47 protein-coding genes (1 of these 47 running past the window's edge) are annotated in these 57,671 nt (G+C 72.1%); 25 read left to right on the forward strand and 22 right to left on the reverse strand.

Features of this window, described 5'->3' with window-relative positions; all coding sequences use genetic code 11:
* Positions 1–205: 205 nt before the first annotated feature.
* The 9 genes from ACGFN2_RS27555 to ACGFN2_RS27595 form a co-directional block, all read right to left on the reverse strand.
* Positions 206–742: a GNAT family N-acetyltransferase gene (locus ACGFN2_RS27555; RefSeq protein ID WP_362604112.1), complete on the reverse strand. Its 537-nt coding sequence runs from the start codon at positions 740–742 to the stop codon at positions 206–208.
* Between the two features lie 24 nt (positions 743–766).
* A complete protein-coding gene (locus tag ACGFN2_RS27560) occupies positions 767–1,612 on the reverse strand; it encodes a GNAT family N-acetyltransferase (protein WP_362604114.1) in 846 nt (281 codons plus the stop codon).
* Between the two features lie 174 nt (positions 1,613–1,786).
* Positions 1,787–2,944: a flavodoxin-dependent (E)-4-hydroxy-3-methylbut-2-enyl-diphosphate synthase gene (gene ispG, locus ACGFN2_RS27565; RefSeq protein WP_362604116.1), complete on the reverse strand. Its 1,158-nt coding sequence runs from the start codon at positions 2,942–2,944 to the stop codon at positions 1,787–1,789.
* A gap of 173 nt (positions 2,945–3,117) precedes the next feature.
* Positions 3,118–4,419 (reverse strand): M50 family metallopeptidase, encoded by a 1,302-nt coding sequence (locus ACGFN2_RS27570; RefSeq protein WP_393365101.1) that lies wholly within the window; start codon positions 4,417–4,419, stop codon positions 3,118–3,120.
* Positions 4,416–5,681 (reverse strand): 1-deoxy-D-xylulose-5-phosphate reductoisomerase, encoded by a 1,266-nt coding sequence (dxr, locus tag ACGFN2_RS27575; RefSeq protein ID WP_362604118.1) that lies wholly within the window; start codon positions 5,679–5,681, stop codon positions 4,416–4,418. Before dxr ends, ACGFN2_RS27570 begins: the two co-directional genes overlap by 4 nt.
* Positions 5,682–5,832: 151 nt before the next feature.
* On the reverse strand, positions 5,833–7,752 hold the full coding sequence (locus tag ACGFN2_RS27580; RefSeq protein WP_362604120.1) for an acyl-CoA dehydrogenase family protein: 1,920 nt from the start codon (positions 7,750–7,752) through the stop codon (positions 5,833–5,835).
* A gap of 494 nt (positions 7,753–8,246) precedes the next feature.
* Positions 8,247–9,707, reverse strand: coding sequence for an aldehyde dehydrogenase family protein (locus ACGFN2_RS27585; protein WP_362604122.1), 1,461 nt, complete (start codon positions 9,705–9,707; stop codon positions 8,247–8,249).
* Positions 9,708–9,991: 284 nt separating this feature from the next.
* Positions 9,992–11,635 (reverse strand): PucR family transcriptional regulator, encoded by a 1,644-nt coding sequence (locus tag ACGFN2_RS27590; protein ID WP_362604124.1) that lies wholly within the window; start codon positions 11,633–11,635, stop codon positions 9,992–9,994.
* A 227-nt stretch (positions 11,636–11,862) separates the two neighbouring features.
* Positions 11,863–14,073, reverse strand: coding sequence for an ATP-binding protein (locus tag ACGFN2_RS27595; RefSeq protein WP_393365104.1), 2,211 nt, complete (start codon positions 14,071–14,073; stop codon positions 11,863–11,865).
* 277 nt (positions 14,074–14,350) lie between these two features.
* Between ACGFN2_RS27595 and gabT the strand changes: the two genes are divergently transcribed.
* Together gabT and ACGFN2_RS27605 are read left to right on the forward strand one after the other, a co-directional pair.
* The gene (gene gabT / locus ACGFN2_RS27600) at positions 14,351–15,700 is read left to right on the forward strand and encodes a 4-aminobutyrate--2-oxoglutarate transaminase (RefSeq protein ID WP_362604128.1); all 1,350 of its coding nucleotides are present in this window, start codon (positions 14,351–14,353) and stop codon (positions 15,698–15,700) included.
* A 528-nt stretch (positions 15,701–16,228) separates the two neighbouring features.
* Complete coding sequence (locus ACGFN2_RS27605; RefSeq protein WP_393365107.1) at positions 16,229–16,945, forward strand: phosphatase PAP2 family protein; 717 nt, start codon at positions 16,229–16,231, stop codon at positions 16,943–16,945.
* Between the two features lie 64 nt (positions 16,946–17,009).
* On the opposite strand, the gene ACGFN2_RS27610 is transcribed toward ACGFN2_RS27605, so the two are convergent.
* From ACGFN2_RS27610 to ACGFN2_RS27635, 6 genes are all read right to left on the reverse strand, one after another.
* A complete protein-coding gene (locus ACGFN2_RS27610) occupies positions 17,010–18,428 on the reverse strand; it encodes an FAD-dependent oxidoreductase (RefSeq protein WP_362604131.1) in 1,419 nt (472 codons plus the stop codon).
* A gap of 5 nt (positions 18,429–18,433) precedes the next feature.
* Positions 18,434–19,279, reverse strand: a complete 846-nt coding sequence (locus tag ACGFN2_RS27615; protein WP_362604133.1) for an ABC transporter permease — start codon at positions 19,277–19,279, stop codon at positions 18,434–18,436.
* Positions 19,279–20,217, reverse strand: coding sequence for an ABC transporter permease (locus tag ACGFN2_RS27620; protein WP_393365110.1), 939 nt, complete (start codon positions 20,215–20,217; stop codon positions 19,279–19,281). The genes ACGFN2_RS27615 and ACGFN2_RS27620 overlap by 1 nt, the downstream gene beginning before the upstream one ends.
* Positions 20,214–21,377: an ABC transporter ATP-binding protein gene (locus ACGFN2_RS27625; protein WP_393365112.1), complete on the reverse strand. Its 1,164-nt coding sequence runs from the start codon at positions 21,375–21,377 to the stop codon at positions 20,214–20,216. Before ACGFN2_RS27625 ends, ACGFN2_RS27620 begins: the two co-directional genes overlap by 4 nt.
* Before the next feature lie 58 nt (positions 21,378–21,435).
* A complete protein-coding gene (locus tag ACGFN2_RS27630; RefSeq protein WP_393365114.1) occupies positions 21,436–22,683 on the reverse strand; it encodes a spermidine/putrescine ABC transporter substrate-binding protein in 1,248 nt (415 codons plus the stop codon).
* 128 nt (positions 22,684–22,811) lie between these two features.
* On the reverse strand, positions 22,812–24,329 hold the full coding sequence (locus ACGFN2_RS27635; protein WP_393365116.1) for a gamma-aminobutyraldehyde dehydrogenase: 1,518 nt from the start codon (positions 24,327–24,329) through the stop codon (positions 22,812–22,814).
* A gap of 202 nt (positions 24,330–24,531) precedes the next feature.
* On the opposite strand from ACGFN2_RS27635, the gene ACGFN2_RS27640 reads away from it, so the two are divergent.
* Both ACGFN2_RS27640 and ACGFN2_RS27645 read left to right on the forward strand, forming a co-directional pair.
* Positions 24,532–25,161, forward strand: a complete 630-nt coding sequence (locus tag ACGFN2_RS27640) for an NADAR family protein (RefSeq protein WP_362604142.1) — start codon at positions 24,532–24,534, stop codon at positions 25,159–25,161.
* A 105-nt stretch (positions 25,162–25,266) separates the two neighbouring features.
* Positions 25,267–26,289 carry an adenosine deaminase gene (locus tag ACGFN2_RS27645; RefSeq protein ID WP_362604144.1) on the forward strand — a complete coding sequence of 341 codons (1,023 nt, stop codon included), beginning with the start codon at positions 25,267–25,269 and terminating at the stop codon, positions 26,287–26,289.
* A gap of 34 nt (positions 26,290–26,323) precedes the next feature.
* Here ACGFN2_RS27645 and ACGFN2_RS27650 read toward each other — a convergent pair whose 3' ends face one another.
* Positions 26,324–27,604, reverse strand: a complete 1,281-nt coding sequence (locus ACGFN2_RS27650; RefSeq protein ID WP_393365118.1) for an MFS transporter — start codon at positions 27,602–27,604, stop codon at positions 26,324–26,326.
* Between the two features lie 100 nt (positions 27,605–27,704).
* Here ACGFN2_RS27650 and ACGFN2_RS27655 point away from each other — a divergent pair, with 100 nt between their 5' ends.
* A complete protein-coding gene (locus ACGFN2_RS27655; protein ID WP_393365120.1) occupies positions 27,705–28,622 on the forward strand; it encodes a LysR substrate-binding domain-containing protein in 918 nt (305 codons plus the stop codon).
* Between the two features lie 96 nt (positions 28,623–28,718).
* A complete protein-coding gene (locus ACGFN2_RS27660) occupies positions 28,719–28,871 on the forward strand; it encodes a hypothetical protein (RefSeq protein ID WP_362604150.1) in 153 nt (50 codons plus the stop codon).
* 29 nt (positions 28,872–28,900) lie between these two features.
* Here the strand turns inward: ACGFN2_RS27660 and ACGFN2_RS27665 are convergent, their stop codons facing one another.
* A complete protein-coding gene (locus tag ACGFN2_RS27665; RefSeq protein WP_393365123.1) occupies positions 28,901–31,987 on the reverse strand; it encodes a BTAD domain-containing putative transcriptional regulator in 3,087 nt (1,028 codons plus the stop codon).
* 279 nt (positions 31,988–32,266) lie between these two features.
* Here ACGFN2_RS27665 and ACGFN2_RS27670 point away from each other — a divergent pair, with 279 nt between their 5' ends.
* Genes ACGFN2_RS27670 through ACGFN2_RS27730 form a run of 13 tightly spaced genes read left to right on the forward strand, consistent with a single transcriptional unit; the run spans position 32,267 to position 45,052 of the window.
* On the forward strand, positions 32,267–32,455 hold the full coding sequence (locus tag ACGFN2_RS27670) for a lysine biosynthesis protein LysW (protein WP_362604154.1): 189 nt from the start codon (positions 32,267–32,269) through the stop codon (positions 32,453–32,455).
* Positions 32,452–33,321, forward strand: coding sequence for a RimK family alpha-L-glutamate ligase (locus ACGFN2_RS27675; RefSeq protein WP_362604156.1), 870 nt, complete (start codon positions 32,452–32,454; stop codon positions 33,319–33,321). The genes ACGFN2_RS27670 and ACGFN2_RS27675 overlap by 4 nt, the downstream gene beginning before the upstream one ends.
* 13 nt (positions 33,322–33,334) lie before the next feature.
* Positions 33,335–33,964 (forward strand): degT/DnrJ/EryC1/StrS aminotransferase, encoded by a 630-nt coding sequence (locus ACGFN2_RS27680; protein WP_393365126.1) that lies wholly within the window; start codon positions 33,335–33,337, stop codon positions 33,962–33,964.
* A complete protein-coding gene (locus ACGFN2_RS27685) occupies positions 33,961–35,280 on the forward strand; it encodes a DegT/DnrJ/EryC1/StrS family aminotransferase (RefSeq protein ID WP_393365128.1) in 1,320 nt (439 codons plus the stop codon). The genes ACGFN2_RS27680 and ACGFN2_RS27685 overlap by 4 nt, the downstream gene beginning before the upstream one ends.
* Complete coding sequence (gene argC / locus ACGFN2_RS27690) at positions 35,273–36,340, forward strand: N-acetyl-gamma-glutamyl-phosphate reductase (RefSeq protein ID WP_362604162.1); 1,068 nt, start codon at positions 35,273–35,275, stop codon at positions 36,338–36,340. Before ACGFN2_RS27685 ends, argC begins: the two co-directional genes overlap by 8 nt.
* The gene (locus ACGFN2_RS27695) at positions 36,337–38,193 is read left to right on the forward strand and encodes a M20/M25/M40 family metallo-hydrolase (protein ID WP_362604164.1); all 1,857 of its coding nucleotides are present in this window, start codon (positions 36,337–36,339) and stop codon (positions 38,191–38,193) included. The genes argC and ACGFN2_RS27695 overlap by 4 nt, the downstream gene beginning before the upstream one ends.
* Entirely contained in the window at positions 38,190–39,008 is an 819-nt protein-coding gene (locus tag ACGFN2_RS27700; RefSeq protein ID WP_362604166.1) for a thiamine pyrophosphate-dependent enzyme, read from the forward strand. The genes ACGFN2_RS27695 and ACGFN2_RS27700 overlap by 4 nt, the downstream gene beginning before the upstream one ends.
* Positions 39,005–39,952 carry a transketolase gene (locus tag ACGFN2_RS27705; RefSeq protein ID WP_362604167.1) on the forward strand — a complete coding sequence of 316 codons (948 nt, stop codon included), beginning with the start codon at positions 39,005–39,007 and terminating at the stop codon, positions 39,950–39,952. The genes ACGFN2_RS27700 and ACGFN2_RS27705 overlap by 4 nt, the downstream gene beginning before the upstream one ends.
* A gap of 56 nt (positions 39,953–40,008) precedes the next feature.
* Positions 40,009–41,271 (forward strand): ATP-grasp domain-containing protein, encoded by a 1,263-nt coding sequence (locus ACGFN2_RS27710; RefSeq protein WP_362604169.1) that lies wholly within the window; start codon positions 40,009–40,011, stop codon positions 41,269–41,271.
* Complete coding sequence (locus ACGFN2_RS27715) at positions 41,268–42,563, forward strand: hydrolase (protein ID WP_393365132.1); 1,296 nt, start codon at positions 41,268–41,270, stop codon at positions 42,561–42,563. Before ACGFN2_RS27710 ends, ACGFN2_RS27715 begins: the two co-directional genes overlap by 4 nt.
* A complete protein-coding gene (locus tag ACGFN2_RS27720) occupies positions 42,560–43,804 on the forward strand; it encodes an MFS transporter (RefSeq protein ID WP_393365134.1) in 1,245 nt (414 codons plus the stop codon). Before ACGFN2_RS27715 ends, ACGFN2_RS27720 begins: the two co-directional genes overlap by 4 nt.
* Positions 43,797–44,756, forward strand: a complete 960-nt coding sequence (locus ACGFN2_RS27725; protein ID WP_393365136.1) for an NAD-dependent epimerase/dehydratase family protein — start codon at positions 43,797–43,799, stop codon at positions 44,754–44,756. The genes ACGFN2_RS27720 and ACGFN2_RS27725 overlap by 8 nt, the downstream gene beginning before the upstream one ends.
* Positions 44,756–45,052 carry a putative quinol monooxygenase gene (locus ACGFN2_RS27730; protein ID WP_362604177.1) on the forward strand — a complete coding sequence of 99 codons (297 nt, stop codon included), beginning with the start codon at positions 44,756–44,758 and terminating at the stop codon, positions 45,050–45,052. Before ACGFN2_RS27725 ends, ACGFN2_RS27730 begins: the two co-directional genes overlap by 1 nt.
* A 279-nt stretch (positions 45,053–45,331) precedes the next feature.
* Here the strand turns inward: ACGFN2_RS27730 and ACGFN2_RS27735 are convergent, their stop codons facing one another.
* Positions 45,332–46,513, reverse strand: a complete 1,182-nt coding sequence (locus ACGFN2_RS27735; RefSeq protein ID WP_393365139.1) for a PotD/PotF family extracellular solute-binding protein — start codon at positions 46,511–46,513, stop codon at positions 45,332–45,334.
* A 119-nt stretch (positions 46,514–46,632) separates the two neighbouring features.
* A complete protein-coding gene (locus tag ACGFN2_RS27740; protein ID WP_362604181.1) occupies positions 46,633–48,087 on the reverse strand; it encodes a gamma-aminobutyraldehyde dehydrogenase in 1,455 nt (484 codons plus the stop codon).
* Positions 48,088–48,257: 170 nt separating this feature from the next.
* Between ACGFN2_RS27740 and ACGFN2_RS27745 the strand changes: the two genes are divergently transcribed.
* The 6 genes from ACGFN2_RS27745 (at position 48,258) to ACGFN2_RS27770 (ending at position 54,707) form a co-directional block, all read left to right on the forward strand.
* Complete coding sequence (locus ACGFN2_RS27745; RefSeq protein WP_190146272.1) at positions 48,258–48,749, forward strand: Lrp/AsnC family transcriptional regulator; 492 nt, start codon at positions 48,258–48,260, stop codon at positions 48,747–48,749.
* A 2-nt stretch (positions 48,750–48,751) separates the two neighbouring features.
* Positions 48,752–50,113, forward strand: a complete 1,362-nt coding sequence (locus ACGFN2_RS27750; RefSeq protein ID WP_393365142.1) for an aspartate aminotransferase family protein — start codon at positions 48,752–48,754, stop codon at positions 50,111–50,113.
* A 217-nt stretch (positions 50,114–50,330) separates the two neighbouring features.
* Positions 50,331–51,071, forward strand: coding sequence for an ATP-binding cassette domain-containing protein (locus tag ACGFN2_RS27755; RefSeq protein ID WP_362604184.1), 741 nt, complete (start codon positions 50,331–50,333; stop codon positions 51,069–51,071).
* On the forward strand, positions 51,053–52,234 hold the full coding sequence (locus tag ACGFN2_RS27760) for a hypothetical protein (RefSeq protein WP_362604185.1): 1,182 nt from the start codon (positions 51,053–51,055) through the stop codon (positions 52,232–52,234). Before ACGFN2_RS27755 ends, ACGFN2_RS27760 begins: the two co-directional genes overlap by 19 nt.
* Positions 52,235–52,446: 212 nt before the next feature.
* Positions 52,447–53,613 (forward strand): LOG family protein, encoded by a 1,167-nt coding sequence (locus tag ACGFN2_RS27765; protein WP_393365145.1) that lies wholly within the window; start codon positions 52,447–52,449, stop codon positions 53,611–53,613.
* A gap of 161 nt (positions 53,614–53,774) precedes the next feature.
* Positions 53,775–54,707 (forward strand): hypothetical protein, encoded by a 933-nt coding sequence (locus tag ACGFN2_RS27770; RefSeq protein WP_393365147.1) that lies wholly within the window; start codon positions 53,775–53,777, stop codon positions 54,705–54,707.
* A 7-nt stretch (positions 54,708–54,714) separates the two neighbouring features.
* Here the strand turns inward: ACGFN2_RS27770 and ACGFN2_RS27775 are convergent, their stop codons facing one another.
* The 3 genes in view from ACGFN2_RS27775 to ACGFN2_RS27785 are tightly spaced (each overlapping or abutting the next) and all read right to left on the reverse strand, a layout consistent with a single transcriptional unit that may run on beyond the window.
* Positions 54,715–55,791 carry an ABC transporter ATP-binding protein gene (locus ACGFN2_RS27775; RefSeq protein ID WP_393365149.1) on the reverse strand — a complete coding sequence of 359 codons (1,077 nt, stop codon included), beginning with the start codon at positions 55,789–55,791 and terminating at the stop codon, positions 54,715–54,717.
* Positions 55,792–57,537 (reverse strand): ABC transporter permease, encoded by a 1,746-nt coding sequence (locus ACGFN2_RS27780; protein WP_393365151.1) that lies wholly within the window; start codon positions 57,535–57,537, stop codon positions 55,792–55,794.
* On the reverse strand, positions 57,513–57,671 hold the 3' end of the coding sequence (locus ACGFN2_RS27785; protein WP_393365153.1) for a thiamine ABC transporter substrate binding subunit. It continues 918 nt past the right edge of the window; only the last 159 of its 1,077 coding nucleotides appear in the window; the start codon falls outside the window, past its right edge — the gene reads right to left on this strand; its stop codon occupies positions 57,513–57,515. The genes ACGFN2_RS27780 and ACGFN2_RS27785 overlap by 25 nt, the downstream gene beginning before the upstream one ends.

A 57,671-nucleotide genomic window follows, 5' to 3' on the forward strand; every position in this document is an offset into this window, starting at 1 on the left:
GGGGCCTGGTGTGTGGACGTAAAGCGAAGCAGTCCACACACCAGGCCCCGGAGGCCCGTCACCGCACCCGACAACCACCCGCCCGCCGCAGGCGCAACGGCGAGCCAGCAACAAACACCACCTCAACCCACGCCCCGCGCAGCGGACCCGAAACAACGCGAGCCACCACGGCGGGAAAGCCGAAAACGTGGGAAAAGCCAAGGCGTCAGAGACGCCGCAAGGGCAGGGGGGCGCCCATCACCGCGTACGGCGTGGGCGCGCTCGGGAAGAGAACGCGGCGGGCCAGATCCTGGTAGCCGAGGGAGCGGTAGAGACGGCGGGCGGGGCTCTCGGTGTCGATGGCCGACAGGATGGAGCGGGGTTCGGTGGCCTCGTCGGTGATGCGGGTGATCAACGCGCGGCCGATGCCGCGGTGCTGGTGGGCGGGGTGGACATGCAGCTCGGTGATGGTGAAGGAGTCGTCGAGCCAGTGGTCGAGGCCTTCGCCGCGGAGGTAGGGCTCGACGACGGTGGACCACCAGTGGGTGCGGTCGTTGGGCATGCCGTAGACGAAGCCGGCCAGCCGGCCGTCGGGGGTGGTGGCGCCGAGCGCGCGGGCGCCGGGGCAGCGGAGGTGGCGCAGCACGATGTGCCGGCGGACGGCGACCTCCTCGTCGCTCAGGCCGAAGGCGAGCGCCTGGACGGCCAGCGCGTCGTCCACGCGGGCAGCGAGATCAAGGGGGCCGACCGCGACGTCATCCATGCCCGGAGCGTACAAGGCGGTGCGTCAGAACAGTACGCTCATGAATGCTCCGACTTCCTCGAAGCCGACCCGGCGATAGGAGGCGCGGGCCGCGGCGTTGAAGTCGTTGACGTAGAGGCTGACGACGGGGGCGACGTCGCTGAGGGCGTAGCGCAGCACGGCGGCCATGCCGGTCTCGGAGAGGCCCTTGCCGCGGTAGGCGGGGTCGACCCAGACGCCCTGGACCTGACAGGCCCGCTGGGTGGCGGCGCCGATCTCCGCCTTGAAGATGACCTTGCCGTTCTCGATGCGGGCGAAGGAGCGGCCGGCGCCGACGAGTTCGGCGACCCTGGCCTGGTAGAGCAGCCCGCCGTCGCCGGCCATCGGGGAGATGCCGACCTCCTCGGTGAACATGGCCACGCACGCGGGCATGATCAGGTCCATCTCGTTCTTGCGGATGCGCCGGACGTACGGGTCGGGGGCGATCTCGGCGGACGGCGCGGTGGTGACCATCAGCGGCTGGTGGGCGCGGATCTCGCGGGCCGGGCCCCAGTAGGGCTCCAGGAGCGACCAGAGTGCGGCGGTGGCCTCCGCGGGGCCGACGATGGACGAGCAGCGGCGGCCCTGGCGGCGGGCGCGCTCGGCGAAGCCGTGGACGGCCTCGGGGGTGGCGCAGACCGGGACGAGGTTGGCTCCGGCGTAGCAGAGCGACTCCAGGCGGCCGTCCACGTACCAGCCCCACATCTCGCCGCCCAGCCGCCACGGGTCGAGGCCGGCGATCTGTACGCGGGCGGCGACGAAGGCGTTGGCGACCGGATCGCGGTCGAGGACCGCGAGGGCGTCGTCGAGCTCCCCGGGCTCGAGGACCTTGATGGCGGTGGTCGTCAGCACGTGTCGGAAAGCCTCACCGTTACGGGCCTGGGAGGCCAGGCGGGAGCAGGTCTTGGCACTTTACCTCGCGCCTGCGGGGAGCACCCGGCCGCTGCGGGGGCGGATCGTCCCGGGCAGCGCGGAGCCCCGCGGCCCGGGGTGGGCGGCGGGGCTCGGCGGTGGTGCTGCGGTGGGTCAGCCGGCGATGGCGACGGTCGGCTCGCCGGAGGCGATGCCGTCCTTCTCCATCTGCTCGGCGATCTTCATGGCCTCTTCGATGAGGGTCTCGACGATCTTCGACTCGGGGACGGTCTTGATGACCTCGCCCTTGACGAAGATCTGGCCCTTGCCGTTGCCGGAGGCGACCCCGAGGTCGGCCTCGCGGGCCTCGCCGGGGCCGTTGACGACGCAGCCCATGACGGCGACGCGCAGCGGCACCTCCATGCCCTCCAGGCCCGCGGTGACCTCGTCGGCGAGCTTGTAGACGTCGACCTGGGCGCGGCCGCAGGACGGGCAGGAGACGATCTCCAGGCGGCGCTGGCGGAGGTTGAGCGACTCCAGGATGGAGATGCCGACCTTCACCTCCTCGGCGGGCGGCGCGGACAGCGAGACCCGGATGGTGTCGCCGATGCCCTCGCTGAGCAGCGCGCCGAAGGCGACCGCGGACTTGATGGTGCCCTGGAAGGCGGGTCCGGCCTCGGTGACGCCGAGGTGCAGCGGGTAGTCGCACTGGGCGGCGAGCTGCCGGTAGGCGTTGACCATCACGACCGGGTCGTTGTGCTTGACCGAGATCTTGATGTCGCGGAAGCCGTGCTCCTCGAAGAGGGAGGCCTCCCACAGCGCGGACTCGACGAGCGCCTCGGGCGTGGCCTTGCCGTACTTCTGCAGCAGGCGGCGGTCGAGGGAGCCGGCGTTGACGCCGATCCGGATCGGTGTGCCGGCGTCGCCCGCGGCCTTGGCGATCTCCTTGACCTGGTCGTCGAACTGCTTGATGTTGCCCGGGTTCACCCGGACCGCGGCGCAGCCCGCGTCGATCGCGGCGAAGACGTACTTCGGCTGGAAATGGATGTCCGCGATGACCGGAATCTGCGACTTCCGGGCGATCACGGACAGCGCGTCGGCGTCGTCCTGCGTCGGGCAGGCGACCCGCACGATCTGGCAGCCGGAGGCCGTCAGCTCGGCGATCTGCTGCAGCGTCGCGCCGATGTCGGACGTGCGTGTGGTCGTCATCGACTGCACCGAGACCGGTGCGTCTCCGCCCACGGCGACCGGACCGACCTGGATCTTGCGGCTGACCCGGCGGTCGGCAAGTTTGGTCGGTACGTCCGGCATTCCCAGTGAAATGGCAGTCATCTGGCGAGCAACCCCAAGGTGTGGATCTAGGCCCCGCAGCGGCGGGCTCCGGTCTTCGAGATTACGGCACAGGAGTCGCGGCAAGCACATCGCGCCCGTGTCGCGCCACGAACGGGGACGGCCGGGCACCTCCAAACGCCACAGAGGTGCCCGGCCGCCGCCAAACGTGCTTTCTAGGTCAGCTTCACCGGATTCACCACGTCGGCGACGAGCACCAGCAGGGTGAAGCAGATGAAGATCCCGGCGACGACGTAGGCGACCGGCATCAGCTTGGCGACGTCGAAGGGGCCGGGGTCGGGACGCCGGACGATCTTGGCGAAGGCCCGCCGGACGGACTCCCACAGGGCGCCGGCGATGTGTCCGCCGTCCAGCGGCAGCAGCGGCAGCATGTTGAACAGGAACAGCGAGAGGTTGAAGCCGGCGACCAGGAAGAGCATGGTCGCCACCCGCTGCTCCGGCGGGATGTCCAGCGCGAACACCTCGCCGCCGACCCGGGCCGCGCCGACCACGCCCATCGGGGAGTCCTGCTTGCGCTCGCCGCCGTTGAAGGCCGCGTCCCACAGGTCCGGGACCTTGGCGGGCAGGTTGACCAGGGAGGAGACTCCCTGCTCGACCATGTTGCCCATACGGTCGACGGACTGGCCGAAGGACTGCTGGACGACGCCGCTGGCCGGGGTGAAGCCGAGGAATCCGGCGGTGACGAATTCGCCGGCGACGTAGCCGCCGTGGCCGTCGGTCCTGGCGACCTTGTTCTCGATGAGGTCGGCCTGCAGGGTCTTGCGTGCCCCGTGCCGCTCGACGACCAGCGTCGCGGGCCCGGTGGTGTCGCGGATCTGCTCCTGGAGGGCGCCCCAGTCCGGGACGGCGTGGCCGTTGAACGAGACGATCTTGTCGCCGGCCCGCAGGCCGGCGGCCTTCGCCGGGGAGTCCTTGGCGCCGGCCGGGCACTTGTCGGTCTTGGCCGCGGCCGAGATCACACACTCCGAGACCGAGCCGACCTGGGTGGTCTGGGTGTTGATCCCGAAGCCCATCAGCACGCTCATGAAGATCACGACCGCCAGGATCAGGTTCATGAACGGCCCGGCGAACATCACGATGACGCGCTTCCAGGGCTTACGGGTGTAGAAGAGCCGCTTCTCGTCGCCGGGCTGCAGCTCCTCGAAGGCCGCCGAGCGGGCGTCCTCGATCATGCCGCGGAACGGCGAGGTGGAGCGGGCCTGCAGCTTTCCGTCGTCGCCGGGCGGGAACATGCCGATCATCCGGATGTAGCCGCCGAGCGGGACGGCCTTGATGCCGTACTCGGTGTCGCCCTTCTTGCGGGAGAAGAGCGTCGGCCCGAAGCCCACCATGTACTGCGGCACGCGGATGCCGAACATCTTGGCCGTGGAGAGGTGGCCGAGTTCGTGCCAAGCAATGGAGAACAGCAGGCCGACGACGAAGACGACTATGCCGAGGATGGTCATCCAGGTCGTCATGCGCGAGCCTCCGAAGGTGTCCGTGCCGCACGGGCGGCCAGTTCGCGGGCGCGGGCGCGCGCCCAGGTTTCCGCTTCCAGGACGTCCGCGACCGTCAGGGAAGTTCCCCGCGCGGGCGTGCCGTGCTCGGCGACCACTGCGGCGACCGTATCCACAATCCCGGTGAAGGGCAGCCCGCCCTTGAGGAACGCGTCCACGCATTCCTCGTTCGCCGCGTTGAAGACGGCGGGGGCGGTGCCACCCAGATCACCGACATGGCAGGCCAGCGGGACGGAGGGGAAGGCCTCCTCGTCCAGCGGGAAGAAGTCCCAGGTCTGCGCCTTCGTCCAGTCCACGCCCGGGGCTGCGTCCGGGACCCGCTCGGGCCAGCCGATGCCCAGGGCGATCGGCATCCGCATGTCGGGCGGGCTGGCCTGGGCGAGTGTGGAGCCGTCGGTGAACTCCACCATCGAGTGGATGTAGGACTGCGGATGGACGACGACCTCGATGCGGTCGAAGGGGACGTCGTAGAGCAGGTGCGCCTCGATGACCTCCAGGCCCTTGTTGACCAGGGTCGCGGAGTTGATCGTGATGACCGGCCCCATCGCCCAGGTGGGGTGGGCCAGCGCCTGCTCGGGGGTGACCTCGGCCAGCTCGCGCCGGGTGCGGCCGCGGAACGGGCCGCCGGAGGCGGTGACCACCAGCTTGCGGACCTCGGAGCGGTCGCCGCCGGCGAGCGCCTGGAAGAGCGCGGAGTGCTCGGAGTCGACGGGGATGATCTGGCCGGGCGCGGCGAGCGCCTTGACCAGGGGGCCGCCGACGATCAGCGACTCCTTGTTGGCCAGCGCGAGCACCCGGCCCGCCTTGAGGGCGGCCAGCGTGGGGGCGAGCCCGATGGAGCCGGTGATGCCGTTGAGGACGGTGTGGCAGGGGGACGCGGCCAGGTCGGTCGCCGCGTCGGGGCCGGCCAGGATCTCGGGCAGCGGCTCGCCCGCGCCGTAGCGGTCCGCCAGCGCCGTACGCAGCGCCGGCACCGCGTCCTCGCGGGCCACGGCGACGGCGGCCACCCGCAGCTGGTGCGCCTGGTCGGCGAGCAGCTCGACCCGGCCGCCGGCCGCGGAGAGCGCGGTCACCCGGAACCGGTCGGGGTTGCGCAGCACGAGGTCGATCGCCTGGGTGCCGATCGATCCGGTCGAGCCGAGGACCACGATGGAGCGGGGGCCGTCCCGGCGCGGGGCGGCCGGCTCGAAACGCAGGTGCGGATGGGCGAGGGAGTCCGTCATGGGGTCCATTGTGGCCGGTGGACCTGTGGACCAGGACACCTAGGGCGCTTCTTCCGGATCATGCTGCGGCGGCGGGCCGTGCGGGACATGCCCCAGGGCCGGTCCGGCGGATCGCTGGCGGACCGGCCCTGGGCGTGCGGCCGAGGGACGTTCAGCGGATGGGACGCCGGACGTTGTCGGTCATGCTCGGGCCCGGAGTGGCGTCGGCGATCCAGGGGCCGTCGCCGCTGGGGTCGATGATGCCCTCCTCCAGCCAGGTGTAGGTGCCGTCGAGGACTCCGGAGACGACCTTGCGGTCGAGTTCGTCGGTGTTGGACCACAGCCGGCCGAACAGCTCCTCGACGCGGACCCGGGCCTGCCGGCAGAACACATCGGCCAGCTGCTGCGCCTCCCGGCCGTGGTCACCGGTCTCCCGCAGGTACTCGGCCCGCACACAGGCCGCGCTCATCGCGAAGAGTTCGGCGCCGATGTCGACGATCCGGCCGAGGAAGCCCTGCTTGGTCTCCATCCGGCCCTGCCAGCGGGACATCGCGTAGAAGGTGGAGCGGGCGAGCTTGCGGGAGGTCCGCTCGACATAGCGCAGATGGCCCGACAGCTTCCCGAACTCCTGGTACGTACGCGGGAGCTGGCCCGGTCCGGCGACGAGCCTGGGCAGCCAGCGGGCGTAGAAGCCGCCCGCCTTCGCCGCCGCCCGGCCCTTGTCGGCGAGGGTCTTGTCGGGGTCGATGAGGTCGCCGGCGACCGAGAGGTGGGCGTCCACGGCCTCACGGGCGATCAGCAGGTGCATGATCTCCGTGGAGCCCTCGAAGATCCGGTTGATGCGCATGTCGCGCAGCATCTGCTCGGTGGGGACCGGGCGTTCGCCGCGGGCGGCGAGCGAGTCGGCGGTCTCGTAGCCGCGGCCGCCGCGGATCTGGACCAGCTCGTCGGCCATCAGCCAGCCCATCTCGGAGCCGTAGAGCTTGGCGAGGGCGGCCTCGATGCGGATGTCGTTGCGGTTCTCGTCGGCCATCTGGGAGGACAGGTCGACGACCGCTTCGAGGGCGAAGGTCGTGGCGGCGATGAAGGAGATCTTGGCGCCGACGGCCTCGTGCCTGGCGACCGGCCGGCCCCACTGCTCACGGGCCGCCGACCACTCGCGGGCGATCTTCAGGCACCACTTGCCGGAGCCGACGCACATCGCGGGCAGCGACAACCGGCCGGTGTTGAGGGTGGTCAGGGCGATCTTCAGGCCGGCGCCCTCGGGGCCGACGCGGTTCGCGGCCGGGACGCGTACCTGGTGGAAGCGGGTGACGCCGTTCTCCAGGCCGCGCAGGCCCATGAACGCGTTGCGGTGCTCGACGGTGATGCCGGGCGAGTCCGCCTCGACGACGAAGGCCGTGATGCCGCCCTTGTGGCCCTCGGACGCGGGCACCCGCGCCATCACCACCAGCAGGTCGGCGACGACCCCGTTGGTGGTCCACAGCTTCACGCCGTCGAGCACGTAGTCCGTGCCGTCCGGGACGGCCATGGTCGCCAGCCGGGCCGGGTCCGAGCCGACGTCCGGCTCGGTCAGCAGGAAGGCCGAGATGTCCGTCCGGGCGCAGCGGGGCAGGAAGGTCTCCTTCTGCTCCTTGGTGCCGAACAGCTTCAGCGGCTGCGGTACGCCGATCGACTGGTGCGCCGAGAGCAGCGCGCCGATGGCGGGGCTGGCGGTGCCGACCAGGGACAGCGCCCGGTTGTAGTAGACCTGGGTGAGGCCGAGGCCGCCGTACTTGGGGTCGATCTTCATCCCGAACGCGCCGAGCGCCTTGAGCCCGTCGACGGTCTCGTCCGGGATCTGCCCCTCGCGCTCGATCCGGGCGCCGTCGACCTCGTTCTCGCAGAACTCGCGCAGGGTGGCGAGGAACTTCTCGCCGCGGCGCACGTCGTCGACCGCCGGGGTGGGGTGCGGATGGATGAGGTCGAGCCGGAAGCGCCCCAGGAACAGTTCCTTGGCGAAGCTGGGCTTGCGCCAGTCCTGCTCGCGGGCCGCCTCGGCGACCTGGCGTGCTTCGCGCTCGGAAACGTTGCGGATGGATGGAGCGGTCATCAGGAGCTCACCTCGCCGCTGGGTCGGGAGTTCAGCGCCGGCGGGCCGGTCGGCCGCTGGACAGCGCTACTTGTGAGAGTTACCCGATCCGCACGGGTTGCACCACTGGAGCTACCGGACACAGTGGAGTGCCGGGACCATCGCACACCAAGCGGGACATACCCCCCACCCCCGGGCCCGGCCGGCCGGCCGCCCTCCGCCCTTCGGGGGGTGCGGCCTACCGCGAACGGTGTACCCGGGGCGGTGATTCCCCCCTGTGGTTCCGCCGCGGCTCCCTCTCAGACAGGAGGAAGCGGAGGGGACCCGTCCCGTACGGTCAAGATCCCGGCACGGCGGGGAGACCGCGCCGGGTACAGGGGACGCGGCGCGCTCCGGAAACAGGGTGCCGGAGCGCGCCGCGTCGAGAGCGCCGGGGGCCCGCCGGCCGGGCCCGGACGGCGATACGGCCCAAGGGACGGCCGTCGCTGTCCACCGGTCCGGGCCGGGCCGGTGGGTTACAGGGCGAGTCCGGTGAGGACCATGACCCGCTCGTAGGTGTAGTCGTCCATCGCGAAGCGCACGCCCTCGCGGCCCACACCGGACTGCTTGACGCCGCCGTAGGGCATCTGGTCGGCGCGGTAGGACGGCACATCGCCGATGATCACGCCGCCGACCTCCAGCGCGCGGTGGGCGCGGAAGGCGGTCTGCACGTCGTGGGTGAACACGCCTGCCTGGAGGCCGAACTTGGAGTCGTTGACGGCCGCGAAGGCCGCCGCCTCCCCGTCGACCTTCCGGAGGGTGAGCACCGGGCCGAAGACCTCCTCGCAGGCGAGGGTGGCGTCGGCGGGCACGTCCGCCAGTACGGTCGGCGCGTAGGAGGCGCCGTCGCGCTTGCCGCCCGCGAGCAGCTTCGCGCCGCGCTCCACGGCCTCGTCCACCCAGGACTCGACGCGCTTGGCGGCGTTCTCGTCGACCAGCGGGCCGACCTCGGTGGCGTCGTCCGACGGGTCGCCGGTGACCTGTGCCTCGACGGCCGCCACGATCTTCGGCACCAGCCGGTCGTAGACGGAGGCGTCCGCGATGACCCGCTGCACCGAGATGCAGGACTGGCCGCCCTGGTAGTTGGAGAAGGTGGCGATGCGCTGCGCCGCCCAGTCCAGGTCCGCTTCGGAGGAGTAGTCCGGCAGGACGACGGCCGCACCGTTGCCGCCGAGCTCCAGGGTGCAGTGCTTGCGCGGCACCGAGTCGAGGATCGCGTAGCCGACCTTCTCGGAGCCGGTGAAGGAGACCACTGGCAGCCGCTCGTCCTGGACCAGCGCCGGCATCCGGTCGTTGGGCACCGGGAGGACCGACCAGGAACCGGCCGGCAGCTCGGTCTCGGCCAGCAGCTCGCCGAGGATCAGGCCGGAGAGCGGGGTGGCGGGGGCCGGCTTGAGGATGATCGGGGCGCCGGCGGCGATGGCCGGGGCGATCTTGTGGGCGCAGAGGTTCAGCGGGAAGTTGAACGGGGCGATGCCGAGGACCGTGCCGCGCGGGAAGCGGCGGGTCAGGGCGAGCCGGCCGGCGCCGCCCGCGTCGGTGTCCAGGCGCTGCGCCTCGCCTCCGTTGAAGCGGCGGGCCTCCTCGGCGGCGAAACGGAACACGGAGACGGCCCGGCCGACCTCGCCGCGCGCCCACTTCATGGGCTTGCCGTTCTCCGCGGAGATCAGCCGGGCGATCTCCTCCGTACGCTCCACCAGCCGGCGGTGCACATGGTCCAGGGCGGCGGCGCGCACATGGGCGGGGGTCGCGGCCAGCTCGTCCTGGACGGCGACGGAGGCGGCGACGGCCTCCTCGACCTGGGCCTCGGTGGGGACGCTCACCGTGCCGACGAGACGTCCGTCCCAGGGGGAGGTGACATCGAAGGTGGCCTCGCCGGTGGCCTCGCGGCCGGCGAGCCAGAAGGCGGTGGGGGCTGCATCAGTGGGGATCGGCACAGTGGAACCCGGCCCTTCAGACGTGGTGGGTGGTGCGCATGGCTCTGGGAGCGTCTCTGCGGTGTTGACTCTGGCTCCACGGTAGGGGTGCGGCGCCCTCGTGGCGTTTGTCCGAAGCGGCGTAATCACCGCGCCCGTCTCTCCGCGGTGGAAGGGGCGGACGGGGCAGACCCGGGGCGCGCGGAGGCGCGGGCCCCGTACGCGCCCGCGCCGGTCCGCCCGGAGGCGGTCACCTGCGAGGAACGCGCGGGACGCGGGCCGCCCTCACTCCCCCTGCGCCGTTCTCACTCCCCCTGGGGCGCCGAGGTCGCCTTGAGCGCCAGCCACAGCTCCATCCGCACATCCGCGTCGTCCAGCGAGCGCCCCAGGATCTCCTCGACCCGCCGCATCCGGTAGCGCAGGGTGTGGCGGTGCACTCCCAGGTCGGCGGCGGCCGCGTCCCACTGGCCGTGCCGGGCGAGCCAGGCGCGCAGCGAGGCCACCAGATCGCCGCGGCCGGTCGCGTCGTGCTCGCGCAGCGCCCGCAGCAGCCCGTCCGCGAACGCGCGGACCGCGTCGTCGGCGAGCAGCGGCAGCACCGACCCGGCCGCCACGTCCTCGTGCTCGACCAGCGCACGGCCGCGCCGCCTGGCCACCGACAGCGCCTGTTCGGCCTGGCGGTAGGCGTTCGCGGCGGCGGTCGGCCCGGTCGGCGCCGACAGCCCGGCGGCGAGCCCCTCGCCGTGGCCCGCCGCTCGCGCCGCCCGGCCGCGCGCCCGCGGCTGCCGGCCCGCACGGGCCTCGGCCTCGGCGGCGTACGCGGCACAGGCGTCCGCGGCCGCCCCGCCGTCCGCGACCAGCACGACCAGCCGGCCGCCGTCCGGGACGGCGAGCACCGCCTCACCGGTCCGCGCGGCCGCCGAGTCCATCGCGTCGGCGAGCCCGTCCAGCACCCCCACGGCTCCGGCGCCCGACGCCACCCCCGAGGACGGCTCGTCGCCCGCCACCGGCTCGGCGACCACCACCCGGAACGGGGCGTCCAGCAGCCCGCCGTAGAGCCGCCCGGCCACCGCCCGCGCGTGGTCCGGCTCCCCCGCGAGCAGCATCTTCAGCACCGCGTCGCCCAGGCGCTGCTCGGCGTCCTGCAGCGCCCGGGACCGCTCGGTGGTCAGGGTGAGCAGGGCGACAGCGGAGTGCACGGCATAGCGTTCGGCGGTGCCCAGCGGCGCCGCGGTGCCCACCGCGAGCACCCCGCGGGCCCGGCGCCCGGTGCCCAGCGACTGGAGCTCGACGCGGTCGTCGCCGTCGGTGTCGCTGACGACCGAGCTGGCGGGGGCGGGCCGCTCCCGCAGCCGCCCGACGTCGTCGGTCAGCCGGGCCGCGCGGCGGGCCGCCCAGTCGGGGGCGGCGGCCACCACCGCGCCCGACGCGTCGTAGAGCGCCGCCCAGCCGTCCAGATGCGCCGCGAGCCGGGCCAGCAGCTCGGCCGGTCCCTCGGTGCCGAGCGCCGCCCGGGTCAGCTCCCGCTGCGCCTCGAACCCCGCCGTCACCGCGCGGTACTGGTCCGCCGCGACGGCCGCCGACACCGCCTTGCTGATCGCGATGAACGGCGTCCTGCGCGGCACCCCGAGCAGCGGCAGCCCCTGCTCCCTGGCCGCGTCGACCAGCGCCTGCGGCACGCCCTCGTAATTGACCCCGACCGCGAACCCCAGCCCGACGACCCCGGCCTCCGCGACCCGCCGCACATACCGCCGGGTCGCCTCCGCGTCCTCCGCGTCCAGCTTGAGCGCGGTGATCAGCAGCAGCTCCCCGCCCTCCATGTACGGCACCGGGTCGATCAGCTCGCTCGCATGCGCCCAGCGCACCGGCGCCTCCAGCCGCCCCTCGCCCGCGAGCACGGAGAGCTTGAGCGCGGTGTGGTGGACCAGGGAGGCCAGGGTGTGCGGCATGGGACCTTCATGACGTCGACGACTGCGAGGGACGACCGGACGGCAACCGGCCACGAGCCGGCCGGTGCCGCCCGACACCCGATTGTTTACGCCGCCACGTATGAACGGCCAGTCCCGATTCTGCCTCAACGGCGGAATCGACCGGGACCCCACACTTTCCGGCCCCTCCCCGCGGGCCACACGTCACCCCCGGCCGTACAGGCCCGGGGGCGCCCCCTCCCTCCAGCTCAGGACCGCAGATCCACCAGCACCGGCGGCGCGTGCTCCCCCGCCACCGACGTCACGGACAGCACCGCATGCCCCGGCGGCACCGAATTGGCCAGATCCGAGGCGGACCAGCGCTCCCGCTCGACGGTGCGGACGGTGACGGCTTTGGCGGTGGCCGCCTTGCCGGTGACCAGTTGGCGCACCATGTGGAACGCCTTGCCCGCGGCACTCTCCGCGATGATCTGCCGGTCGGTCACATCGCGGGTCTCCACCCACTCCTTGCCCCACACCTCGGCGAACCGCGCGCCGTCCCAGGTCGTGACCCCCGCGAACGCCATCCGGCAGCCGACGGCACCGAGCAGCGCGCCGCGCAGCGGGTCGGGGACCTCGTCCAGCGAACGCAGGGTCAGGACCGCGCCGGCATGCGCCGAGCGCAGCCGTTGCAGCCCGCGCAGCGCCTCGGCCGTGATGGTGTGCGCGGCCTCGTCGATGACGAGGCACGCGAACAGCGAACGGTCGCCACGGGCCACCGCGCACTCGGTGAACTGCGCCAGGACCAGCCGGGCGAGAATCCGCGAGGCCTCCGCGTGCCCGCGCTCCGGCAGCTCGATGCGGACCCGCAGGGGGTGGTCGAGGGAGCGCAAGGAGACCTGGCGGGTGCTTCCCGTGGGGTCGAAGAAGGCGGCGAAGGCGGGCCGGTCGAGCAGCGCGATGCGGTCGGCGAGCAGGACGGCGACATCACCGGGGCGGTCCGACTGCCGGGCACGGGCGTCCAGTTCGCGCAGCAGGGTGTGGTCACCGATGCCCTCCAGCGCGGTGCGCAGGGCGGCCGTCGCCCGGGGCGCGCCGTCCAGCAGTTCCCGTAGTTCGGGCACCGTGGGGAAGCGGTCGTGGGCGGCCCTGAAGGGGCCGAGCAGCTGGGACAGCGCGGTCGCGGCGCGCCGGCTGTCACCGCCGGGCAGCTGCTCGGCCAGGTCGCCGACCAGCGCCTCGGCGAGGATTCCGGACGCCTCGTCAGGGTCGGTGGTGCCGCCGTACAGGTCGAGATCGCACTCCGGGTCCGGGCGGCCGACCCTGACCACCACATCGAACGCGTCATCCGGTCCGAGGTCCGATCCGGCCGGGCCGACGGCGATCACCGCGCACTGTCCGGCCAGCGCCTGCAGACACATCGACTCCACGACCGGCCGGACGACACGGGTGGTCTTGCCGCTGCCCGCGGGGCCCACGGCCAGCAGCGAGGTGCCCAGGACAGCGGGCGACAGCGCGCTTCCCGCGCCGCGGTGCTGATACGGGTTCCGCGGGTGTTCGGCGGTGGTGCCGATCCGGACCTGATGGGCGAGCAGATCGTGGTGGGCGCCCCTGCGGGTCAGATCGCGCAGCCCGGAAGGGTGCGCACAGGCGGCCGCACCGTGCCGGAGCACGGTGTCGGTGAAGGAGGCGACGGAGTTCTTGCCGGACCGCACCGACTGCCAGGCACGCTCGATCCTGGCCACGTCCACGTCGTTCATCCGCCCGGCCCGCGCCTCGGCCGCGAGCTTGTCGGCGGCATCCGAGGCACCGTGGGCCCGCAGGTCGGGCCACTGGGCGGGGTCGGCGGCGGGGTGGGATGTGGGGGCAGCGGGGGTTCGGTTGCGGAAGCGACCGACAAGCGGCCCCAGGGAGCGGCGGAGGAGCTCCGGCCAGCGTCCCATTCGGCCGAAGACGACGGCCAGGAGCGCAAGCACCAGCCCGTAGTAGATGTAGGTGGCCCAGACATAGGCCATCTGGTTGCCGCCGGCCATCCGCCAGGATTCCGGCGTGAGCAGCAGCAGCGGCCAGAGCCAGTAACCGCCGAGGTAGCTGTTGACCAGCAGCGACCACAACAGCCATCCGCACAGAAACGAGATCACCGCGCCGCTGATCAGCTGCCGTCCGGGGACCCGGTCGGGTTCCTGTGCGGCGCGGGGCCGGTGGCCGTAGGTCCAGATGCCGGGTGCGGCCGCGGGGCGCGGGGTGCGCAGCCAGCTCAGCACCGGCGGTTCGGCGGCCGCGGGGCCGCCGGGCGCGGTGCCCGGAGGGCCGGCCGGCATGGCCGGTACGTTCGGCGGGGCTGCGGGCGGAGTGCGCGGTGCCGCGGCCGGTGGGGCGGGAGGTGCCGCGGGACGCGGCACGGTGGGTTCGGGTCGGTGTGCTCCGCCGGACGGCTGGGGAGCGGTGTGCTGTGCGTCGTGCGTGCCCTCGGTGTCCATCCGGTGACCCTTGTCCCCCTTGAGCCGTGGCCTGCTGCGTGGTGGTGCGGCGGCCGGGGCGGCCGGCCGCGTTGCCATTGTCGTGCCCGCGCTGGTGGCCGTCCGTTGCCGGGCGGGCCGTCGTTCAATCTACTGGCCGTGGGCCGCCGCTATGTCCGGTGCGGACAACGCAACACGCGCACTTCTCCCGAACGGAACATGCCAGACCCGCCCGGCCGCCCCTAGCCTGCGAGAACAACACCTTTGTACGTCCCCCGTCGCACTCCAGGAGACTGCCATGACCGAACTGTCCGGAGGCCCGGCCCTCCCCCAGGAGCGTCGCGTCGTCACTGCGATCCCCGGCCCGAAGTCGCAGGAGCTGTGGGCCCGTAAGCAGGCCACGGTGGCCGGTGGCGTCGGCGCCGTGCTGCCCGTGTTCGTGAAGCGCGCGGGCGGCGGCGTCCTGGAGGACGTGGACGGGAACTCGCTGATCGACTTCGGCTCGGGCATCGCGGTGACCTCGGTCGGCAACAGCGCGGAGGCGGTCGTCCGCCGGGCCACCGCGCAGCTCCAGGCCTTCACCCACACCTGCGCCATGGTGGCGCCGTACGAGCCGTACATCGAGGTCTGCGAGCAGCTGGCGGAGCTGACGCCGGGCGACCACGCGAAGAAGTCGGCGCTGTTCAACTCCGGCGCCGAGGCGGTCGAGAACGCCGTCAAGATCGCCCGGGTGCACACCAAGCGCCAGGCGGTCGTCGTCTTCGACCACGGCTACCACGGCCGGACGAACCTGACGATGGCGCTCACCTCCAAGAACATGCCGTACAAGCAGGGCTTCGGGCCGTTCGCGCCCGAGGTCTACCGCGTCCCGGTGGCCTACCCCTACCGCTGGCTGACCGGCCCGGAGAACTGCGCGCAGGAGGCCGCTGAGCAGGCCATCTCGCAGATCACCAAGCAGATCGGCGCGGAGAACGTCGCGGCGATCATCATCGAGCCGGTGCTCGGCGAGGGCGGCTTCATCGAGCCGGCCAAGGGCTTCCTCCCGGCGATCGCCGCCTTCGCCAAGGAGAACGGGATCGTCTTCGTCGCGGACGAGATCCAGTCCGGGTTCTGCCGCACGGGCCAGTGGTTCGCGTGTGAGGACGAGGGCATCGTGCCGGACCTGATCACGACCGCGAAGGGCATCGCCGGCGGTCTGCCGCTGGCGGCCGTCACCGGGCGCGCGGAGATCATGGACGCGGCGCACGCGGGCGGTCTGGGCGGCACCTACGGCGGCAACCCGGTGGCCTGTGCCGCAGCGCTGGGCTCGATCGAGACCATGCGCGAGCAGGACCTCAACGCCAAGGCCCGCCGGATCGGCGAGATCATGAAGCCGCGGCTGAACGCGATCGCCGAGAAGTACGACATCGTCGGCGAGGTCCGCGGCCGTGGCGCGATGATCGCGATCGAGCTGGTCAAGTCCGGTTCCAAGGAGCCCAACCCGGAGGCCACCGCCGCGCTGGCCAAGGCCTGCCACCAGGAGGGCCTGCTGGTGCTGACGACCGGTACGTACGGCAATGTGCTGCGCTTCCTGCCGCCGCTGGTCATCGGCGAGGACCTGCTGGGCGAGGGCCTGGACATCCTCGAGGGCGCCTTCGCCTCGCTCTGAGCGGCGCTCCGCACCTCCGCACGGCGGGTCCGGCGGGAGGAACCCCGGCACGGCCCGGGGCACGGCTCATGTCGTGCCCCGGGCCGTGTCCCGTTTCCCGGGCCGGGACCGTCGCGCCGCCTCCGCATCTCCTCCCCCACCGCCTCCGTTCTGTCCCGCTTTCTGCCCTCATTTCCGCATGGACGCGCGTAGCTGCAGACATGGCGTGAAGAAGATGTGCGGGGGCCATGGCGGCCGGGTGATGCGGCTGTCGGGCGCGCTCCCCGTGCCGTACGGTTTCTGCAGATGAGAGAAACACCCCGCTCGCAGGGGACTGCGGGCGACGCCCGGTCGGCGCTTCCCCGGCTCCGACCAGGCCGTGCCCTCGCGCACGACTCCGGAACCCCCGGTTCCGGGAATCCTCACCGATCGGATGTCCGCCCGCCCCATACCCCCCGGGGCGCGCGGGACACCGGTCAGCCCGGCCGCCTCGGAACCACCCCCCCTGTTCCGAGGCGGCCGAACCCTTTTCCGGGTTCCCCGGGCCCCGTGGCCCCGTCCGGGCGCGGCTCCCGGCGCTTCTCCCCGTGGTGGATCTGCTCCGTCGGCCTGCTGCTCTTCGCCGCCCTCACCTGGCAGGTGGCGGCCCACGGTCCGCTGCGCACCCTCGACGAACGGCTCGGCCGGGCGCTGGCCGCCGACGGTCATCTCCCCACCGGGCTCGCCGAGTTCTGCGCCGACCTCGGCAACACGGCCGTGGCGCTGCCGGTGTTGTGTGCGGTGATGGTGTGGGCCGGGTGGCAGGGGTGGCGGGCCAGGAGCCGTGGGGTGCCCGAGGGGGAGGAGCCCGTGCGCTGGTGGCTGCCGCCGCTCGCCGCCGGTCTGGCGATGGCGGCGGTGCCGGCGCTGGTCGTGCCGCTGAAGCTGTGGCTGGCGCGGCCGGGTCCGCCGCCGATGGCGGGCGGTGCGCACGACGGCTTCTATCCCTCGGGCCATGGCGCCACGGCGGCGGTGGCCTACGGCGTGGCCGCGCTGATGGTGCTCCGTAGGGGACGGCGGGCGGGACGGCTGTTCGCGCCGGTGGTCGTGGCCGTGGTGGCGCTGCTCAACGGGGCCGTCGGCCTCGGTCTGGTGCGCCGGGGCTATCACTGGCCGCTGGACGTCCTCGGCAGCTGGTGTCTGGCCGGGGTGCTGCTCGCGGTGTGGTGGGCGGCGTGCGACCGGTGGGCGGGGACGAGGACCGGGCGGGCGCCGGACGGCCGATGACGGACGGGGGCGGACGGCTCGCGGCCGCCCGCCCCCGTCGCGCCGGACGCAGGCGGTCGGGGCGTCAGCTGTCGAAGCCCAGGCCCACCTTGTCCATGGCCTTCAGCCACAGGTTGCGGCGGCCGCCGCGGCTGTCGGCCCGGGTCATCGACCACTGGGTGATCCCGATGCCGGCCCAGCGCAGCGGCTCGGGCGGGAACGGCAGCGGCTTGCTGCGGACCATCTCCAGCTCCGTGCGCTCGGTGCGCTCACCGGACAGCAGGTCGAGCATCACCTCGGCGCCGAAGCGGGTGGACCCCACGCCGAGGCCGGTGTAGCCGGCGGCGTAGGCGACCCGGCCGGCGTGGGCGGTGCCGAAGAACGCGGAGAAGCGGGAGCAGGTGTCGATGGCGCCGCCCCAGGAGTGGGTGAAGCGCAGCCCCTCCAGCTGGGGGAAGCAGCGGAAGAAGTGCCGGGCGAGCTTCTCGTAGGTGGCCGGGTGGTGGTCGTACTCGGCCCGGACGCCGCCGCCGTAGCGGTAGACGATGTCGTAGCCGCCCCACAGGATGCGGTTGTCGGCGGTGATGCGGAAGTAGTGGAAGTGGTTGTTGGAGTCCGAGAGGCCCTGGCGGTTCTTCCAGCCGATGGCGGCGAGCTGCTCCTCCGAGAGCGGCTCGGTCATCAGGGCGTGGTCGTAGACCGGGACGATGTACGGGCGGACCCGCTTGACCAGGGACGGGAAGGCGTTGGTGCCGAGCGCGACATGGCGGGCGAAGACCCGGCCGTAGGGGGTGCGGACGGCCGTGCCCGCGCCGTCGGAGGCCAGGTCGGTGGCCGGGGTGCGCTCGTAGACGCGGACGCCGAGGTCGAGGCAGGCCTGCTTCAGGCCCCAGGCGAGCCGGGCCGGGTTGAGCATGGCGACGCCGTCGCGGTCCCACAGTCCGGCACGGAAGGTCGGCGAGTCGACCTCGGCGCGCAGCGCGTCCTCGTCGAGGAAGGTGTGCCGGTCCAGGCCGATTCCGGCGGCGTCCTCGGCGAACTCCTTGAGTTCGGCGATCTGGTGGGGCTCGGTGGCGATGTCGATCTCGCCGGTGCGCTCGAAGGCGCAGTCGATGCCGTAGCGGGCCACGGCCTCCTCGATGGCGTCGAGGTTGCGGATGCCGAGCTGTTCGAGGGTGGCGAGTTCGCCGGGCCAGCGGGCCAGGCCGTTGCCGAGGCCGTGGGTGAGGGAGGCGGCGCAGAAGCCGCCGTTGCGTCCGGAGGCGGCCCAGCCGATCTCGGCGCCCTCGACGAGGACGACATCGCGCTCGGGGTCACGCTCCTTGGCGATCAGCGCGGTCCACAGGCCCGAGTAGCCGCCGCCGACGACCAGCAGATCGCAGGTCTCGTCGCCGACGAGGGCGGGCCGGGCGGCCGGCCGGTCCGGGTCGGCCAGCCAGAAGGGGGTGGGTTCGGCGTCCGCGAGCGCGTGCGCGGCGGACGGGGTCATGGCAGCTCGTGCCATGGTTCTCAGCTCCTCTTGCTCCTTTTGCGGGCCCCGGCCAGCTGGCCGACGACTACACACAACACGGCGACCAGGAACATCGCCGTGCCGATGACGTTGATCTGAACGGGCGTGCCGCGCTGCGCCGAGCCCCAGACGAACATGGGGAAGGTCACGGTGGAGCCGGCGTTGAAGTTGGTGATGATGAAGTCGTCGAAGGACAGGGCGAAGGACAGCAGCGCACCGGACGCGATGCCGGGGGCGGCGATCGGCAGCGTCACCCGCAGGAAGGTCTGGAGGGGTGAGGCGTAGAGGTCCTGGGCGGCCTGTTCCAGGCGCGGGTCCATGCTCATCACCCGGGCCTTGACGGCGGTGACGACGAAACTCAGGCAGAACATGATGTGCGCGATGAGGATCGTCCAGAAGCCGAACTGGATGCCCATGTTGAGGAAGAGGGTCGCCAGCGAGGCGGCCATGACGACCTCGGGCATCGCCATCGGCAGGAAGATCAGGGTGTTGACGCCGGCGCGGGCGCGGAAGCGGTAGCGGGCCAGCGCGAAGGCGATCATGGTGCCCAGGGCGGTCGCGCCGACGGTGGCCCACAGCGCGAGCTGGAGGCTCAGGCCCAGCGAGCCGCACAGGTCGGCGACGCCGCACGGATCGCGCCAGGCGTCCGTGGAGAAGCGCTGCCACTGGTAGTTGAAGCGGCCGTTGGGCTTGTTGAAGGAGAAGACCAGCACCACGAGGTTGGGCAGGATCAGATAGCCCAGCGTGCACAGGCCGGCGAGGGTGACGAGGTTGCGGCGCAGCCAGCGCAGGGCCCGGTTCGGGGTGCGGGCCGCGGTGGCTTCGGTGGTCTCGTGGACGGCCATCAGACCAGGTCCTCCGTCCCGGACTTGCGGATGTAGAGGGTGACCATGGCGAGGATGGCCGCCATGAGGATGAAGGACAGGGCGGCGGCGGTCGGGTAGTCCAGTACCCGCAGGAACTGCGACTGGATGACGTTGCCGATCATCTTCTGGTCGGTGGAGCCCAGCAGTTCGGCGTTGATGTAGTCACCGGCGGCCGGGATGAAGGTGAGCAGGGTGCCGGCGACGACTCCGGGCATGGACAGCGGGAAGGTCACCCGGCGGAAGGTGGTGGCCGGGCGGGCGTAGAGGTCGCCGGCGGCCTCGTGGAGGCGCGGGTCGATGCGCTCCAGCGAGGTGTAGAGCGGCAGCACCATGAACGGCAGGAAGTTGTAGGTCAGTCCGCAGACCACGGCGAGCGGGGTGGCCAGCACCCGTTGTCCCTCGGTGAGCCCCAGCCAGCTGGTGACGTCCAGGACGTGCAGCGAGTTCAGCAGGCCGACGACCGGTCCGCCGTCGGCGAGGATCGTCTTCCAGGCGAGCGTGCGGATCAGGAAGCTGGTGAAGAACGGGGCGATGACCAGGATCATCACCAGATTGCGCCAGCGGCCGGCCTTGAAGGCGATCAGGTAGGCCAGCGGGTAGCCCAGGAGCAGGCAGAGCACGGTGGCGGTGGCGGCGTAGGCGACGGAGCGGACGAACTGCGGCCAGTACTCGCCGAGCGCGTCCCAGTAGGTCGCGAAGTGCCAGGTGACCTTGAAGCCCTCTTCGAGGGAGCCGGTCTGGACCGAGGTCGACGCCTGGTAGACGAGCGGGGCGGCGAAGAAGACGATGAGCCAGAGGATGCCGGGCAGCAGCAGCCAGTAGGGGACGAGCCGTTTGCGGGCGGGGGTCTTGCGCACTTCCAGGGGGGCCGTCCCGGCCGCTCCGTCCGGTGGTGCGGGCGTCTCGGTGGTGGTCACGCGGCCTCCTCGTCGAGGTCCGCGCCGGCCTGGATGTCCTGGGCGGCGTCCAGTCCGAAGGTGTGCGCCGGGCTCCAGTGCAGGACGATGTCGGCGCCGGGTACCAGGCGCCCGTCGCGCTCGACGTTCTGCTCGTAGACGGCGAGTTCGCCCAGGCCGGGCACCTCGACGACGTACTGGGTGGAGACGCCGATGAAGCCGGCGTCCTTGATGCGGCCGGACAGCCGGTTGCGGCCGTCGGCGACCGCGTCGGCGTCGTCGCCGTGCGTCAGGGAGACCTTCTCGGGCCGTATGCCGGCCAGCACCTTCTCGCCCTTGCGGGCCGCGGCGCGACATCGGGCGGCGGGCAGCCGCAGCGTCGTGTCCACGGCCTTGAGCAGGAGTTCCTCGCCGCCGGTCTCGACGACCTCGGCCTCGATGAGGTTGGAGGTGCCCAGGAAGTTGGCGACGAAGGTGGTGGCGGGGTTCTCGTAGAGGTCGGCGGGGGCGCCGAGCTGTTCGACCCGGCCGCCGTTCATCACGGCCACGGTGTCGGCCATCGTCATGGCCTCCTCCTGGTCGTGGGTGACATGGACGAAGGTGATGCCGACCTCGGTCTGGATGCGCTTGAGCTCCAGCTGCATCTGGCGGCGCAGCTTGAGGTCGAGGGCGCCGAGCGGCTCGTCGAGCAGCAGTACCTGGGGGTGGTTGATCAGCGCGCGGGCGACCGCGACGCGCTGCTGCTGGCCGCCGGAGAGCTGCTGCGGCTTGCGGCGCGCCATCGGCCCGAGCTGGACCAGGTCGAGCATCTCCTCGACCTGCTTCTTGACGGACTTGATGCCGCGGCGGCGCAGGCCGAAGGCGACGTTCTCGTAGATGTCCAGGTGCGGGAAGAGCGCGTAGTTCTGGAAGACGGTGTTGACCTGGCGCTTGTAGGGCGGCAGCACGGTGACGTCCCGGCCGGACAGCTCGACGGTGCCGGTGGTGGGCTCCTCCAGCCCGGCGATCATGCGCAGGGTGGTGGTCTTGCCGCAGCCCGAGGCGCCCAGGAGCGCGAAGAAGGAGCCCGCGGGGACCGTCAGGTCGAGCGGATGGACGGCGGTGAAGGAACCGTAGGTCTTGCTGATCCCTTGGAGGCGGACGTCGCCGCCGCTGCTCTGGGGGGTCGCGGTGTGGGTCATGTCGGTCGTCCCGTGGGTCGGAGGGCGAAGCGGCTCGGGCGGGCCCGGGGCGTGGGGTTCAGGCGCCGGTGAGGTCGGAGAACTTCTGGGTGAACGCCTTGTTCTCCTTGGCGGACAGCGCGCGGAAGGAGTGGGACCTCTCGGCCATCTCCTTGTCGGGGATGATCAGCGGGTTGTCGGCCGCCTTCTTGTCGATCTTGGCGAGTTCCTCGCGTACGCCCTCCACGGGGCAGACGTAGTTGATGTACGCCGCGATCTTCGCCGCCACCTTCGGCTCGTAGAAGTAGTCGATGAGCCGTTCGGCGTTCTGCTTGTGACGCGCCTTGTTCGGGACCATCAAGTTGTCGCTGGAGGTCATGTAGCCGGCCTTGGGGACGGCGAAGGCGATGTCCGGGTTGTCGTTCTGGAGCTGGACGACGTCGCCCGCCCAGGCCACACAGGCGGCGAGGTCGCCCTTGTCCAGGTCGGTGGTGTAGTCGTTGCCGGTGAAGCGGCGGATCTGCTTGGCGTCCACGCCCTTCTGGAGGCGGGCTATCGCCGCGTCGTAGTCGTCGGCGGTGACGTCCTCGGGCTTCTTGCCCATGTCCAGAAGGGTCAGTCCGACGCTGTCGCGCATCTCGGAGAGGAAGCCGACCCGGCCCTTGAGCTTCGGGTCCTCCAGCAGCTGGCTGACCGAGTCGACCGTGCGGCCGCCGGTGGCCTTCTTGTTGTACGCGATGATCGCCGGGATGCCCTGCCAGGGGTAGGAGTGCGCGCGGCCGGGGTCCCAGGCGGGGTTGCGGAACTGCGGCGAGAGGTGGGTGTAGGCGTGCGGCAGGTTGGCCGGGTCCAGCGACTCGATCCAGCCGAGGGAGATCATCCGTGCGCACATCCAGTCGGTGAGCACGATCAGGTCGCGGCCGGTGTCCTGGCCGGCCGCCAACTGCGCCTGGATCTTGCCGAAGAACTCGTCGTTGTCGTTGATGTCCTCGGTGTATTTGACCGCGATGCCGGTGCGTTCGGTGAAGCGCTCCAGGGTGGGCCGGTGCTTGCCGTCGTCGCTGACGTCCATGTACTCGGTCCAGTTGGAGAAGTTGATCCGCTTCTCCGCCCTGGAGTGGTCCGTGGACCGGCCGGCGTCCGTACGGCCGGCGGGCGGGATGCCGCAGGCCGCGAGGGAACCGAGGCCGCCGACCGCGGCCGCGGTGGCGGCGCCCGCGCGCAGCAGGGAGCGGCGGGTCATGGCGAGCCGGCCGTCGGTCAGGCTGCGGCGCACGGCGGCGAGTTCGACCGGGGACAGGGGTTCGGGCTGCTCGTGGTGCTCCATGCGCGGTGCCCTTTCAGGGGGTGAGCCCGGCGCTCGGCCGGTGGTGACGATGCCGCGCGGCCCGGCCGCGGGGTGGGGGCCCGCGGGTGGGGCCGGTGGGGGGCTCGGTGGTGCCGGCGGGGCGTCCCTCAGGGGCGGTCCCCGAAGATCGTGCGGTGCCAGTCCTTGCGGGCGACGCCGGTGTTGTCGTACATGACGTGCTTGACCTGGGTGTACTCCTCGAAGGAGTAGGCCGACATGTCCTTGCCGAAGCCGGACGCCTTGGCTCCGCCGTGCGGCATCTCGCTGAGGATCGGGATGTGGTCGTTGACCCAGACACAGCCCGCGTTGATCTCACGGGTGGCGCGGCCGGTGCGGTAGACGTCCCGGCTCCAGGCGGAGGCGGCCAGCCCGTAGGGGGTGTCGTTGGCCAGCGCGATGCCCTCGTCGTCGCTGTCGAAGGGCAGCACGACCAGCACCGGGCCGAAGATCTCGGACTGCACGATCTCGCTGTCCTGCGCGGCGCCGGCGATCAGCGTCGGCCGGTAGTAGGCACCCTTGGCCAGCTCGCCGCCGGGCGCCTCGCCGCCCGTGACCACCGTGGCGTAACCGCGCGCCCGGTCGACGAAGCCGGCCACCCGGTCGCGCTGGGTGTGCGAGATCAGCGGGCCCAGGTCGGTGGACGGGTCGAAGGGGTCGCCGAGCCGTACGGTCGCCATCAGGTCGGCGACGCCGCTGACGAACGCGTCGTAGAGCGGACGCTGGACGTAGGCGCGGGTGGCGGCGGTGCAGTCCTGGCCGGTGTTGATCAGCGAGCCGGCGACCGCGCCGTGGACGGCGGCCTCCAGGTCGGCGTCGTCGAAGACCACGAACGGAGCCTTGCCGCCGAGTTCGAGGTGCAGCCGCTTGACCGTGCCGGTGGCGATCTCGGCGACCCGCTTGCCGACCGCGGTCGAGCCGGTGAAGGAGGTCATCGCGACGGCGGGGTGGCCGACCAGGCGCTCACCGGCGTCCCGGCCCGCCCCGGAGACGATGTTCAGCACTCCGTCGGGCAGGCCGGCGCGCTGGGCGGCCTGGGCGAACAGCAGCGAGGTGAACGGGGTGATCTCGGCCGGCTTGAGGACAATGGTGTTGCCCGCGGCGATGGCCGGCAGCACCTTCCAGGCGGCCATCTGCAGCGGGTAGTTCCACGGCGCGATGGAGCCGACCACGCCGATCGGCTCGCGGCGGATGACGGAGGTGTGGTCGGCGCTGTACTCCCCGGCCGCCTTGCCCTCCAGGTGGCGGGCGGCGCCCGCGAAGAAGGCGGCGTTGTCGATCGAGCCCGGTACGTCGAACTCCTCGCTGAGCTTGATCGGCTTTCCGCAGTTCAGCGATTCCGCGTGGGCGAGGTCGGCGGCGTCCTCGGTGAGCGCGGCGGCGAAGCGGTGCAGGGTGTCGGAGCGCTCCCCCGGGGTGGCGCCGCCCCACTCGGGGAACGCCTGCCGGGCGGCCTCCACGGCCGCGTCGACGTCCGCGGTCCCCGCGAGTTCGTAGGAGTACACGGTCGCGCCGGTCGCCGGGTCCACGACGTCCTGGGTACGGCCGGAGCTGCCGGAGCGGAGACTCCCCGCGATGAATTGCGCGCCCTCGGCGAACCGCTCGGTGACATCGAATCGGTGATCCATGGTGCTCTCCTCCGCCGGGGCGCCGGGGCCGCTCGGCGGCTCTGTCGGGCGTAGCTATTTCCGGAATCGATGGCTGATCTTGGCAGAGGAGCAGAGCCTCAACAAGGGATTCCGTTGTTGCCTTTTGGTTACGCGACGGATTACGCGTTTTCCTCCGCAGGAGCCCCGACACGTTGTCAGTGCCCGCTGACAGAATCCCGGCATGATGCACGACAGCACGGGGATCACCACGGGGGACGCGGCCGAAGGCGCCGCGGACGGTCCGCGCTCGGTCGAGGAGCTGCGGCGGGCGGCGGCCGCCGGGAAGCGCGCCAAGTACGTCCACTTCTGGGGCCACGGCCCACGGCGGGACGGCAGCCTCGGCGCGAGCTGTTTCAGCCAGTGGTGGCCCGCCCCCTTCACGGTCGACGGGGTCCGGTACGCCACCGCCGAGCACTGGATGATGGCCGGCAAGGCCCGGCTGTTCGACGATGCGGAGGCGGAGCGGCAGGCGCTCGCGGCGGGCCACCCCAAGCAGGCCAAGGACGCCGGGCGCCGGGTGCGCGGCTTCGACGAGGAGACCTGGCGGCGGCACCGCTTCGGCCTGGTCGTCGAGGGCAGCGTCCAGAAGTTCGGCCAGGACCCCGCGCTGCGGGAGTACCTGCTCGGCACGGGCTCCCGGGTGCTGGTCGAGGCCAGCCCGCTGGACCGGATATGGGGCATCGGCCTCGCGGCCGACGACGAGCGGGCCGGCGATCCGGCGCGCTGGCGGGGTCTGAACCTGCTGGGCTTCGCGCTGATGGCGGCCCGGCAGCGGCTGCGGGAGGCGGGCGGTGCGGAGCCGCTGCGTTAGCCCCGGTCCGGTCCCGCGCCCCCACGCCCCCACCGCCCTCCCGGCGCCGCATAGCATGGCTGGGCCGTTCCGCGCACCGTGCGCCCCTTTGACCAGGAGGAACCGTTGTCCGATCTCGATGCCTTCATCGCGGGCCTGCCCAAGGCGGAGCTGCACGTCCACCACGTCGGATCGGCCTCGCCCCGTATCGTCTCCGAGCTGGCGGCGCGGCACCCCGACTCCGCCGTCCCCACCGACCCCGAGGCGCTGGCCGACTACTTCACCTTCCGCGACTTCGCGCACTTCATCGAGGTCTATCTCTCCGTCGTGGACCTGATCCGCGATGCCGAGGACGTCCGGCTGCTGACGTACGAGGTCGCCCGGGACATGGCACGGCAGCAGATCCGCTACGCCGAGCTGACCCTCACCCCGTTCAGCTCGACCCGCCGCGGTATCCCCGACGGCGCGTTCGTCGAGGCCATCGAGGACGCCCGCAAGGCGGCGGAGGCGGAGCTGGGCGTGGTGCTGCGCTGGTGCTTCGACATCCCCGGTGAGGCGGGGCTGGAGGCCGCGGAGGAGACCGCCAGGATCGCCTGTGACCTGCAGCCCGAGGGCCTGGTCTCGTTCGGTCTGGGCGGCCCGGAGATCGGGGTGCCGCGCCCGCAGTTCAAGCCGTACTTCGACCGCGCCCGCGCGGCCGGTCTGCACTCCGTCCCGCACGCCGGGGAGACCACCGGCCCCGGCACGATCTGGGACGCCCTCAACGACCTGGGCGCCGAGCGCATCGGCCATGGCACCAGCGCCACCCAGGACCCCCGGCTGCTGGCCCATCTCGCCGAGCACCGCATCCCGCTGGAGGTCTGCCCCACCTCCAACATCGCCACCCGCGCGGTGCGCACCCTGGAGGAGCACCCGCTCAAGGAGATGGTCGCGGCGGGCGTGCCGGTCACCATCAACAGCGACGACCCGCCGATGTTCGGCACGGACCTCAACACCGAGTACGCCGTCGCCGCCCGGCTGCTGGGGCTGGACACCGACGGCCTGGCCGGCCTCGCCAGGAACGCCGTCGCCGCGTCCTTCATGGACAACGCCGCCAAGGCCCGGCTGACCGCCGAGATCGACAACTACACCGCGACGTGGCGCGGCTAGCGCCGGAGGCCATGGCGCCCGCGGCAGGTTCGGATCAGCCCCCCTGCGCCTGACGGGTGCCGCGGTAGGCGATGACCACGAGCGTGAGGACGGCGAGCACGGCGGCGCCGATGAGGAGCGTGGGCGGTGCGAAGAGCCCGGTGCACAGGGTGATCACGTAGGGGGCGAGGAAGCCCAGGTATGCCAGCGCCCAGAAGGAGGAGGTCAGCCGCGCCAGCCGGTGTGTGGGCGCGAGGGCGGCGACCTCGGTGAGGCCGTAGGCGACACACAGGCCGTAGCCCGCGCCGAGCACCGTCGACGCGAGCAGGGCGACCAGGGGCCGGGCCTGCGCCGCGGCGAGCGCGGCGATCAGCATCCCGAGGGCGACGGCGGCCAGTCCGATGACGCCGGTGGCGATGCGGTGCCGGGCGGCCAGCGCGCGTGCGAAGGGCGCCACCAGGATGCCGGCGCCAGGGGTGACGGCGGTGATCACACCGGCGTAGACGGTCTGCAGGCCCGCCAGGTCGGCGTCGACCAGACCGGGCAGCGTGGCGAAGGCCACCGCCGGGGCGATGAACACCCACGGCGCCACGGGGGCGACCAGCCTGCGGAACTCGGCCGCCGCGGCACGCTGTTCGCGCTGCGCGCCGGGCGCGGGAGCCGCCGAGCCCCTGCGGGGGTGAGCCGGTGAGGTCTCCGGGGCGCGGGCCGCGCAGAGCGCGGCGGCGGCGGAGAGGACCAGGTGCGGGACATAGGCGGTGACCAGAGGGTACGGCGCCCACTGGGCGATGAGGGAAGCGGCCGGGCCGCCGGTCGCGAAGCCGGCGGACAGGAACAGGCCGGAACGGCGGGCCGCCACCCCCGGGTTGGGGGCGGTGCCGTACGGGGCCGAGGACAGCTCCTTGATCCACGCGCCGCCCGCCGACAGCAGGGCACCCGCACCGATCCCGGTGAGGAAGCGTCCGGGCCACAGGAAGGCGGAGGCGGCGGGGCCGAGCATCAGCAGACAGGTGGCCAGAGCCGAGGTGCCCAGCGCGAGAAGAACGAGGGGGCGGCGGCCCCGCCGGTCGGCGAGGGGGCCGCCCAGCAGCAGGCCGGGGAGGAGTCCCAGCACGTAGATGCCGAACAGAGCGGTGGTGGTGGCCGTGGTCAGGCCCAGTTCGCTGCGGTAGGAACCCAGCAGTGCGGAGAACTGGTTGGCGCTCCAGCCGGAGGCCGTCATCACCCACCCCGCGCTCAGCCAGTACCGGCGTGCGGGCGCGGGTGTGCCCGAGCCCGTCGGCGGAGTGGGGGTGAACGCTGCGGGCGGGGTGGCCGGGGCGGTGTGCTTGCTCATGCCGACCGTTGTACGGGCCGGGCGGGTCCCGGCGCCGCCCCCGTTCAGGAATCCTGAACGCCCTCGTGACCAGGCGCAGCGCGGTCGTACCGTGGCCCGTATGGATCTGCGGAAGCTGTCCTCCTTTCTGGCGGTGGTCGAGGAGGAGCACTACGGACGGGCGGCCGCCCGGCTCTTCCTGTCGCCGGCCGCCGTCACCCTGCATGTACAGCAGCTGGAGCGGGAGTTCGGCACCCGGCTGCTGGACCGCGGCAACCGCCCCGTCGTCCCGACCGCCGCCGGACGCCGGCTGGCCTCCCACGCCCGCGCCCTGCTCGCCGCGGCAAACGCGGCCGTCGAGGACGTGACCGGGGCCGCCCTCGCTCCGCCGGCGGCCGACCGCGTCCTCCGGGTGGGCATCATGGGTCACGGCTCGGCCGAGGTCACCCCGGCCGCCGTCAACGCCTTCCGCCGCGCCCGCCCCGAAGTGCCGCTGGAACTCGTCCAGTTGAACTTCACCGAACACCTCAGTGCGCTGCGTGAGGACCGCGTGGACGTGGCCTTCGTCCGCCCCGCCTTCGAAGCCGAGGGCCTGGCGGTGGACATCCTCACCTCCGAACAGCGGATCGTGGCGGTCCCGGCCCGTTCCCACCTCGCGGACGCCGCCGGGACCGGTGTCCACCTGGCCGACGTCATCGACCTGCCCTACCTGCAGCTGCCCCGGCACACGCCGCGCGACTTCACCGACTACCTGTACTTCGAGTCCGGCGGACACCGCGCACCCGACTGCGCCCTCACCCCTCAGGACATCCTCACCAGCGTGGCGGCGGGCCGTGGCGCCGGCTCCGGACTCGCCTCCTTCGCGCGCTACTACCCCTGGCCCGGCACCCGGTACGTACCGGTACTGGACGCCCCTCGTGCGCACAGCGTGCTGGCCACCCGCACCACCGATCCCCACCCGGAAGTGCGCGTCTTCCGTGCCCTGACGGTGGCCCTGGCGCGCGAGATGGGCGTGACCGGTACCGCGTCCTCCGGGTAGCTCCGGTGGCGGCGGTATCCGGACGGAACAGAAACGGACTGTTGTTCCGCGACGATCTGTTCCGTTCGAGGGGATCATGCACATCAAGGGGGAAACATGCGTACAAAGCTGGCCGGCCTGATCGGGATGGTCGCCCTGGCCGTCGTCTTCGGGACCGGAGCGGTGGTGCACCACTCCGAGGCCGACGGGGCCGGGAAGGGTGTGCAGATTCTGGCCACCAATGAGGGGCCGGGCTCCGGCCACCAGTGAGGGGCCGGGCCGGCCGGCCGGTCCGTGCCCTACGCCTGTGTGCTGCAGCAGAAGGAGCCGAGCGTGCAGCACACAGGCGCACGGTCGGGCGAGCGCAGGGCGGCCCGGGGGATGTTCATGGCGGCGAAGAGTTCCTCGGCGCTGCGCAGGTGCTCCCGGGAGACCTCGTGCCGTCCCAGCGACTTCTCGGCCTTCGCCATGCCGTGCAGTCCGTACGCCATGCCCATGCGGTAGCCGATGCTCAGTGCCCTCTGATGGGCACTCCGGTGCAGGCCGAGCGCCTTCTCGTGGTCCCCTCCGCGCTGGTGGACCAGTCCCGCGATGTTCTCGACCTCGCACTGCCAGGTCACCGTGCCCAGCGGGCCGACGAGCGCGAGTGCCTGATCGAGGTACGTCATCACCTCGTCGCTCTGTCCGCTCCGCTGGTGGAGAACGGCCCGCAGCGCCAGGGACATGGCCCGGTTCCTGGGCATCGCGGACTCCTCGCCGAGCGCCAGGGCCCGGTCGAGGTACCGCTGTGCCGCCGCGTCGTCGCCTCCGCCCAGGTGCGCGATGACCAGGTCGTTGAGGGCGGCCACCTCGTGCTCCTGCTCCCCGACCTCCCGGCACAGCATGACGGCCCGTTCGGCGGCGGAGACCGCTTCCGTGGTCCGGCCGTGCCACAGGTGCAGGGTGCTGAGATTGCACAGGGCGATGGACTCCCGTCTGGGGGTTCCGAACTCGCGGTGCAGCCCGATGCCCTGCAGCAGGAGGTCGTACCCCTCGGAAAGGCCGCCCAGCACGATGCGTGCCCAGCCGAGCAGGTCCAGGAAGGCCGCCTCACTGACGGGGTCCCCGTGCGACCGGGCCACCCGCAGACCCTCCTCCGCCGCCTCCGCCGCCAGCCGGAACTCGCCGAGTATCTGATGGGCCGAGGCCAGGTTGGCCAGGCTCAGGCACAGGGCCTGGGTGTCGGCCGCCCGGCGGGCCGCGGCCACCGCGACCTCCGCCAGCTCCCGGAAGTCCCGGATGGCCCCCTGCGCGTGCAGGTGGAGCACCGTGTTCCTGGCCAGGTAGCTGGCCAGCCGGTGGAAGTCGTGCCGCTGCCCCAGCCGGACGGTGGCCTGAAGGGCCCTGCTCTCCCGCTCGTACCACCGGCGGGCGGTCTGTGCGGTGCGCAGCGCGGGCAGCCCCGGCGCGCTGCCGGTCGGAGCGGACGCGTACTGGCGCAGGCCGGGAAACAGAATCCGGCACGCCTCATTGGTGGCGCCCAGGTAGTAGTTCATCAGCCGGCCGACCGCGGTGTCCTTCTCGTGCCGCACGGAGTCGTCCCAGAGGCTGCGGGCGAAGCTGCGGATGAGGTCGTGGAAGGAGTACCGCCCCGCCTCGTGCTGCTGCAGCAGCTGCGAGTCGAGCAGGTCCTCCAGCATCTGCTCCGCGTCCTTGGGCGTCATGTCCGTGAGGGCCGCGGCCGCGTGAGGGTCGAAGTTCGGCCCGGGGTGCACTCCGAGGAGCATGAACGCCCGGCGGTGCTCCTCGCCCAGGGCCTCGTAGGAGAGCTGGATGGTCGTGGCGACGCTGCGCTCGGTGGAACGCAGCTCCGTGAGCAGGGCGTCCTCCTCGCGGAGCCGGTCGACGAAGTACTGCAGCGTCCAGCGGGGGCGGTTGTGGAGCCTGGCCGTGGCGATGCGCAGGGCGAGCGGCAGATGCCCGCAGAGGGTGGCCAGTGACTTGGCGGCTTCGGGGTCGGCGGCCACGCGTTCCTCGCCCAGCGTCCGGGTGAGCAGCGCCGCGCTGTCCTGCGGCGGCAGGGTACCCACCGATATCCAGTGGGCCCCGTCGAGGTCGAGCAGGCGGCAGCGGCTGGCCACGAGGACCAGGCACTCGGACGTGACGGGCAGCAGCGGGCGTATCTGGGCGGCTTCGGCCGCGTTGTCGAGGACGAGGAGCAGTCTCCGCGAGGCCGAGGCGGCCTGCCACATGGCGAATCGGCTCTCGGTGTCGTCGGGGACGGCACCGGCGGGTGTTCCGAGGGCGCGCAGCAGGATGCGCGTCGCCTCCTCGGGTACCAGGGGATGTTCCCCCGGGGTGAAGCCGCGCAGGTCGATGTAGAGCTGCCCGTCCGGATACGCGGCGGCCAGGCGGTGGGCCGCACGCACGATGAGGGTGGTCTTGCCCGCGCCGCCCATCCCGTCGACGGCGACGATCCGCACCCCCTGGCCCGCCTGTCCCCGGTCGAGCAGGGCCGTGAGCTCCAGGTGACGTCCGGTGAAGTCCGGTAGTTCGTACGGCAGGGTGCACGGGGCGCTCTCGGTGGCCCACGCCCCCTCGGACGGCCGGAGGGCAGGAGCCGCGGGCGCCGGTGAGGGCGTGTCCAGTTCGGGGCTGGCCCGGAGAATCTTCTCGAACAGGCCGGCCAGGTCCGAGCAGGGACTGATCCCGAGCTCGTCCGCCAGTAAGTCCCTTACGGCAGCGTATTCGTGGAGGGCCTCGGCCTGCCGTCCGGTGCGGTACAGGGCGAGCATCAGCTGGCCGCGCAGGCCCTCGCGCAGCGGGTAGGCGGCGACGTACTCGCGTAACTCGCTGACGAGGTCGCTGTCCTCGCCCAGCTGGAGTCTGAGCGCGAAGAGCTCCTCCACCGCGGCCAGGCGCCGTTCCTCCAGCACGGTGGACGCCGCGTCGAGGACCGGTCCGCCCGTCCCATTCAGCACCGGGCCACGCCACCTCGCCAGGGCCTGCCGCAACTCCCCTGCCGCCGCGCCGAGTTCGCCCTCCGAGCGGTCGGAAGCGGCCCGCTGGACATGGTGCGAGAAGAGGTGCAGGTCGACCTGGAGCGGCTGCACGGACACCCGGTAGCCGGCGTCCTCGGTCACGATCAGCGCCGGTCCCCCGGGGATGCGCCGCCGGAGGTCGGCAACGGCTTTGCGCACCTGCTGCTTGGCGGTATCGGGTGCGGATTCTCCCCAAGCCGTCTCGATGAGGCGCTCGATGGACACCGTCCGTCCGGACTCCAGGAGCAGGTACGTCAGAATGCGCTCCTGAAGCGGCCCGCCGAGCTTGATCCGATGCCCGTCAGCCAGGCATTCCAGAGATCCAAGAACGTTGAACCGCAGCCCGCGGTTTTCCGCGCCCGTCACTGTGCACCCCCCTTGTGCTGACTGGAAGATACCAGGCCAAACACCCACAGCGACAGCTTCGGGCGGCTGCCGCAGCGAGCGGTATCGGACCGGTAGGTGAGCGGTATCGCCGCCCGGCAGGCTTCTCGCAGCCACCGGAAGTGGCGCTCTACCAAGCATCGCGAGGCATCCACCGGTGCCGGAGGCGGCGGCCCCGGAATGCGCTCGGAACGAAATTCCTGCGCAATCCACGACGCCGGCAATTCCTGCGAAGCAATTCGACACAAGGGAGTCAGGGAAATGGCACTTGCGACCACTGTCGCCAGCTGTCTCGTATGCGACACCGAATTCGAGGTGCGCGACGACTGGGAAAAGGGTGAGATCACCGAGTGCGGGGCCTGCGGCCAGGAGCACGAGGTCGTCGAGAAGTCCGCGACGGGCATACGCCTGGACCTCGCCCCCGAGGTGGAAGAGGACTGGGGCGAGTGACGACCTCCGACCAGGTCCTGCTCTCGGTCACGATGCTGCGCCCGGAGGAGAAGCTGCTCCTCGGCGCACTGCGTGACCAGGGTCTGACGGCGCGACCGCTGCTCATGGAGGATCTGGCCGAGATCGTGGCGGGCCACCCCGGCCCGCCCGCTCTCGCCCTGATCAGAAACCTTTCCCACCGGGACGCGATCAGCGTCTCCCGCCGCCTGGAACACGCCGGAGTCCCCACTCTCAACCGCGCGGCGACGATCGAGACGTGCAACGACAAGGGACTGCAGTCGCTGCTCTTCGCGCAGCACGGAATTCCGCACCCCGACACCCGGCACGCCTTCAGCCTCGACCAGGTCCGCAAGACCGTCGCCGACATGGGCATGCCCGCCGTGGTCAAGCCGGTCAGCGGTTCCTGGGGGCGGGGTGTCAGCAAGATGACCCACCTCGACTGCGTGGAGGCGTGGGCCGCGGGCCGCGAGTCCACCGACGCCATGGGAAAGCAGTTCCCCGTCGTCGTGCAGGAGTACATCGACAAGCCCGGCCACGATCTGCGGGTGGTGGTCGTCGGGCGGACCCCGGTGGTGGCCATCCAGCGGGTGTCGGACGACTGGCGCACCAACACCCACCTGGGCGCCGAGGTCCGTCGCGTCGAGGTCACCGTGGAGATGGAGAAGCTCTGCGGCCAGGTCGTCGACGCCCTCGGCCCCGGCTTCTACGGGGTGGACCTGGTCGAGGACCGGTCCACGGGCGGGCTGCTCGTGCTCGAAGTGAACGCCAATCCCGAATTCGCCCGTTCCTCCGCCCAGCACGGAGTGAACGTGGCCGGCCACCTCGCCGCCTACGTCGCGGAGACCCTCACGGCCTCGGCCGTGTGACACGGAGAAACCCATGGAACTGTTCGACACCGCTACGGTGCTCGCCCGCGTCCTCACCACTGGCGTGGTCATGAGCATCGAGAAGAGCGACCGGGAACTGCCCGGACTGGAACGACTGCTGACCAAGCAGACCGGACGCGCACGGGCCGTGCTCGTCAACAGCCGTACCGCCGCGGTCCACGCGGCGCTCGCCGGCCAGGGCATCGGCCACGGCGACACCGCCGCCGTCCCCGAACCGGACGCCGCGCTCGGCCGCTTCCTCAACTGGCTCGGCGTCACCGCCGGGGCCCCGGGGCCGGCCGCGTGCGACTACGTGTCGCTGGATTCCGCGAACGCCGACCAGCTGGGCGAGCTGACCCGGGCATCGACCGCCCCCGCTCTGGTCGTGGACCTCACCGGGCTCGGCTTCGGGCCGGCCGCCGCCGTCCTCACCGACGACGACAGGGTCTGGGCCCGCGCCGAGCGGCTGAAGATCTTCGGCGCCTACGACCTGCGGACGATGTGGACGCAGGAGGAGGCCGACGCCTCGCTGGTGCCCGGGGTCCAGTTCAACTACCGGCTCAGCCCCCTCGTGGCCGCCTGCGTGCGGATGGCCCTGACCCAGGCGGCACGTCCCGCCACTCCCACCGGAGCACGCTCATGATCACTGATTTCCCGGCAGCCCCGCTGCCCCTGCCCGACCCCGCCGAACTCACCTCCGAACTCGCCGCCCTCGGCGGCGAGGCCCTGATCCCCAAGGCGTCGCGCCGGACCCTCTTCCCGGTCATCACCAAGGAAGACGTCTTCAACCTGATGCTCGCCCAGCGGCAGGCGCCCGGGAAGGTCGTCGCCGACTTCGCCGAGGCGTACCGCTCCTACGTCGGTGCGGCACACGCACTGCCCACGGCCAGCGGCACCTCCAGCCTGCACATGGCCCTCGTGGGCGCCGGTGTACAGCCCGGCGACGAGGTCATCGTGCCGGCGTTCACCTTCATCGCGACCGCGCAGGCCGTCGTCGCCGCGCACGCGGTCCCGGTGTTCGTCGACATCGACCCGGTCACCTACTGCATGGACCCCAAGGCCGCGGCCGCCGCGGTCACCGACCGCACCCGCGCACTGATGCCGGTGCACGTGCACGGCCTGCCCGCCGATGTGTCGGCCCTGCGCACCCTCGCCGACCGGCACGGCATCGCCCTCGTCGAGGACGCCTCGCACGCCCACTCGGCGAAGGTCGGCGAGCAGGTGGCCGGTTCCATCGGAGACGCCGCCGGCCAGAGCCTGATGGCCGACAAGAACTTCCCGCTCGGCGGCGAGGGCGGCATCGCGTTCTTCGCCACCGAGGAGAGCTTCGACCGGGCGCTGGCCTACCTGGAGCGGCACGGCATCGACTACGGCATGTCGTGGGTCGCTGCGGCCTTCGGCGCCAGCCAGCTCAAGCGGCTGCCGTACTACGACGAGATCCGGGCACGCAATGCCGCGCTGCTCGGCGAAGTCCTCGCCGAGACCGGCCTGTTCACCCCGCCGCACGTCCCGAGCGGGCACGTCCACGCGTACAACATGTACCGCACCACCCTGCACCCCGAGGCCGTGGGCCTGGGCGACATCCCGGTGTTCGCGGTCAAGGAGGCCGTGCACGAACTCCTGGTCGCCGAGGGCGTCCCGGCCCGCGAGTGGCAGAACACCCCGATTCCGTGCCACCTGCCGTTCCAGCACCGGGACGGCTTCGGCAACGGCTACCCGTTCACCCTCAACCCCGGTGCCGTGCGCAACCACCGGCCCGAGGACTTCCCGGTCACCCTCGGCATGCTCGACAGCACCCTCGTCCTCTGCCGCGAGCTGCGCTCCCCGGTGGAGTACGAGCGCATCCTCCGGTACGCCGACGCCTTCCGTAAGGTCGCCCGCCGCCCGGACGCCATTCGCAAGCTCGTCGAGACCCGCGACTACAGTCGCCCCTACGACAAGGCGGCCCGCCTTGGCTGAGGCAGCGCACGAGAAGCTCCGCGTCGCCGTCCTCGGCGCCAGCGGCTACACCGGCGGCGAGGTGATCAGGCTCCTCCTGGAGCACCCGCAGGTGGAACTCGCGTTCCTCTCGGCGGAGCGCGCCGCGGGCACCACCGTCGGCAGCAGCCACCCCTGGCTGCGCAACCACCCCAAGGCGGCCGGTCTCACGTTCCGGCCGCTGGCCGAGCTCGCGGACACCGACACCGTCGATGTCGCCTTCGGCTGCCTGCCCACCGGCGCGCTGCCCGCGCACCTGCCGCTGGTCGCCGACCGGGCCAAGCGCGTGCTGAACCTGGGCGGTGACTTCCGGCTGCGCGACGCGAAGGAGGTCAGCAGGCACTACCCGGGGACGGCGTCCCACCCGCCGCTGGAGGACTTCGCCTACTACGTACCGGAGTTGAGCCCCGAAATCCCCGAGAGCAGGTTCGTCAGCCTGCCCGGGTGCATGGCCGTCACCACGGTCTACGCCCTGTACCCGCTGTTCGCCGGCGCCGGTCCGCTGGTCGCCGACCGGGTGGTGGTCGACGCCAAGACCGGGTCCACCGGCGGCGGCCGCGGGAGCGGCGAGCCGCCGGCCGAGCGCAGTGGCAACTTCCGGGTGCACAAGCTGCACGGCCACCGGCACGCGCCGGAGGTCCAGCAGGCCCTCGCCGACTTCACGGGCGCCGCTGTCGATCTGCGGTTCTCCACGCACAGCCTGGACGTGGCGCGCGGCATCATGGTGACCGCCTACTCCGAACTGCGGCCCGGGGTCACCGCCCTGGACGTCAAGCGCGCCTACGCCAAGGCGTACGTGGGCAGGCCGTTCGTGCGGGTCCGCCCGGCGCCCAAGGCGCCGCAGGACTTCCCGATGCTCAAGGCCGTCACCGGCTCCAACGTCGCCGAGGTGGCGGTCGCCGTCCGCGACGGTCAGTGCGTCACGGTGGCCGCCCTCGACAACCTGATCAAGGGCGCGGCGGGCCAGGCCATCCAGGCCATGAACCTCATCCACGGCTTCGACGAGGCGGCCGGGCTGCCGGTCACGGCGGTGTCGCCATGAGCCGGCCGCTGTATGTCATCAAGGCCGGCAGTGCCACGCTCGACCGCGAGGCCGTCCACAAGGAGATCGCCGATGTCGCCGCCCGCGGCGCCCGGGTGCTCCTGGTGGCGGGCGGGGCCACCGGCATCGAACGCCACTACGCCGCCATCGGCCGCCCGGTCCCCACGCTCCGGCTGACCAACGGCGACGTGGTGCGCTACTGCCCTCCCGAGGAGATGGACCACCTCGTCGACGCCTACGAGCGGGTCACCCTGCCCGCCGTGGAACGGGGCCTGCGGGCCCTGGGCCTGCGGGTGTTCACGGCCGTCGGTGCGCGCGGCGGCCTGGTCGCCGGCCGGAGCAACCGCCCGCTGAAGGCGCTGTCGGCCGAAGGCCGCCCCGTCGTGGTCCGGGACCACCGGGCGGGGGTGCCCGCCGAGGTCGACTCCGCGGCGCTGAACGCCCTGCTCGACACGTACGACGTGGTCTGCCTGTCCCCACCGGTCGCGGACCGGGACGGCGGCGCTCCGCTGAACGTGGACGCCGACGTGCTGGCCGCGGTGCTCGCGGTCGCCCTGGACGCCGACCACCTCCGGCTGGTCACCGGCACCGCGGGGCTGCTGACCGACCCGGACGTGCCGGACTCGACGCTGCGCGACGCCTACCCGGGCGACGGGGCGCGGTACGCCGGCGGACGCATGCGGCAGAAGGTGCGCGCAGCCGAGATCGCCCTGGAGGGCAGCAGCGCCGACGTGGCCATCACCGGCCCGCACACCATGGGCGAGCCGTCCGGGTGGACCCGGTTCTGGCGCACCCGGGGGCCCGCCGACGACCTCGACCTGCTCACCCGCGCGGTCTGTGTGCCCTCGGTCTCCGGCGACGAGGCGGAACTCGCCTCCTGTCTCACCGAGTGGTGCCGCGAGCGGGGCATCGAGGCCCATGTCGACCCGGCGGGCAACCTCGTCGCGTCCCGGGGCACCGGTGCGCGGCGGCTGCTGCTCCTGGGGCACCTCGACACGGTCCCGCACCGCCGGCCCGCCGAGTGGCGGGACGGTGAGCTGTGGGGGCGCGGCAGCGTCGACGCCAAGGGCAGCCTCGCCGCCTTCCTGGAGGTGCTCGCGGACGCCGCCGTGCCCGAGGACGGCCAACTGACCGTGATCGGCGCGGTGGAGGAGGAGATCTCCTCCTCGAAGGGCGCGTTCCACGTCCGCGACCACCATGCGGCCGACGCGGTCGTCATCGGTGAACCCAGCGGCTCGGGGAAGCTGACCCTCGGCTACTTCGGGCTCTTCAAACTGGCGGTGACCGCCTCGGTGCCCACCGGTCACTCGGCCGGCATGGACGCGGTGTCGGCCCCGGACCGCCTGATCCGCGTCCTCGGGGAGATCCGCGCGTCGGTCCTCGCGCAGGCGCCCGAGGCACTCAGCGCGGTCATCGACATCCGCTGCGAGCGCGGCCGGGAACACGACCGGGCCCACGGAACCCTCAACTTCCGGGTGCCGCCGGGAGCCGATCTGGAGGCGCTGCGCACCGCCGCGCTCCGGCACGCCGGCGACGGCGTCGGGATCGAGGCGCTGCGGGCCACACCGGGCCACCAGGGCGGCCGCTCGGGCCCGCTGGCCAAGGCCTTCGTCCGGGCCTTCGCCGAGGCCGGGGTCCGGCCCCGGTTCGTGGTGAAGAAGGGGACGTCGGACATGAACACCCTGGCGACCACCTGGCACGACGTGCCGATGGTGGCGTACGGGCCGGGCGACTCCGCCCTCGATCACACCGACGAGGAGCGCATCGGCGGCGAGGAGTACCGCACCGCCCGCGCGCTGCTCGCCGACGCGGTGAGCCGCTGGTTCGCTCTTCCGGAAGGGAGCCGGCGATGACCGCCGTACTCGACAGTCCCGCCGGCGCCGGGGTGCTCGCCGCCACCCTGGCCGAACGGGCCCTGGAGGCCCGGCGGCTGGTCGTCGACATGGCGGCGTCCGAGCGCGGCTGCCATCTGGGCGGCAGCCTGTCGGTGCTCGACATCCTCATCGCCGCCCTGCACCGGGCCTCGGCCGGCGACGGCACGGAGGTCGTGCTGAGCAAGGGGCACGCCGCCGCGGGCCTGTATGCCGCGCTGCACGTCAGCGGCGTGCTGCCGGAGAACCCCGCGCCGCTGTACGGCCAGGCGGGCCGGCCCTACACCGGCCATCCGGGCCCCAAGGTGCCCGGTGTCCGGTTCCCCACCGGGAGCCTCGGACACGGCGTCCCGTACGCGGCGGGCTGGGCCCTGGCCCGCCGGATCGGCGCACGGAGCGGCCTGGGCATCGCCGTCGCGGGCGACGGCGAGCTCCAGGAGGGGCTGGTCTGGGAGACCTGCCAGGTGGCGGCGGCGCGCGAGCTGGGCAACTTCGTGCTCGTCGTGGACCGCAACGGCGGGCAGAACGACGGGCTCGTCGCGGACATCTCGCCGCTGCCGCACCTCACCCAGCGGTTCGCCGCCTTCGGGTTCGAGGCCGTGGAGGCCGACGGGCACGATCTGGCCGCCCTGACCGAGCTGTTCGCCGCGGACCGGTCGGCCGCCCGCCGCCCGCTCGCCGTCATCGCCCACACCGTCAAGGGCAAGGGCGTGCCGGCGGTGGAGGGCAGGGCCGGCTCTCATTACGTGACCATCGACGCCGTGCGCGCCGCGAAGTGGAAGCGAGCGATCCGATGACCCTCTCCGGTCGTGACGCCTACCGGGACGAGCTGACCGCCCTCGCCGCGGAGGACACCGCCGTCGTCTGCCTGGAGGCGGACCTCGGGGGCAAGAAGCACCCCTTCCAGACCGCCCACCCGGACCGGTTCTTCAACCTGGGTATCGCCGAGGGCGCGATGGTCGACATGGCAGCGGGGCTGGCGGCCGGCGGGTACAAGCCGTTCGTCAGCACCTTCGCCCCCTTCGCGGCGCTGCGCGCGGCGGAGAGCCTGAAGCTGACGCTGGGCTACCTGAACGCCGGGGTCACCGTCGTGGCGCCGTACGCGGGCGTGTCCGGTGCCTGGTTCGGCACCACCCACCACTGCCTGGAGGACCTCGCGGTGCTCCGCAGTATCCCCGGCGTGACCATCGCGGCCCCCTACGGCGAGGCCGAGATGCGGGCGGTGGTCCGGTCCGCGGTGCGCAGCGGCAGGCCGCACTACATCCGCACGGGCCGGAATGCAGCGGACGAGTCGCTGCCCCTGCCCGGCGCCGGAATCCCCCTGGTCAACTGGGAATCCGCGGCGGAGCCCGAGGACGTCTGCCTGGTCTCGGTGGGCGAGGAGGGCACCCGCCTGGCGCTGGCCGCCCGCTCCGCCACCGGGGTCTCCCACGCGCATCTGACCTATGTGGACCACACGCATCTGGCCGAGGCGGCCGCGGAACTGGCGGGCCGGCACACGCGGTTCGTCGTGGTCGAGGAGCACCGCGGTCAGGGCGGAGTGGCCGAGGCGCTCGCGCTGCTGCTGCCCCGCTGCGAGGTGGCGGGTGTGAACGCGGGCCACGACTGGCCCGCCGAGGGCGGCGACCACCACGAGGTCATGGCCCGCCTCGGCTTCGATCTGCCCGCCGTGCTGTCGGCGGTGGCCCGGATGCGCTCCGGCGCCCCGGGTCCGGTACTCACGGGCGGCCGCGTCAGCTGACCCCCGCCCGTCTCTCCGCATCAGCCCAGAAACCCCCTGAAGACAAGGAACCTCCCATGCATATCCTCATGATCGAGTGCAACCCCAACGGCATCGCGGGCATCGCCAACGCCCTGGAACTCGGGCACGACGTGACCTTCGTGTCCGCCGACCCCGGCTTCTATCTGGGCGCCTCGCCGCTGGCCGAGGCCGCGTTCGCGCACACCCGGTGCGAGGTGATCAAGAGCGAGACGGTGTTCTCCATCGACGAGCTGGAGCGGCTCGCCAAGGAGGTGCACGCGGCGAAGCCGGTGGACGGCGTCATGACCTACAGCGAGTACCACACGGTGCACGCGGCGTCGGTGGCCCGCTCCCTCGGTCTGCCGGGCATGAGCGTCGAGGCGGCCCTCAACGCCCGTCACAAGCACCGCACCCGGCTCGCCCTGCAGGACACCGACGTGCGTCAGCCGCGCTTCGTGCACGTCGCCGAGCCCACGTCCGGCGACGCCATGGAGGCCGCGGTCCGTGAGATCGGCTTCCCGTGCGTGGTGAAGCCCTCCGACGGCACCGCGAGCCTGCACGTCCTGCTGCTCCGCGACGAGGAGGAGCTGGCCGCTTACCTCGCGGAGCTGGCGTCGGTCGGCGACTACGGGCGCGGGGTCACCCGTATCCCGGACATCGTGGTCGAGGAGTTCGTCGAGGGCGAGCTGGTCTCCGTCGAGGCCTGTGTGCTCCAGGGCGGCGAGATCGTCAACCTCGGCATCACGGACCGCAATCTGAGCGGTTTCCCGTACTTCATCGAGATGGGCCTGACCTACTTCCGCGGCCACCCGCTCCAGGACGAGCTGTACGCGATGAACGAGCAGGTCCTCAAGGGCCTCGGCATCGACTTCGGCTTCATCCACGCCGAGTACTTCCTCGGCGCGGACGGCCCGGTGCTGTGCGAGGTCAACGGCCGGCTCACCGGCGGTATCGTGCCGCAGCTGATGGAGCTCTCCAGCGGCGTCAACGCCTACCTGGAGGTGATCCGCCAGGCCCTCGGCGAGCGTCCCGAGCTGCCGATTCCCGGCGACGTCATCGCCAGCGGCCACTGGTTCGGCTCCCCGGTCGAGGGCGAGCTGGTCTCCGTCGGCTTCGACCGGATCAAGGACACCCCGGGCTTCGTCGAGGCCCTCGCCTACGCCAAGCCGGGCCGTCGTGTGTCGCGCCTGTCGAAGAGCAACTTCGACTGGCTCGGCCACCTCATCTTCACCGGCCGGGACCGGGACGAGGCGGCCGGACGCGTCCAGGCGGCCCTGGACGACATCGAGTTCACCATCGCCGTGCAGGTGGCCCGATGACGCGCGTCGCGATCCCGGAGCTGGACCCCACGGCGGTCTTCGACGTCACCGTCGAGGACGGGCACTTCTCCGGTATCCGCCCCGTCGCCGAGCGGACGGCCGATGACCTCGCGACGCCCGAGCTGTGGCCGGGCTACGTCGAGACGCACGCCCACGTGGGCCTCCCCGCCAACTTCGACGACTCGCTGGAAGACGCCCGTATCGTCGCGCTGCAGTACCTGTACAGCGGGGTCACGCATGTCGTCGACATGTTCGGGTTCCCACTGGTCCAGGAGGACTGGGAGCAGGGCGCCGCGGAGTCGGCGCTGCCCTACCCGGAGCTGGTGCACTGCGGTTACGCGGCCACCGCGATGACGAACGCCGCCGGCCTCACCGGCCACGGTGTCGAGTTCCCGGCCCCGGTGCACATGATCGCCACCGAGACCGACCTCGAACACGCGATACGTTCCAACGTCGAACGGGGCGGCACCTTCCTCAAGGTGATGTTCACGGACGGCACCGAACAGCCGGACAGCCCGGTGAAGTTCTCCCGGCTGTCCCGGCGGGTGCTGGAGTTCACCGCCCGGATCGCCGCGGAGCGCGGCGTCACCGCCGTCATCGACTGCAACACCCTCCAGGAGACCCGCTGGGCCTACGAGTGCGGCTTCCGCCTCTTCGCCCACACCGTGCGGGACCGGACGCTCGACGCGGCCGACTGGAAGGAGTTCGAGGGGGCCCGGTTCGTCTCCACCCTGGCCGGTCTGCGCACCATGATCATGACGGGTGAGGAGTTCCGGGCCGAGTACGGGCGCGAGGGCTTCGCCGAGACCCAGGACCTCCGCAACCTGGAGTTCTCCCAGGCCATCGAGAAGCCCTACGGCATCGAGTACGGCTGCCAGGAGACCCGCACGGCGGCCCTGGCCGACATGCGCCGCAACGCCCTGGCCACGCTCCGCGAGGGCACGCTGCTCATCGGTACCGACTCGGGCAACACGGGCGCGTACCACGGCTACTCGTTCCTGAGCGAACTCGGCCTGCTGCGCGGCGACGACGCCTCGCTCGACGGGCCGCTGCGGCACCAGGCGACGGTCGGCGGCCGCCGCTACTTCGACGAGCTGAGCGGCGGCACGGGCACGGCCCATCCGCTGAGCGTCGGCGCGGCCGCCACCTACAACCTGCACGCCCCTGGCCGGCCGCTGTCGGCCCTCCCGCTGAGCACCGTCGTGCGGGGTGTGCCGATCGACCGGCAGGCCGTCACGCGTGCCATCGCCGGGCTGCGTGCGGCCGGGACGGACCGGAAGGAGGAGTCTTGATCAAGGAACGCAAGCGCGCCCTGATCGGCGTGACCGGGGGCATCCTGCTCGCGAACGTGGGGAGTTACATCTGGTTCCCCGTGCTCGTCGCCACCCTCGGCGGGACCGACAGCGGTTTCTGGGCGGGCGTGGTCATGTGTATGACCTACGTCGGCCGGCTGCTCGCCACCTTCTGCTACGAGGGGATCGCGGCGCGCTGCGGCGTCCGTGGCGGCGTCTTCCTCGGTACCGCGATGGAGGCCCTGGCGCTCGGGCTCATGGGGTTCACCGACGGCGTGCTCGCCTTCAGCGTGCTGGCGTTCTTCATCGGCTTCGGATCGGGGACCTCCTTCCCGGGGCTGAAGAACGTCCTGGTGTCCTTCCCCGAGGACGAACGCCCCAAGGCGTTCTCCGCGTTCCAGATGGCGGGGCAGGTCGGCCTCTTCGGGGGCGCGCTGCTGGGCGCCGTGCTGGCCGAGGTGGAGCTGCGGACCCTGTTCTCGGTGGTGTTCGCGTTCTTCATCGGCTTCTGTCTGATCGCCTCGGCGCTGATCCCCCGGGACGGCTTCGGGAGCGCGGCGGCCGCCGGCCACCGGGCCCCGCTGTTCAGCCTGGCGGCGTTCAAGGGCATCGAAGTGCGCGGCGCCACCCGCTACTTCCTGCTGTCCGCCGCGTTCTGGTTCCTGTCCCTGGGCTTCGTGGTCGGCATCCCGCTGCACATGGCGGCGTACGTCCCGGGGTGGGCGCCGTCCTCGCCGTTCTGGATCACGGGGCTCAGCATCCTGGTGCTCCAGTACCCGCTGTTCAAGCTGTTCAACAAGCGGTTCAGCCCGGGGGCGGTGATGGCCGTCGGCCTGGCCGGGATGACCCTCGCGTTCGTCGCATTCGGGGCCGGCCGCACCGGCCCCTGGGTGGTGGCCGGCTGTCTGACGGTGGTGCTCGGAGAGATTCTCTTCGTGCCGTCGTTCGACCTCTGGATCGCCCGCAGGGTCCCTGAGCACCGGCTGGCCAGGGCCATGGGCGCGATGCACTTCTTCCGCAGCGCGGGGAACATGGTCGGCTCCCTCGCCGCGGGAATCCTGTTCGATCTGTCGCGCTCCCTCGATGTGGTGGGCGGCAACTGGTACGTCGCGGCCGTGCTGGCCGCGGGCTGTGCACTCGTCTGCCTGAGCGGCCGGAACTCCGGCGCGGCCGGGGAGCCGCAGCAGACCGGGGGCACGGAAGGCACGGAGAACGAGGAGAAGGTGAGGGAGAATGTCTGATATCTGCGTCATCGGGGGCACCCGGTACTTCGGCAAGGTGCTGGTCCGGCAACTGCTGGCCGACGGGCACCGGGTCACCCTGGTCAACCGCGGGCGGACCCCCGACGCCTTCGGGGACGCGGTACGGCGGCTGCGCGCCGACGTGACCGTCCCCGGGGAGCTGACCGCCGCGGTGGCGGGGGAGCGTTTCGACGCGGTGGTGCACCAGATGTGCTACACGCCGATCGACGCCGTGGAGGTGTGCGAGGCCTTCGGCGACCGGGCCGGGAAGATCGTCATGACCAGCACCATCGAGGTGTACAACAAGGACACCTTCCGCTGGCGGTTCCCGGCCCCGCCGTTCGCCGCCCGCGCCCGCGAGGAGGAACTCGACCCGGCGGCCTACGACTTCGACACCGGCCTGCCCTGGTACACCCCCGGGTACCTGGACGCCCACTACGGCGAGGGCAAGCGCCAGGCCGAGGCCGCGCTGACCCGCTCCGCGAAGGTGCCGGTGCTGCTGGCCCGGGTCGCCCATGTCCTGGCCGCGGAGGGCGACTTCACCGGCCGGCTGCAGTTCCACCTCGACCACGTCAGGGAGGGGCGGCCCGTCGTCGCCCACACCTCGCCCGGCCGGACCTCACTGGTGCGGGCCGACGAGGCCGCCGGCTTCCTCGCCTGGGCGGCCCTCTCCGACGCCATCGGAGCGGTCAACGTCGCCTCTCCGGACACCGCCGACGTCTATGACGTCTGCGCCGCGGTGGAGAGCGCGACCGGACTCACCGCCGACGTGATCGAGAAGGACGATCCCACCGGCGACCCCGGCCTGTCCCCGTTCTCCTGCCCGTCCGACTTCGGCATGGCGAACGACCGGGCGACGGCCCTCGGCTACCGCTTCACCCCGATCGCCGAGTGGCTGCCCGCGGTCGCCCGCAACGCCCTCGCCGACTCCCCCCACTCCAAGGAGCAGTGATGTTCGACCTCATCGTCATCGTCCGGGTCCCCGAGACCGACGACATCGCGCCGGTGGCCGACGCCCTGGCCCGCATGCGCCCCCTGTGCCTCGCCGAGGACGGCTGCGTCAGCTGGGAGGCCTACCAGTCGGAGGGCGACCCGGGCCGCTTCGTCCTCGTCGAGCGCTGGGCCAGCCGCTCCCACTGGGAGGCTCACGACTCCGGCGACGCCATCCAGAAGATCTACCTCCCGGAGCTCATGCCGCGCATCGAGCGCGAGGTGCACCCGAGCAGCCCGGTGCGCGGCGCGCAGTAGCAGACGACAGGGCGACGGGGTGTGGGCCGTCTTCACCGACGGCCCCGCACGCCCTCGCGGGACCCGCCGATTCGGCACGAGCACTGGGGTGCGCGGCAGGCTCCCACGACTTCGAGGTCACCGACCTGTTCGTCCCGGAACGCCACACCTTCGGGCTGGTGCCGTCCGGCGCCGCGGGCCGCCATGTCGCGTCCTCGGAGAAGATCCTCGACGGGGTCGGCGACCTGCGGCTGGGGGGCGCCCCCGCCTCACCGCACCTCTGACGCCCGGCTCTCCCCCTCACAGCCCCACGATGGCGTTCCACTCCTTGGCGAACTCGGTGCGCTCCCCGGAGGTGATGTCGCGGGCGATGACCAGCCGCTTGCGCATCGCCTCGTCGGGGAAGACCAGCGGGTCCTCGGCGAGCGCGGCACGCTCCTTGTCCTTGGAGGAGGCGAGGACGTCCCGTGCGGCCGGTACGGGGCAGACGTAGTTGACCCAGGCGGCCAGGTCGGCGGCCACCTCGGGGCGGTAGTAGTGGTCGATCAGCTGCTCGGCGCTGCGCTTGTGCTCCGCACGGTCGGGGATCAGCAGGCTCTCCGCCCACAGCTCCGCGCCCTCCTGCGGCACCACGAACGCGATGTCCGGGTTGTCCGCCTGGAGCTGGATCACGTCGCCCGAGTAGGCCTGGGCGGCGAGCACGTCCCCGGAGTCCAGGTCCTTGATGTAGTCGTTGCCGGTGAACCGCCGGATGTGGCCCTTGCCCACGAGGCGCCGGACCTGGTCGGTCATCCGGTGGAAGTCGTCGGCCGTCCAGCGGGTGATGTCCACCCCGTCGCCCTGCATGAGCATCGCGAAGGACTCGTCGAGCCCGGAGAGCAGGGTGACCCGGCCGCGCAGATCGTCCTTCCACAGGTCGGCGGTGTGCTTGATCTCCCGGCCGAGCTTCTTCCGGTTGTAGGCGATGCCGGTGATCCCGGACTGCCAGGGCACCGAGTGCCGGCGGCCGGGGTCGAAGTGCGGGGTGCGCAGCAGCGGGTCGAGGTGCCGGGCGACGTGCGGCTGGGCGGCGCGGTCCATCTCCTGTACCCAGCCCAGCCGGACGAACCGGGCGCACATCCAGTCGCTCATGACGATCAGGTCGCGGCCGGTGCTCTGGTGGTTCATCAGCGCCGGGCTGATCTTGCCGAAGAACTCGTCGTTGTCGTTGATCTCCTCGGTGTACGTGACGGAGATCCCGGTGCGCCGCTCGAAGGCGTCCAGGGTGGGGCGGCGCTGCTTGTCGTGGTCGTCGACGTCGATGTAGAGCGGCCAGTTGGCGAAGGTGAGCCTGCGGTCCCGTGCCGAACGGTCCGGGCCGCCGCGGTCCGCCGCCTCGACGTAGGCCGGCGGCACCCCGCATCCGCTCAGGGCGGCCAGCGCCCCCGTCACACCCAGTCCGCCCATGCCCCGGAGCAGCGCCCGCCGCGAAAGATCTGCCATGGCCGCACTCTCACGCGCCGCGGGCGGAGGCGGCAAGCGACAGAGCGTCAGTTGCCGGGCCTCCGCCCGCGACGGTGTGTCGAGCGTTCGTGGCGCCCGACGTGGTGGGTTCCCCCGGCTCAGCCGTCGAGGGAGGTCATCACGTGCTTGATCCGGGTGTAGTCGTCGAAGCCGTAGGCCGACAGGTCCTTGCCGTAGCCGGACTTCTTGAAGCCGCCGTGCGGCATCTCGGCGACCAGCGGGATGTGGGTGTTGATCCACACACAGCCGAAGTCGAGGCTCCTGGACATCCGCATGGCGCGGGCGTGGTCCTTGGTCCACACCGAGGACGCCAGGGCGTACTCGACGTCGTTGGCCCACTGAACGGCCTGCTTCTCGTCGGAGAAGGACTGGACGGTGATGACCGGGCCGAAGACCTCGTGCTGGACGATCTCGTCGTCCTGCTTGAGGCCCGAGACGACGGTCGGGGCGAAGAAGTAGCCCTTGTCGCCGACCTGTTCGCCGCCCGCCTCGATCTTGGCGTGCGCGGGCAGCCGCTCGATGAAGCCCTTGACCTGCTTGAGCTGGTTGGCGTTGTTCAGCGGGCCGTAGAGCACGTCCTCGTCGTCGACCGCGCCGGTCTTGGTCTCCGAGGCGGCCTTGGCCAGCGCGGCGACGAACTCGTCGTGGATGGACTCGTGGACGAGCACACGGGTGGCGGCCGTACAGTCCTGGCCGGCGTTGAAGTAGCCGGCGACGGAGATGTCCTCGACGGCCTTGGCGATGTCGGTGTCCTCGAAGACCACGACCGGGGCCTTGCCGCCCAGCTCCAGGTGGACCCGCTTGAGGTCCTTGGAGGCGGACTCGGCGACCTGCATGCCGGCGCGCACCGAGCCGGTGATCGAGGCCATCGCCGGGACCTTGTGCTCGACCATCAGCCGGCCGGTCTCGCGGTCACCGCACAGGACGTTGAACACGCCGCGGGAGTGGCCCAGTTCGTCCAGCACGCTGCCGATGATGTCGGCGATCAGCACCGTGGAGGCGGGCGTGGTGTCGGACGGCTTGATGACGACGGTGTTGCCCGCGGCCAGCGCCGGGGCGAACTTCCACACGGCCATCATCATCGGGTAGTTCCACGGCGCGACCTGGGCGCAGACCCCGACCGGCTCCCGGCGGATGATCGAGGTGAAGCCGTCCATGTACTCGCCGGCCGAGCGGCCTTCGAGCATCCGGGCGGCGCCCGCGAAGAAGCGGATCTGGTCCACCATCGGCGGGATTTCCTCGGACCGTACGAGCGCGACCGGCTTGCCGCAGTTCTCCGACTCGGCGGCGATCAGCTCCTCCGCCCGCTCCTCGAAGCGGTCGGCGATCTTCAGCAGGACCTTCTGGCGCTCGGCCGGGATCAGGTCGCGCCAGGCGGGGAAGGCGGCCTCGGCCGCGGCCATCGCCGCGTCCACGTCGGCGGCACCCGAGAGCGGGGCGGTGGCGTACGGCTCACCCGTCGCGGGGTTGACCACCTCCGTGGTCCGCCCGTCGGCGGCGTCCCGGAACTCCCCGTCGATGTAGTTGCGCAGACGACGCAGTGCGGTGGTCACTGTGCGCCCCCTTCAGTCAGAAGTCTGGTGGTTTGGACATCCACCCTAGCCATGGAACCCACGTTTTCAACACACCCGCCACCCAGGAACAACGGAATCAGTGAATTTTCGATCGCGACACGACTAATTTCATCGCTTTGGGGTTGCGAGACAGACGAGGCTCGTGCACAGTGAACGGCGTGGCTCCCCGTAACGGTCATGACAGAACCGGCACCCCGTCGATTGACTCCGTCTCCCTGGCGATCATCGAGCAGCTCCAGGAGGACGGGCGCCGTCCGTATGCCGCGATCGGCAAGGCCGTCGGCCTGTCCGAGGCGGCGGTACGCCAGCGCGTACAGAAACTGCTCGATCAGGGCGTGATGCAGATCGTCGCGGTCACCGACCCCCTCACGGTCGGTTTCCGGCGGCAGGCCATGGTCGGCATCAACGTCGAAGGTGACCTCGACCCCGTGGCCGATGCCCTGACGACCATGGAAGAGGTCGAGTACGTCGTCATGACGGCAGGCTCCTTCGATCTCCTCATCGAGATCGTCTGCGAGGACGACGACCACCTGCTGGAAATGATCAACAAGCGGATTCGCACGCTTCCCGGCGTCCGATCCACCGAGAGCTTCGTGTACCTCAAGCTCCGGAAGCAGACCTACACCTGGGGAACGAGATAGCAATGAGCGGCGACCTCTCCAAGACCGCATACGACCACCTGTGGATGCACTTCACCCGCATGTCGTCGTACGAGAATGCCCCCGTGCCCACGATCGTGCGCGGTGAGGGCACCAACATCTACGACGACAAGGGCAAGCGCTACGTCGACGGGCTCGCCGGCCTCTTCGTGGTCAACGCGGGCCACGGCCGGGTCGAGCTCGCCGAGACCGCCTACAAGCAGGCGCAGGAGCTGGCCTTCTTCCCCGTGTGGTCCTACGCCCACCCCAAGGCCGTGGAGCTGGCTGAGCGGCTGGCCAATGAGGCTCCCGGTGACCTCAACAAGGTCTTCTTCACCACCGGCGGCGGCGAGGCGGTCGAGACCGCCTGGAAGCTGGCCAAGCAGTACTTCAAGCTCGTCGGCAAGCCGATGAAGCACAAGGTGATATCCCGTGCCGTGGCCTACCACGGCACCCCGCAGGGCGCCCTGTCCATCACCGGCCTGCCCGGCCTGAAGGCCCCCTTCGAGCCGCTGGTCCCCGGCGCGCACAAGGTCCCGAACACCAACATCTACCGCGCCCCGATCCACGGCGACGACCCCGAGGCCTTCGGCCGCTGGGCCGCCGACCAGATCGAGCAGCAGATCCTCTTCGAGGGCCCGGAGACCGTCGCCGCGGTCTTCCTGGAGCCGGTGCAGAACGCCGGCGGCTGCTTCCCGCCGCCCCCCGGCTACTTCCAGCGGGTCCGCGAGATCTGCGACCAGTACGACGTGCTGCTCGTCTCCGACGAGGTCATCTGCGCCTTCGGCCGCCTCGGCACGACCTTCGCCTGCGACAAGTTCGGCTACGTCCCGGACATGATCACCTGCGCCAAGGGCATGACGTCGGGCTACTCCCCGATCGGCGCCTGCATCATCTCCGACCGCCTGGCCGAGCCGTTCTACAAGGGCGACAACACCTTCCTGCACGGCTACACCTTCGGCGGCCACCCGGTCTCCGCGGCCGTCGGCATCGCCAACCTCGACATCTTCGAGCGCGAGGGCCTCAACAAGCACGTCCTCGACAACGAGGGCAACTTCCTGAGCACCCTGCAGAAGCTGCACGACCTGCCGATCGTCGGCGACGTCCGCGGCAACGGCTTCTTCTACGGCATCGAACTCGTCAAGGACAAGACCACCAAGGAGTCCTTCAACGAGGAGGAGACCGAGCGCGTCCTGTACGGCTTCCTCTCCAAGGCGCTGTTCGACAACGGTCTCTACTGCCGCGCCGACGACCGTGGCGACCCGGTCATCCAGCTGGCCCCGCCGCTGATCGCCGACCAGTCGGTCTTCGACGAGATCGAGCAGATCCTGCGCACGGTCCTCACCGAGGCCTGGACCAAGCTCTGATCCGTAGGGCGCCTGCGCGCCGCCTCATCAGGCACAAGTGAATACCCAGCGGCCCAGATTCACTCACTTCAAGCCATACGAGTGAATCTGGGCCGTTGTGCTGCCAAGCGGCGAATACCGGGGGTCACCAATCCTTACCGTGCTTGTGACCGATACCCTCCATGGTCGTTCACCCGGTCGGGGGAACGATTCGACGCCTACAACAAGAGGTGCGCAGATGGTGGCCCCGCCTGACAACGACGTTCTCTGGGCCCGCGGCCTGCACCACGCGTACGGCGGCACCTCCGCCCTCGCCGGAGTCTCCGTCGGCGTCCGCGAAGGCGAGATCCTCGCCGTCACCGGCCCGCGCGGCAGTGGCAAGACCACCCTCCTGAAATGTCTCTCCGGCCAACTCGTCCCGGCCGAGGGCGAGGTGTGGTTCAACAGCGCCCCCGTGCACACCCTCTCCTCCCCCAGCCGCGAACGGCTGCGCCTGGACCGGTTCGGCTGGATCGACACCGAACCGCACCTCGTCCACGAGCTCACCGCCTGGGAGAACGCCGCCCTCCCCCTCCTGCTCCGCGGCACCGGCACCCGCTCCGCCAAGCACACCGCCCTCGAATGGCTGGACCGCCTCGACGTCGGCATGTGCGCGAGCCGCCGCCCCGCGCAGCTCGACCAGTCCCAGCGTCAGCGCATCGCCATCGCCCGCGCGCTCGCCACCACCCCGCAGGTGCTGTTCGCCGACGAGCCGACCGCGCCACTGCACCGCGCCGACGGCACCCAGGTGCTGCGCACCCTCACCACCGCGGCCCGCTCGCACCAGATCACCGTGGTCCTGGCGACCCATGCCCCCGAGGTCGCCACGCTCGCCGACCGGTCCCTCACGCTCCTCGACGGACACCAGTCGCACGGGGCGCCCGCCGGAACCGGCTCCGACGACGAGGAAAGCAGGGCAGAGTGCTCGCTCTCCGTCTAGCCCGCGGCTCGCGCCCCCTCGTCCAGCTGCGCCGCCTCTCCGTCACCGCCGCCGCGGCAGGCACCGGCTTCCTGCTGCTCTCCACCGTCGGCCACGCCGCCGGGCACCCGTCCGCGGCCGACGAGTCGCTGGTGCGCCTGCTGTGGTGCGCGGCCCCGCTCGCCGCCACCGCCCAGTTCGCGGTGTCCACCGCGCGTACGGACCCCGCCGCCCGTCTCCAGCGCGGGATGACCGCCGCCGGCCTGGGCCCCTTCCGGCTCACCCTGCTCGCCACCGTCTCCACCGCACTGTCCTGCTTCCTCGGGGTCCTGCTGGCCCTGCTCGTCTTCCTCCGGCTGCGCGGCGACCTGGGCGGCCCGGGCCTCTTCGGCCGCCCGTCCGCCCTCGGTGTCGACGGCAACCTGCTCGGCGCCGGCCACCCCGTGCCGCTCGCCGGCGCCCTTCTGCTGCTGGCGACCGTGCCGCTGACCGCGGCGGCCGCGGCCGCCGTCGCTCTGCGCCCCCGCCATGAGGCCGGCGCCCCCGAGAGCGACGCCCGCCCCCGGACCGCCCCGCCCTCCGGACTCCCGTGGGGCATCGCGATGGCCGCGGCCGGGCTGGCGATCGAGGCGTACGCCAGCCGCGGCGCCCACACCCCCGGCGGCCTGCTGCCGCTCCCCGGCCGGCTGGTCGGCAGCCCTCCCGGGGTGCTGGCCGGCTGGGCGCTGTCGGCCTTCGGGCTGGTGCTGGCAGGTCCCGGGCTGGTGCATCTGTGCGGCCGGCTGCTCTGCGCCGGCCGCCCCGGCGCACTGCGGCTGCTGTCCGGTCGGGTGCTCCAGGAGGAGGCACACCGCCTCGGCCGCCCGCTGGGGGTCCTGTGCGCGGTCGGCTCCGCCGCGTACGCCGCCGTGAAGGTGTATGAGGCCTCCCCCTCCAGTCCGTTCGGACCGCTCACCGCCGTCGGCGCGGCGGTCGTGCTCGCCTGTGTCGCCGCCAGCGCCCTCACCGCCGCGGTGGAGTCCCGCTCGGCCCGCGCCCACACCACGGCGGCGCTCCGCCGCCTGGGCGCCTCCGCCTCCGTCCTCCACCGCGCCGCCGCCCTGCGCTTCCTGGCACTGGCACTCGTCCTGGCACCGCTGACCTGGACCGTCGCGGAGATGGCCACGCTTCCGCTGGTGCGTTGACGGGTGCGGGGCGGGGCCCGGTCCCTCTGACGACACCGGCCGTGGCAGCGCCGTCGGCCGGCCGCACCGCCGTCGCGGGGCGGGCCCGCCCGGGACCCCACGACGGCCCGCGGCTCCACCGGAAGGAGCTGACTCCGGCGGCTCCTGGCCGCCCCACCGCACGGTCCGGTGGGGCGGCACCCCTCACCGCGCGAGCGCCGTGACCTCCTAACATGTCGGACGTGCAGTCGAATTCACAGCCGCCGGCGTCCCGCCGCACCCGCGCCCACGACGACCACGACGACCGGGAGATCGAGTCCCTGGAAGAGTTCGACCAGGTCGTCGCCTCCGGCAGTCTCGCCGGACACCGCGTCCAGTCGGTCGACCTGACGGACCGTACGTTCGCGCTGCTCGGCGCGGACACCACGGAGTCCGTGTTCCTCGGCTGCGTCATGGAGCCGGACGCCGCCGCCAAGATCCGCGCGAGCGGCGCCCTGGTCTTCCCGCCGGTGCCCGGCCTCCCGTTCGACCCGTACCGGGGCGGTCTCTACGACCCGGACGAGCTGTTCGCGGGGCTGGCCGACGGCGGCTTCGACGCCACCCCGGACGCCCACACCTACCGCTGGTACCAGGACACCAAGTCGGACGGCGACATCTTCGCCTCCATGCTGCGCAGCATCCATGACGACGCCGTCTCCGACTCCCTGGACGAACACCTCACCGGCGCCCGGGTGGTGGGCGTCATGGGCGGCCACGCCCTGGAGCGCGGCACCGATGCCTACGCGGGCGCCGCCCGCCTCGGCCGCCGGCTCACCCGCGACGGGCTGACCGTCGCGACCGGCGGCGGCCCCGGCGCGATGGAGGCGGCGAACCTCGGGGCGTACGCCGCGCCCTTCGAGGACGAGATGCTCGACGCGGCGCTGGAACTCCTCGCCAAGACACCCCACTTCACCCCATCCGTCACCGACTGGGCACACGCCGCCTTCGAGATACGCCGCAGTTGGCCCGGCGGCGGCACCTCGGCCGGCATCCCCACCTGGTTCTACGGCCACGAGCCGCCGAACGCCTTCGCGTCCCACATAGCCAAGTACTTCGTCAACGCGGTACGCGAGGACGGCCTGCTGGCACGCTCCAACGCCGGTGTCGTGTTCCTGCCGGGCGCGGCCGGGACCGTACAGGAGATCTTCGACAACGCGACCCCGAACTACTACGGGTCGCGGGGCGAGCCGACCCCGATGGTGCTCGTGGACCGCGCGCACTGGACGGAGAAGCTGCCCGCCTGGCCGCTGCTCCAGGCGCTCGCCGCGAAGCGTCCCATGGCGGCCCGGATCGCCCTGGTCGACTCGGTGGACGAGGCCCCGGAGGCACTGGCCCGTCTCCGCGCCCAGGCGCCTTCCTGACAGGCCGGCCGTACACCGCCGCCCCGTACGAAGAGCCGGGCCGGCCTCTCGGACGGCGGCGCACGAGAGGTGCGCCGCCGGAAGCAACTTCCGTCCCGGAATGCACGTCTGCCAGAAGGTAATGAACGCGTCATGCGCACAGCGGGCGAACGGAGCTCTTGGTGATCATCGGCCTTCTGACGGCGGTGGCGGCGTCGGCCTGCTACGGCACGGGATCGGTCCTGCAGGCGGTGGGCTCCCGTAAATCCGCCCGCCGGGAGGCGGCCGAGTCCGCCGGCAGCGGCGTCACCCAGCATGGCGGCCCCAGCCTGTCGTCGACCGCGAAGGCGGCCGTGACCTGGGAGTTCATGGTGGGCACGGTGCTGGACTTCGTCGGCTTCGGCCTGGGCGCGCTGGCGGCCCGGCTGCTGCCGCTGTTCCTCTCCCAGACCGTGATCAGCGCCAACCTCGTGATCACGGCCGTTCTGGGCATCAAACTGCTCGGCATCCGGCTCAGCCGGGCCGAGTGGTCCTCCATCGCGGTGGTCTGCGGAGCGCTGGTCCTGCTGGCCACGGCCGCGGGGCCGGAGGGCAGCGGCCACACCCCGATCGCCGGCCACTGGTGGCTGCTCGTGGCCTCGGTCGTGCTCATCGGCGGCGGCACCCTGATCGTGCGGCTGCTCGGCGGGCGGGCCGCGATCCTGGCGGGCCTGCTCTCCGGACTGGGCTTCGGCGCGCTCGGCGTCGGCGTACGGATACTGAACGGCGTGGACCCCTTCCACCTGCCGACGCTGCTCGCCGACCCGGCCCTGTACGCGATCCTCATCGCCGGTATCGGGGGCATGTATCTGCACACCGTCGCCCTGCAGATCGGCTCGGTGAACGGCGCCACGGCGGCGCTGGTGGTGGGTGAGACGGTGGTCCCCGGCATTCTCGGAGTGCTGTGGCTGGGCGACGCGTCCCGGCCCGGCTTCGCCTGGGTCGCCGTCCTCGGCTTCGTGGTGGCGGTGGCCGGTGCCGTCGCGGTCGCCTGGTTCGGCGCGCCGGAGCCTGACCCCGGCGCCCCGCAGGCCGGGACACGGGAGGGCGACGCGCTGGAGGCCGCGGCCCGCTGAGGCGCGGTCAGCCCGCCGGAGCGGAGCCGTCCAGCACCACCACGTCCCGCGCCTGGAAGGCGATGCCCACCCGCTCGCCCACTTCGGGCGCGTCCCGCAGGGCGCAGGCCGCCTCCACCTGCGGCCCGGTGGCGGGCCGGAGCAGCAGCGCGACATGGGTGCCGCGGAAGGTACGGGCCGCGACCGTGCACGGCAGACCGTCCGGGGCGGCCGTCAGCCGGACACCGGCCGGGCGGACGAGCAGCCGGCACGGCCCGTCCGTGGTGGCCGCCGGGACGGGCACCTTCCCCCAGGGGGTGGCGGCGGCCTCGCCCTGCACCGTCGCCTCGACCACGTTGTCGAAGCCGAGGAAGCGGGCCACGAACTCGCTGGCGGGCCGCTGCCAGACCTCCAGCGGGGTGCCGGTCTGCGCGATCCGGCCGTCCTGCATCACCACCACCCGGTCGGCGAGCGCGAAGGCCTCGCCCTGGTCGTGGGTGACGGCCAGCACGGTCGTGCCCAGTTCGCGGAAGAGCCGCCGGAGTTCGACGACGAGCCGTTCGCGCAGCCCGCGGTCGAGCTGGCCGAGGGGCTCGTCCAGCATCAGCAGCCGGGGGTGCGGGGCCAGCGCGCGGGCCAGGGCGACCCGCTGCTGTTCGCCGCCGGACAGCGACGCCACGGCGCGGCGCTGGGCGCCCGGCAGCCCGACGAGATCCAGCATTCCGGCGACCGTACGCTCCCGTTCGGCGCGCGAGGAACGCCGCATCCGCAGCCCGAAGGCGACATTGCCCGCGACATCACGCTGCGGGAACAGCTGGTGGTCCTGGAACATCAGGCCCACCCCGCGCCGGTGCGTGGGCACGCCCGACTGGTCCCGGCCCTCCAGCAACACCCGGCCCGCGTCGGCCTGTTGGAGCCCGGCGACGACCCTCAGCAGCGTGGACTTGCCGCTGCCGCTGGGCCCCAGCACGCAGACGATCTCCCGGTCGGCGACGTCCAGATCGACCGCGTCCAGCGCGGGGCGCCCGCTCGTGCCGAAGCGGACGGTCACCCCGCCCAGCCGCAGCAGTTCCCGCGCCGTGGTGGTGCCGGTCCGTGCCGTCATCTAGAACTCCCCGGATCGGTCGAGGGGGCGGAGGCGCTCCAGTACCAGCAGCGCGGCGGCGCACACCACCATCAGAAGGGTCGACAGGGCCATCGCCTGCCCGTAGTTGAGCTCGCCCGCACGTCCCAGCAGCCTGGCCACGGCGACCGGCAGCGTCGGCTGGTCCGGGCGCGCGATGAAGACCGTCGCGCCGAACTCACCGAGCGACACGGCGAAGGCGAAGCCCGCGGCGATCAGCAGCGCCCGCCGCACCAGCGGCAGGTCGACCTCGCGCCACACCTGCCAGGGTGAGGCACCGAGCACGGCGGCCGCCTCCCGCAGCCGGCCGTCGACCGCCCGGAGCACCGGCAGCATCGTGCGGACCACGAACGGCACCCCGACCAGCGCCTGGGCGAGCGGCACCAGCCACCACGAGGCACGCAGATCGAGCGGGGGCGCGTCGAGGCTGATCAGAAAGCCGAAGCCCACGGTCACCGCGGAGACCCCCAGGGGCAGCATCAGCAGGGCGTCGAAACCGCGGACGAACCGGCTGATCGCGGGGGTCCGCCCGGACGGGCCGCGGCGCAGCCGGGGCAGGGTCAGCGCGGCGGCCGCCAGTCCGCCCACCACCAGCGCGATCGCGGTGGCCGCCGCCCCGTAGGCCAGGGAGTTCCCCAGGGCGTCCAGGGGGGCGACGGCGAAGGTGCTGTCGGCGTTCGCGGCGGACCCCAGCGAGGTGTAGAAGACCGTTCCGTAGCCGTCCGGCCCGGCGAACGACCGCTCCACGAGCACCAGCAGCGGCGCCAGGAGCAGGACGGCGATGACGGCGAGCGTGCCCCACAGCAGCGCCCACTGGCCGGGGCCGCGCGGCCGGTGGGCGGTGCGCGCCGCGTCCACGAGCCGGAGCGCGGACTCCCGGCGGCGCACGGTCCAGGCGTGCAGCGCCAGTACGCCCAGCACCGCGGCGAACTGGACCAGGGTGAGGACGGCGGCGGTCGGCAGGTCCAGGAAGTCCGCGGTCTGCCGGTAGATCTCCACCTCCAGCGTGGAGAAGGCGGGGCCGCCCAGGATCTGCACCACCCCGAAGGAGGTGAAGGTGAACAGAAAGACCATCAGGGCGGCGGCCGCGACGGCCGGCCCCAGCGCGGGCAGCGTCACCCGCCGCCAGGCCTCGAACCGCCCGGCTCCCAGCACCCGCGCCGCCTCTTCCTGCCGCGGGTCGAGCTGCCCCCAGAGCCCGCCGACGGTCCGGACGACCACGGCGTAGTTGAAGAAGACATGCGCCAGCAGGATCGCCCACACCGAGGTGTCCAGGCGCACGCCCCACAGGTCGTCCAGCAGCCCGCCCCGCCCCAGCAGCGCGAGGAAGGCGGAGCCGACGACGACGGTCGGCAGCACGAACGGCACCGCCACGACCGCCCGCAGCGGCTGCTTTCCGGGGAAGTCGAAGCGCGCGAAGACGTAGGCGCCGGGCAGCGCGATCAGCAGGGTCAGCCCGGTCGAGGCGGCCGCCTGCCAGACGGTGAACCACAGCACATGGACGATGTCCGGGTCGCTCAGCACGGCACCGAACCGGCCGAGCTGCCACTGCCCGCCGTCTTTGAGCCCCCGCCCGACGATGGCCACCACGGGGTAGGCGAAGAACAGCGCGAAGAAGGCGAGCGGCACCGCCATCAGGCCGAGCCGCACCGCCGTTCCCCGCGCGGGCCTGCCGCGCCGGGCACCCGTGGTGTCCGGGGGCGTTACTTCAGTACGAGCGAGGACCATTGCTTGATCCACTGTTCGCGGTTCTTCGTGACCGCCGCGGGGGCCAGCGTCGTCGGCTTGTCGATCGCCGTGCCGTAGCGGGTGAACACCTCCGGCACCGCGGCGTCCGCACGGGCCGGGTTGACGAACATCTT

It is taken from the genome of Streptomyces sp. NPDC048612 (assembly GCF_043199295.1).
Taxonomy (GTDB): domain Bacteria; phylum Actinomycetota; class Actinomycetes; order Streptomycetales; family Streptomycetaceae; genus Streptomyces.

Bases quoted from the DNA above. Each gene is read 5' to 3' on its own strand.
- ACGFN2_RS27735 (WP_393365139.1), bottom strand. From the start codon at position 46,513: ATGGCAGATCTTTCGCGGCGGGCGCTGCTCCGGGGCATGGGCGGACTG.
- ACGFN2_RS27680 (WP_393365126.1), top strand. From the start codon at position 33,335: ATGGAACTGTTCGACACCGCTACGGTGCTCGCCCGCGTCCTCACCACT.
- ACGFN2_RS27615 (WP_362604133.1), bottom strand. From the start codon at position 19,279: ATGGCCGTCCACGAGACCACCGAAGCCACCGCGGCCCGCACCCCGAAC.
- ACGFN2_RS27780 (WP_393365151.1), bottom strand. From the start codon at position 57,537: ATGGTCCTCGCTCGTACTGAAGTAACGCCCCCGGACACCACGGGTGCC.
- ACGFN2_RS27710 (WP_362604169.1), top strand. From the start codon at position 40,009: ATGCATATCCTCATGATCGAGTGCAACCCCAACGGCATCGCGGGCATC.
- ACGFN2_RS27595 (WP_393365104.1), bottom strand. From the start codon at position 14,073: ATGGACACCGAGGGCACGCACGACGCACAGCACACCGCTCCCCAGCCG.
- ACGFN2_RS27610 (WP_362604131.1), bottom strand. From the start codon at position 18,428: ATGGCACGAGCTGCCATGACCCCGTCCGCCGCGCACGCGCTCGCGGAC.
- ACGFN2_RS27640 (WP_362604142.1), top strand. From the start codon at position 24,532: ATGATGCACGACAGCACGGGGATCACCACGGGGGACGCGGCCGAAGGC.
- ACGFN2_RS27715 (WP_393365132.1), top strand. From the start codon at position 41,268: ATGACGCGCGTCGCGATCCCGGAGCTGGACCCCACGGCGGTCTTCGAC.
- ACGFN2_RS27700 (WP_362604166.1), top strand. From the start codon at position 38,190: ATGACCGCCGTACTCGACAGTCCCGCCGGCGCCGGGGTGCTCGCCGCC.
- ACGFN2_RS27725 (WP_393365136.1), top strand. From the start codon at position 43,797: ATGTCTGATATCTGCGTCATCGGGGGCACCCGGTACTTCGGCAAGGTG.
- ACGFN2_RS27555 (WP_362604112.1), bottom strand. From the start codon at position 742: ATGGATGACGTCGCGGTCGGCCCCCTTGATCTCGCTGCCCGCGTGGAC.
- ACGFN2_RS27655 (WP_393365120.1), top strand. From the start codon at position 27,705: ATGGATCTGCGGAAGCTGTCCTCCTTTCTGGCGGTGGTCGAGGAGGAG.
- ACGFN2_RS27685 (WP_393365128.1), top strand. From the start codon at position 33,961: ATGATCACTGATTTCCCGGCAGCCCCGCTGCCCCTGCCCGACCCCGCC.
- ACGFN2_RS27590 (WP_362604124.1), bottom strand. From the start codon at position 11,635: ATGCCGCACACCCTGGCCTCCCTGGTCCACCACACCGCGCTCAAGCTC.
- ACGFN2_RS27775 (WP_393365149.1), bottom strand. From the start codon at position 55,791: ATGACGGCACGGACCGGCACCACCACGGCGCGGGAACTGCTGCGGCTG.
- gabT (WP_362604128.1), top strand. From the start codon at position 14,351: ATGACCGAACTGTCCGGAGGCCCGGCCCTCCCCCAGGAGCGTCGCGTC.
- ACGFN2_RS27755 (WP_362604184.1), top strand. From the start codon at position 50,331: ATGGTGGCCCCGCCTGACAACGACGTTCTCTGGGCCCGCGGCCTGCAC.
- ACGFN2_RS27625 (WP_393365112.1), bottom strand. From the start codon at position 21,377: ATGACCCACACCGCGACCCCCCAGAGCAGCGGCGGCGACGTCCGCCTC.
- ACGFN2_RS27765 (WP_393365145.1), top strand. From the start codon at position 52,447: ATGTCGGACGTGCAGTCGAATTCACAGCCGCCGGCGTCCCGCCGCACC.
- ACGFN2_RS27695 (WP_362604164.1), top strand. From the start codon at position 36,337: ATGAGCCGGCCGCTGTATGTCATCAAGGCCGGCAGTGCCACGCTCGAC.
- ACGFN2_RS27750 (WP_393365142.1), top strand. From the start codon at position 48,752: ATGAGCGGCGACCTCTCCAAGACCGCATACGACCACCTGTGGATGCAC.
- ACGFN2_RS27660 (WP_362604150.1), top strand. From the start codon at position 28,719: ATGCGTACAAAGCTGGCCGGCCTGATCGGGATGGTCGCCCTGGCCGTC.
- ACGFN2_RS27670 (WP_362604154.1), top strand. From the start codon at position 32,267: ATGGCACTTGCGACCACTGTCGCCAGCTGTCTCGTATGCGACACCGAA.
- ACGFN2_RS27580 (WP_362604120.1), bottom strand. From the start codon at position 7,752: ATGACCGCTCCATCCATCCGCAACGTTTCCGAGCGCGAAGCACGCCAG.
- ACGFN2_RS27635 (WP_393365116.1), bottom strand. From the start codon at position 24,329: ATGGATCACCGATTCGATGTCACCGAGCGGTTCGCCGAGGGCGCGCAA.
- ACGFN2_RS27730 (WP_362604177.1), top strand. From the start codon at position 44,756: ATGTTCGACCTCATCGTCATCGTCCGGGTCCCCGAGACCGACGACATC.
- ACGFN2_RS27630 (WP_393365114.1), bottom strand. From the start codon at position 22,683: ATGGAGCACCACGAGCAGCCCGAACCCCTGTCCCCGGTCGAACTCGCC.
- ACGFN2_RS27570 (WP_393365101.1), bottom strand. From the start codon at position 4,419: ATGACGACCTGGATGACCATCCTCGGCATAGTCGTCTTCGTCGTCGGC.
- ACGFN2_RS27650 (WP_393365118.1), bottom strand. From the start codon at position 27,604: ATGAGCAAGCACACCGCCCCGGCCACCCCGCCCGCAGCGTTCACCCCC.
- ispG (WP_362604116.1), bottom strand. From the start codon at position 2,944: ATGACTGCCATTTCACTGGGAATGCCGGACGTACCGACCAAACTTGCC.
- dxr (WP_362604118.1), bottom strand. From the start codon at position 5,681: ATGACGGACTCCCTCGCCCATCCGCACCTGCGTTTCGAGCCGGCCGCC.
- ACGFN2_RS27705 (WP_362604167.1), top strand. From the start codon at position 39,005: ATGACCCTCTCCGGTCGTGACGCCTACCGGGACGAGCTGACCGCCCTC.